Raw genomic sequence first — 57,204 nt, 5'->3', positions numbered from 1 at the left:
TTCCCGGCATCTATACTTATCATTTTGCTGGACTTTCTCGCCGGAGGCACCCATGCCGTGGATCCTGTTACTCATCAGTCTTATTTGGCTGCCCGCGCAGGCGGCTGGTATTCCCGGCGTTACAACCGGGGCCACGAGCACACAGCCCACCGCCGAAACCCCAACCCCCGATATTGAGCAGAAAAAAGCCGCCTATGCCGCGCTGGCCGATGTGCTGGATAACCCGCAATCACGCCAGGAGCTGATTGATCAACTGCGCAAAGTCGCAGCGACACCGCCACAGGAACCCGTTCCCGTCATTACGCCACCACAAATCGTTGAGCAAAAAACGGTACTGGAGAACGTTACGGAAGTCAGCAGCCGCTATGGTGAAGAGTTCGCGTCGCGGTTTGCTCAACTCTATCGCAACATTACCGGCTCTCCGCATAAGGCGTTTAACCCGGAAACCTTTACCAGTGCCGCCGGACATTTTTTACTGCTCGCTATCTTGGTGTTCGCCTTCTGGCTGCTGGTGCGTCTTGCCGTGATGCCGTTGTACCGCAAAATGGGCTACTGGGGGCGTAATAAAAACCGCGAGCGCAATAACTGGTTACAGCTTCCGGCGATGATTATCGGGGCGTTTATCGTTGACCTGCTGTTGCTGGCGCTAACGCTGTTTGTCGGTCAGATACTTAGCGCCAATCTGAATAACGGAAACCGGACCATCGCTTTTCAGCAAAGCCTGTTTTTAAATGCTTTTGCACTGATTGAATTCTTTAAAGCCATTCTGCGGCTTATCTTCTGTCCACGCATTCCGGAGCTGCGCCCATTTCGTATTGAAGACGACACCGCCCGCTACTGGCATCTGCGACTCAGTGCGCTGAGCAGCCTCATCGGCTACGGTTTGCTTGTCGCCGTGCCGATTATCTCCAATCAGGTGAATGTGCAGGTAGGCGCGCTGGCTAACGTGACCATCATGCTCTGTATTACCGTCTGGGCGCTGTATCTGATCTTTCGCAATAAGCGCATTATCCAGCACAACCTGATCCATCTGGCGGACCATTCACTTGCCTTCTTTAGCCTGTTTATTCGTGCTTTCGCGCTTATCTGGCACTGGCTCGCCAGCGCTTACTTCATCGTGCTGTTTTTCTTCTCACTCTTTGATCCCGGCAACAGCCTGAAATTTATGATGGGAGCGTCATTGCACAGTGTGGCGATTTTAAGCATCGCGGCGTTTCTTTCCGGCATGCTGTCGCGCTGGATTAATAAGACCATCACCCTGTCACCGCAGGTGCAGCGTAACTATCCGGAACTGCAAAAGCGGCTTAACGGCTGGCTTTCTGCGTCGATGAAAGCGGCACGAATCCTCATTGTTTGCGCCACCGTACTGCTGTTGCTCAACGCCTGGGGCCTGTTCGATTTCTGGTACTGGCTGACCTATGGCGCAGGCGAAAAAGCGGTTGATATTATTATTCGCATTGCCCTGATTCTGTTTTTCTCTGCCGTGGGCTGGACGGTGCTGGCAAGCATTATCGAAAACCGCCTCGCCTCCGATATTCACGGCAGGCCGCTTCCCAGCGCGCGTACCCGTACGCTGTTAACCCTGTTCCGTAACGCGCTGGCGGTGGTGATCAGTACCATCACGGTGATGATTGTGCTCTCGGAGATAGGCGTTAATATCGCGCCGCTGCTGGCGGGTGCCGGAGCACTGGGTCTGGCGATCTCTTTCGGTTCGCAAACCCTGGTGAAAGATATTATTACCGGCATCTTTATTCAGTTTGAAAATGGGATGAACACCGGGGATCTCGTGACCATTGGCCCGCTCACCGGTACGGTTGAACGGATGTCAATTCGTTCCGTTGGCGTACGCCAGGATACCGGGGCGTACCATATTATTCCGTGGTCATCGATAACCACCTTTGCCAACTTCGTGCGCGGGATCGGTTCGGTTGTCGCCAACTATGATGTGGATCGCCACGAAAACACGGAAAAAGCGAATCAGGCATTAAAAGATGCGGTCGCGGAGTTGATGGAGATGGAGGATATTCGTGGGCTGATTATTGGCGAGCCGACATTTGCCGGGCTGGTCGGACTAACCAATACCGCGTTTACGCTGAGGGTGACATGCACCACGCTGCCGCTCAAACAGTGGACAGTGCGCTTTGCACTGGACAGCATGGTGAAAAAACACTTCGATTTAGCCGACGTTCGCGCGCCGGTACAAACCTACCAGATACTGCCCATGCCGGGCAGTCCCCCTGCGCCACAAGCGGTTAACGCGCCGCAGCCGCCTGTTGAGCCTGCGCCTTAAATCGGGTTTGCGCCCAGCGCTTGCGCTGGGCCTCGTCCTGAAATGTCCAGGCGATAAAGCGGCTCTGCTTCTGCCCTTGTGACATCTCTTTTTTGACCACGTTAACGGCACCGGCCTGGGTGAGCGCGCGATATAGCGGCGGTAAATTATCACCACGAGAAACCAGCGAGGTAAACCAAAGAACCTGACGCGCGAACTGTTTGCTCTCATCAATCATCTTGCTGATAAACGCCACTTCCCCGCCTTCGCACCACAGCTCCTGCTGCTGGCCGCCGAAGTTGAGCGCTGCGTCATTATCAAGCCCAAGATTGCGGCGTTTACGCTCACTGCCCGCCTGCGCAGCCTGCGCGCTGTCGTGAAAAGGTGGGTTACAGAGCGTGGCATCATACTGCTCATTTTTATGGATGATGCCCGCCAGGATCGCCGCCGGATCTTTTTGTCGACGTAAACGCACTGAACGGCTCAGGCCAGGATTGGCGTTGATAATCGCCTGTGCGCTGGCGAATGCGGCATTGTCGACTTCGCTGCCGGTGAAGCGCCAGCCATATTCATGGGCGCCAATCAGCGGATAGATACAGTTTGCCCCGGTGCCGATATCCAGCACGCTGGCCTGCGACGGAACAGCACCGCCCGTGTCCTGGGCGAGCAAATCGGCAAGATGGTGAATATAATCTGCGCGACCTGGAACGGGTGGGCAAAGAAAGCCCGGCGGGATATCCCACTCTTTTACGCCATAAAAGTGCGCCAGCAGCGCTTTATTCAGCGCTTTCACGGCCAGGGGATCGGCAAAATTAACCGTCGGTTCGCCCGCCGGACTGGTAATTATAAATTCACGCAATGGGGGCATCGTGGCGCAAAGGGCGTCAAGATCGTAGCGGCTATTGTGACGGTTACGCGGGTGCAATCCCGGCTTCTGGGCTTTCATGGCTTTCTCCTGTTGGCAGCGGCGTAAGATACCCGTTGACGGCGGCAGGGTAAATAAGTGAGGCTAAAGAAACTCGCTTCCCAAAGGGACTCGCAATGTATTTTTACGAACCGTCTCAAGGCCATGGCCTGCCCCACGACCCGCTCAATGCGATTATCGGCCCGCGGCCTATCGGCTGGATCTCCTCGCTTGATGGCGAAGGGCGACAGAATCTCGCCCCGTACAGCTTCTTTAACTGTTTCAATTACCGCCCGCCTATTATCGGCTTTGCCAGCAGCGGCTGGAAAGACAGCGTGCGCAATATTTGTGAGACCAAAGAGTTCGTCTGGAATCTGACGACCCGTGCGCTGGCGGAGCGAATGAACGAGACATCCGCCTCACTCCCGCACGGCGAAGATGAGTTCGCCTTTAGCGGCCTGACCCCGCTTGCCAGCCGCATGATTAAAGCACCGCGTGTCGCAGAAAGTCCGGTGCATTTTGAGTGCCGCCTGTCTCAGTGCATTCAACTGACCAAAGCAAACGGTGAGGCGCTGGATAGCTGGCTGGTACTGGGTGAGGCGGTTGCCATTCATATTGATGAATCCCTGCTTGAAAATGGCATCTATCAGACGGCCAAAGCGCAGCCGATCCTGCGCGCGGGTGGCCCGACGGCCTATTACACTGTTACCGACGCGCAGCGTTTTGATATGCGTCGTCCGGATGATCGCTAAGGTATAAATATGTGTCAGGTGGACACTGTTTCGTTCACCCACACATTGAAATGGCGAATGTTTGCGCAAATATTATACTGGTATGTCCTTACTCACTGAGGAGAAAACACAATGGCATCCGGTTGGGCAAATGACGGGGCGGTACAGGATCAAATAGACAGCACCATTGAAGATGCGGTGGCGCGTGCGCGTCACGACTTGCCGAAAGGAGAAAGCCTTAAAGAGTGTGCAGAGTGCGGCGAACCGATTCCGGAAGCGCGTCGCAAAGCGATTCCCGGCGTTCGTTTCTGTCTGCAATGCCAGCAACAGAAAGATTTACATAACTCTACACATGCAGGATATAATCGCAGAGGATCGAAGGACAGCCAGCTTCGTTGACTGTTCTTTACCTGTCTCATCAGCGCAAGCGGTTGCTTTCTTGCGCACAAAATTCCGCAGATAAAGTAGCATTCTGTGCCAGAAAAAAATCCCGCGGCTGCCGAAACGGCAAAACACATAATTTACATCAATAAATCACAATAATTTCATTGACTTGGTGATTGTTCAATTTTTTAGAACAAGGTCGTCAATTCTCTTAGATTTTCTCTCTCGCAAAAAACCGTGATACTTATCACATCGACGGAACAACGTCTCCTTAACAGAATAACCTGCGAGATTATGACCATGAAAACCATCAAATATGCTGTAGCCGCTATCGCTCTTTCAACCCTTTCTTTCGGTGCTTTCGCTGCACAGGCTATCAGCCCGTCTCAGGCACAGAGCATGAATAAAGTCGGTGTAGTCTCTGCTGACGGCGCGACCACGCTGGACGGCCTTGAAGCACAACTGGCTGAGAAAGCAGCCGCCGCTGGCGCAACGGGTTACAGCATCACGTCCGCGAACAGCAATAATAAAATGAGCGGTACTGCGGTTATCTACAAATAAGAATGTTTTACCCCGTCGGCGACCCTCCGACGGACACTGCTCCAACCCTCATTGACCCTGTTGTTGTTACCCTTTTTGGCCCGTCCAGTGATGAGACGGGCTTTTTTTCGTTTGAACCACGCTTAAAAACTCGCGTCGATACGCGCTAATGCGCTCTCAAGCGTCTCTGACTCGCCGGTTGCCACCAGGCAGCACGCCATCTCAATTTTTATCGACTGAGGAACAGGCTCACTTCCGGCCAGGCAGCGTTCAATCCATTTAGCCGTGGTTTCGGCATCTTTGGCCGCAGGCAGAACGACATCTGTGAGTTCATCCTGACGTTCATAGATAACGCGGCTCCCCTGCGCATCAATCAGATTGATTTGCGGGCAGCGTTGTGGATTGGCGTAAACCTCCCCTTCCGTTCCGTGCATCAGCAAACCTCGCCCACCGATATCGCTAAAGAATTTCCCCACACGCGAGACGTATTCGGGATGCGACACGCTGGAGAGGCGCAGCGCGGCGTCTTTCTCAAACGGTGTGGCCAGTTTCGCCAGCGTATGAGCGCTGTTACGCACGCCCATTATCCAGCGCAGCGCTAACTGTTTTTCCAGCGGCGGGCACAGCGCGCTCACCGGAATGTACACTGGCTGATGTCCATCGAGCCGTGCCTGCGCCTGACCCGCATGGTGCGTCGCCTCAATACCCAGCAGCGCGAAAATGGTTTCGCTGACTACCCGCGTCGGATCCTCGCTGACGCCGTGGACCACTACCGGGAAACCCAGTTTGTGCAATAAAATAGCCAGCAGTGGCGTCAGGTTTGCCTGTTTACGCGCACCGTTGTAGCTTGGGATAACAATCGGCATCGGTTTCGCGACCGGCGGCGTAAGGCGCATCGTACGTTGCTGCATAGCCTCGTAAAAACCGAGCATTTCCGCTTCGCCTTCACCTTTAATACGCAGAGCTATCAGGATGCCCCCTAATTCCAGATCGGGTACATCACCCTCCAGCATCCGGGTGTAAAGCCCCCGGGCGGTATCAAAATCCAGATCGCGGGCATGATTTTTCCCCCGGCCAATCTCTTTAATGATTTTGCGGTAATCCATCAAAACTCCTTACAGGCTCACAATGTCAGCGGCGCTTACGGCGGCTTTGTTTCGGTTTCTTCACTATAACGTCTGGTACATCTGGTTGGGAAATAGGAAAAACCGGCAGCGCGTCCAGCAGACGTTTGCCGTAGCTTTTACTGAGCAGGCGGTTGTCATAAATCACCACTTCACCGTGACAACTGTGGCTACGTATTAAACGCCCCACCTGCTGAATCAGCGTAAAGGAGGCGCTGGGGAGACTTTGCACCTCGAAAGGGTATCGATTGAGGCTTTTAAGCCATTCGCCTTCGGTAATCACCACCGGGCTGTCGATAGGCGGGAAGGCAATTTTATGGATATGCACCTGGGTCAGGTAGTCACCTTTTAAATCAAGCCCTTCGGCGAAGGACTGCAACCCCACCAGCACGCTACGCTCGCCGCCGTCGATACGTTTACGGTGCAGTTCCACCAGACGGTAGCGCGGCTGATCGCCCTGCACCAGCAACAACAGGCGCAGATCGGTCACAAACGTCAAAAAGAGCTGCATCGCCCGCTGACTGGCGAACAAAACCAGCATCCCCCGGTGAGCGTTGCTCTCTACCTGTTCGCGGAAATAAGCCGCCATCTCGGCAAGATGTTCCGCCTCGTTCTCAACCAGCGGGGCATAGCGCATTTGTGGAATGACGATTTTGCCCTGCTCAACATGATTGAACGGCGAATCCAGGCTCACGAAGCGGTCGCCTGCTTTCTCTTTCAGCCCGCTCATCTCCTGCAGGCGCGAAAAACTGTTCAACGAGCGCAGGGTCGCAGAGGTCACAACAATATGCGGCACGCTGCGCCAGAGCAGTTTTTCCAGTTGATCGCTGACGCGGATGCCAACACAGTGGAAATACATATGCAGTTGCCCGTCGCGTACTTCACGGGTTGCCCATTTTGTTACCGGCGCGCCAGAGGCCTGCGCCATTGCCGCCAGCCGCCATAACTTGCTTTGCGCTTCAAACATTCCCAGCGCCCGGTTCATCTGCAACAGAACCCGGTGCAGACGCACAATGTCGTGGCTGCCGGTTTTCTCGCTCAGGTCGTTGAGAAACAGTTCTGCCAGCCCGCGCAGCATATCGGTGAGTTTGGCCAGCCGCTGACAAATAGCCATCACCTCGTCGGGCAACTCCCCCATCGCAAACCGGTGTTCAGCCTCCTGGGCGGCGGGCATATATAAATTGAGGATGTTGTTAAGCGAAGCAATCAGTTCGTAGAGTTCTTCGCAGTGGGCATTCAGGCGCTCGGGCGTCGCCAGCGGCGGCGTGGTTTTCGGGCGAAATTGCTCAAGGCAGGTCGCCACCAGCTTGCAGAAAAGGTCAAGTTGCAGGCGAAACCAGGGGGCGGTGATCTCGGCACTCATCTCCAGCGCATCACGCGCTACATCCGGCAGATGATGGCCTTCATCCAGCACCAGCAGCAGGTTTTTCGGCTCCGGCAACACCGCCTCGCTTTCCATCGCCGCCATCACCAGCGCATGGTTAGCCACCACCACTTCGGCTTCCTGGATCTCACGCCGGGCGACAAAAAACGGGCATTCACGGTAGTAGTGACAATTACGATTGAGACAACTGGCTTTGTCGGTGCTGAGCCGCCGCCAGAGATCGTCTTCGATAGCCTGATCCGTATGATCGCGTAAGCCGTCCCACTTGTAGCTGTCGAGATCGGCTTTCAGCTTCGCGCAGCGCTTCTGCTCTTCCTGATTATTAGGGGTTAATTCGTCATCCAGAAAGGCCAGCAGATCTTGCTGCGAAGGCTCGGTGCTCGCCAGCGCGGTCAGGTTACGCGGGCAGACGTAGCGCCCACGCCCAAAGGCAGCGGTAAAGCGCAAATCGGGGATAATTTTACGCAGCAGCGGCAAATCTTTGCTGTAGATCTGATCCTGCAAGGCGACGTTGGCGGTACTGACCACCAGCGTTTTTTGTTCTTCACGGGCGATGGCAATGCCGGGAATGAGGTACGACAGGGTCTTACCGACGCCTGTCGGCGCTTCAATGGCCAGATGCCGCCCCTCTTCCCCGGCGAGCGTTTTCGCCACATCGGCGATCATCTGCCGCTGCGGTGCACGAGGAATAAAGTCCGGAATCTGTTGTTGCAACGCCTTGTACCAGGCGGCAATTTGCGCTTTTAGCGCGGCGGTGAGGGCCATCGATAAACCTGAAACACTGTATAAACAGCCACTATTGTGGCATTTTTCACGTTTCAGGGGTAACGCTTTTTCGTATTACGGAAAGCCGCTCGCAAAAATGACTCTCGGCAAACCGCTACCCGGCATCCCCCGGATAAAACCGTTCTTCGCAATCACCTGGTTGAGCCGGCTAAGGGTTCCGGGTTGCGACCTGACAGACATTTTCCGTCGCCGCGCCCGTTTTCGCAGACCGGATCACAATTTGGCATACGAATTTACGCAACGCCTTTTGTCACATTGAATAATTTTTTTCGCGGTGCTAGGTTTTAACTGCATTACGCTTGTTACCGACTATCGGGCAAAACCTAAATGCAGACTGAGGGGCCAATCCGCCCATATCTGTATTTATGTCTTGCCCGTTTTTGTTTTCAGGAGTTGGCGATGCTGGTCAAACAAATATTAAATAATAATGTTGTCAGCGCAGTGGATGAGGATGGTCTGGAGGTTATTTTAACCGGTCGGGGGCTGGGGTTTAATACCCACAACGGTGCCAGCATCGACCGTGACGCCATCGATAAAATATTCCGTCTGGAAGATTCGCAAATTTCTGCTCGTTTTAAAGACCTGGTCAGCGAAGTGCCGGTGGATATTTTGCAGTTAACCGCCGATATCATCACTCACGCCCGCAGCGTACTGACGCACAAGCTCAGCGATGGGCTCTATGTGACCCTCGCAGACCACCTGCATTTTGCGCTGCAACGCCAACAAAACAATGAAGTTTTACCCAATCCGCTGGAGTGGGAAGTTCGCCATTTCTACACCGCGGAATACGCCATTGGCCGCCAGGCGCTGGGGATGGTTGTCGCCCGCACCGGAACATTATTACCCGACAGCGAGGCGTGTAGTATCGCTCTGCATATTGTGAATGCCGGGCTCAATGATACCATGGGAAAAACCGCACAAATTACACGGCTTATTTATCAGTTACAAAACATTGTGAAGTATTTTTTTAATATCCCGCTTGATGAGCATAGTCTGAATTACCAGCGATTTATTACTCATCTAAAGTTCTTTGCCCAACGGGTGATTGATGGGGTGGTGTTAAATAATGACGACGAAGAGTTCTTCGAACTGGTCCAGCGCCGTTATCAAACTACGCTGAAATGTGTCGAAGCAATGAATGAGTTCGTCAGCAAGAATTATCACCACCCCATGAGCAACTCGGAAAAGCTCTACCTTGCGGTGCATATTGAGAATATTGTGCAGCGGACGGTGCCCGACGCAGGGAAAGTTTAACGCGTCAGGAAGTCTGAAACATATCGTTATTCCATCCAGGCTTGTTACTGTTCATCCCCTAAATAGACGGGTAGATCAGGCAAACCCCAGAGGAAACAAGGTCCCGGCAAACGCCGGTCATTGTGGATGAAGTCGGTTTTTGACTTCAGTCTGGAGGAATTTTTATGAATTATCAGGACACGGCTCGCCAAATCATCGACAGGATTGGCGGCAAAGAGAACGTACTCTCACTGTTTCACTGCATTACCCGCCTGCGTTTTCTGCTTAAGGATAACGACAAGGCTGACCGCGCCGCCCTCGAAGCTCTTGATGGCGTCATGGGTGTGAATATTTCCGGCGACCAGTTCCAGCTTATTATTGGTAACGACGTCGAACCCTTGTGCAAAGCCCTACTCGCAGTGCTCCCCGATCTCGACAATGCCGCTCGCCCCACCAAACGGCGTAACCCGGTTTCGGTGGTACTGGAAGGCCTGTCGAGTATTTTTTCGCCGATTATTCCGGCCATTGCCGGGGCCGGTATCCTGAAAGGTATGCTGGCGTTGATGGTGGCCATGCAATGGGTGGAAACCACCAACCAGACCTATCAAATCCTGCTGGCAATCAGTGACGGCGTTTTTTACTTCATGCCGTTAGCGCTCTCCTTTAGCGCAGCGAAGAAATTCGGTGCTAACCCCTACGTTGCGGTCGCACTTGCCGCCGTTCTCTTTCATCCTGCTATCCAGACATTGTTTAAAGCCGGCGCGCCGGTGAATTTTATCGGCTTACCGGTTCCCACCGTGAATTACGCCTCAACGGTGATCCCGATTCTGCTTGCCGTGTGGTTGCTCAGTCGTGTTGAGCGCCTCATTGACCGCTTTATGCCCGGCCCGCTGAAAACCATGTTTGTGCCACTGCTGTGCCTGCTGATTGTCACACCCATTACCCTTATCGCCATCGGCCCGGTGGGGATTTATACCGGCAATGCCCTCTCTGGCGGCATTATCTGGCTGGTGGAGAATATGGGGATCGTGGCAGGCGTCGTGGTCGGCGGCACGCTGTCGCTGATCATCATTACCGGCATGCACTATGTGATCGTGCCGATCATGATCAATAACATCAGTACCATGGGCTTCGACCCTATCAAGATCCTTTTTTACATTGCCAACCTCGGGCAGGCCGGTGCCGCCTTCGGCGTCTTCTTGCGTGCTCGTGATAAAAAGCTCAAATCACTGGCGTTGACCACCAGCTTTAGCGCCATGATGGGGATTACCGAACCGGCGATGTACGGGGTCAACATCCGCTACAAACGGCCTTTTGCCGCAGCGTTAGCAGGCGGGGCTTGCGGCGGTGCCTTCGCCATGGCGATGGGAGTGAAAACCTACGCCTTCGCTTTAAGCGGCCTGCCTGGTCTTCCGGCGCTGGTGGGCCCAACCTTTTTGTGGGCGCTGGTCAGTATCGCCATCTCCTTTGTCTGTGCCGCCATCCTCACGGTGATTCTGGGGTTTGAAGAGGCAGCCCAGCCGGTGGTCGCAGGCGTAAGCCCGATGCCTATCGCCCGCTCAGAAGAGAAGCTGTTTGCGCCAGTAAGCGGTGAGCTGAAAGCGCTTAACACCCTGAGCGACCCGGTCTTTGCCGACGAGATTTTCGGCAAAGGACTGGCAATTTATCCCACCACCGGTGAGTTACGTTCCCCTGTTAACGGCAAGGTGGCATCGGTCTTTGAAACTCACCACGCGCTGGCGCTGCAAAGCGATACCGGGGCGGAAATCCTGATTCATATCGGTATCGACACCGTCAAACTCGGCGGCAGGCACTTCACCAGCCATATCGAGGCCGGACAGTTTATCGAAGTGGGCGACCCGCTGGTCACCTTTGATCTTGACGCCTTACGGGCCGAAGGCATTGATCCGAGCGTCATCCTGGTGGTGACCAACAGTGAATGCTACGGCGATATCAGCCCGGTTAAAGCGAACGGCGATGTTGCCAGCCGCGACGAATTTCTGACACTGACCGCATCAGCGGCATGAGGAGCAAGCGCATGACATTTTCTAAATCATTTCCGGAAGGGTTTTTATGGGGTGGCGCGACGGCGGCAAACCAGCTCGAAGGGGCGTGGAACGTCGATGGCAAGGGGCTGTCCGTCTCCGATGTCTATACCTTTGACATCAATACGCCCAAAGAGCGCTGGCTCGATCAATGGCTGGGAATGACCCACGCGCAGGTGCGTGAAGCGCAGGATCCGAACAGCACCAAATATTACCCGAAGCGCAAGGGCAATGACTTTTACCACCACTTCAAAGAGGATATCGCTCTCTTCGCCGGGATGGGCTTTAAATGCTTCCGCATGTCGATTGCCTGGACGCGTCTCTTCCCGCGTGGTGACGAAAGCGAGCCTAACGAAGCCGGGCTTAAGTTCTACGACGAGGTGTTTGACACCCTGCACTCTCACGGTATCGAACCGATTGTTTCCCTCTCCCATTACGAAATGCCGCTGGCGCTGGTGACCGATTACGGCGGCTGGCCGAACCGTCAGTTAGTGGATTTCTATGTGCGTTTCGCCACGACCTGCTTTACCCGTTATCGCAAAAAAGTGAAGTACTGGATGACCTTCAACGAGATTAACTGCGTGAAGCACCACCCGTACGTCAGCGTCGGGGTGATTGAGGAGGATAACCCGCACCTGGAGCAGGATAAATACCAGGGGGCGCATCACCAGTTCGTCGCCAGCGCCCTGGCGACTAAAGCCTGCCATGCGATCATTCCCGACTCGAAAGTCGGCTGCATGATCAGCTACCAGATGCTCTACCCCCACACCTGTCACCCGGACGATTTGCAGGCCTGCGAAGAGATGCAGCGCGTATCTCTGTTCTTTAGCGATGTGCAGGCGCACGGCTACTACCCGGCTTATACCGACCGTATGCTGGCAGAGAAAGGCGTCACGCTGCAAAAAGTGGTGGGTGACGATGAGATCCTGCGTCAGCACCCGGTGGATTTCGTCTCGTTCAGTTATTACATGTCCAGCACCGTCAGCGCCCACCCGGAAAAACTGGAAGGGGCCGAGGGCAACCTGATCACCGGCGGTGTTCGTAACCCGCATCTGCCCACCAGCCAGTGGGGCTGGCAGATTGATCCGAAAGGGCTGCGCCTGGCGCTAAATCAGTTATATGACCGCTATCAGAAGCCGCTGTTTATTGCCGAAAACGGCCTTGGCGCAGTGGACACGGTGAATCCGGACGGCTCAATCGATGACGATTACCGCATTGAGTATCTGCGTCTGCATATCGAACAGATGCGCGAGGCGCTGGCCGATGGCGTGGATCTGTTTGGTTACACCTGGTGGGGGCCAATCGACGTGGTGAGCGCGGGCACCGCGCAAATTTCCAAACGCTACGGGTTTATCTATGTCGATCAGGATGACATGGGTAACGGCACCCAGAAGCGTTCCCTGAAAAAGAGCTACCACTGGTACAAAAAAGTGATCGCCTCCAATGGCGAAGATTTGGCGGATTAAGGAGTGGATATGTCTGTTTTCCCGAACGATTTTTTATGGGGCGGTGCCATTGCCGCCAACCAGGCAGAAGGGGCATGGAATGTGGACGGCAAAGGGCCGTCTATCTCCGATGTGGTACGCGGCGGTATCGCCTCCGGCAAACATGATGCGGTTATCGACCCGCATAAATATTACGCCAGCCATGAAGCCATCGACTTCTATCACCATTACAAAGAAGACGTGGCACTGTTCGCTGAGATGGGCTTTACCTGTTTTCGCACCTCTATCGCCTGGACGCGCATCTTCCCGCGTGGCGATGAAACCTCGCCTAACGAGGCCGGGCTGAAATTTTATGATGACCTGTTTGATGAGCTGCTGAAATACGGTATTCAGCCGGTGATTACGCTCTCCCACTACGAAACACCGCTGGCGCTGTATCAGGAGTATGGCGGCTGGAAGAACCGCAAACTGGTGAATTTCTTCACCCGCTACTGTGAGGTGGTGTTCAGGCGTTATCGCGAGAAGGTCAAATACTGGATGACCTTTAACGAACTGAACAATATGAACCGGATGCCCTTTGCGACAGGCGCGGTTGACCCCAACTCCACGCCGCAGGAGCTATATCAGGCAAACCATCATCAGTTTGTCGCCAACGCGCTGGCCAACAAGCTGTGTCATGAGATTATCCCGGACGCGAAGATAGGTTGCATGCTGTCGCTGAGCACCGTCTACCCGGCCACCTGCAACCCGGAAGATATTTTCTCGACCATGCAGTTGCGCCGCCGTTCACTCTTCTACTCTGATGTGATGATGCTGGGTGAATATCCGGCCTGGACACCACGCCTGTTTCGCGAGCAGAACATTGAGCTGGTCATGGAGGATGGCGATCTCGACCTTATCGCCCGTTACCCGTCCGATTACCTGGGCTTTAGTTATTATCGCAGCGTGCTGCATCAGGCAGGCGGTGAGTTTCGCGTCGACACCGGCGGTACTGTCGGTCAGGACAATCCGTATCTCGAAAAAACCGCCTGGGGCTGGCCGATTGACGCCACAGGTTTCCGTATCGTCTGCAATGAACTGGCGGACCGCTATCGTAAGCCGCTTTTTGTCGTCGAAAACGGCTATGGCGGGGTGGATGAGCCAGATGAAAACGGTGTCATCAACGATACCGCGCGTATTGATTATGGTCGCCAGCATATCCGTGAGATGGGCGAGGCCATTGCCGATGGCTGCGACATCATGGGTTACACCTGGTGGGGACCGATTGATATTGTCAGCGCCGGGACCGGCGAGATGAAAAAACGCTACGGTTTTATCTATGTCGATAAGGACAACGACGGCAACGGTACGCTAAAACGCAGTAAAAAGCGCAGCTTTGACTGGTATAAGCAGGTTATCGCCAGCAACGGCGAAACACTGTAAGGTAATGACGGAGCGGGAGATTTCCCGCTCTGCAAATATTACCGAGACAGACAAGGCTACATGATGAACACATGGAATTTGGTCGTTCCTGAATTACGCCCGGCACTGGCGGATAGCCGCCCCCTCTCCCTGACACAAGACGCTCTCGTTGCCCTTCGCCAACAACGCCAGCAGGCAGCGCTGGCTAACGTGCAAAGTTTCCGGGACATTGGGTTATCGGTGGAAGAACATCTTATCTCCTCACCCGCACATCCTGCCGTCAGAGTCTGTGTCATTACCCCCGCAACGCCGGGGCAGAACCGAATGGGCATTTTGCATATTCACGGCGGCGGTCATCTTTTCGGTAGCCCGGAGCAGTCACTGTCGCTGACCAGCGCCACCGCGTTGCAACACGACTGCGTGATTGTCTCTGTCGATTATCGTCTGGCACCCGAAACGGTCTTTCCGGGGTCGCTGGAGGATTGTTACGCCGCGCTGGTGTGGATGAGCGAGCAGGCCACCGCACTCGGTATCCATTCTGACCATATTGGGCTAATGGGCGACAGCGCAGGGGCCGGACTTGCGGCCTCGCTGGCGCTGCTGACCCGCGATCGCAATGGCCCACGTATTGCCTTTCAGAACCTGATGTTTCCGATGCTCGATGATCGTACGGTGACGGAAGAAAACCCGAATCCGGTGACCGGTGAGTTTGTCTGGACGCGTGAATATAACCGTTTTGGCTGGCGATCGCTGTTGGGCTGCGAGCCGGGCTCGGAAGGGGTGTCGGCTTATGCTGCGCCGGGACGAGCAACGGACCTGACTAATTTGCCACCTACCTGGCTCGGCGTGGGCACGCTGGATCTGTTTCTTGATGAGAATCTTCGCTTTGCGCAGGCGTTAATCCGTGCAGGCGTGGCGGTAGAAATGAATGTGTGGCCTGGGGCGTATCACGGCTTTAACTCTGATCCGCAGGCGCGCGTGGCCCAGCGGGCGCGGGAACAACGTCAGGCATGGATTGTACAATTCAGGCCGACGGCGGTATAAGCTTTTCCCCCTCACCCCTACCCTCTCCCTCCAGGGAGAGGGAGAAAAACAGAGCCGTACTCTGCTCAATCGGCCCCATCTCCCTCCAGGGAGAGGGAGAAAAACAGAGCTGAATTCAGCTCGATCGGCCCTCTCATCCCTCCAGGAAGAGGGAGAAAAACAGAGCTGAATTCAGCTCGATCGACCCTCTCATCCCTCCAGGAAGAGGGAGAAAAACAGAGCTGTACTCTGCTCGATCGACCCCCTCTCCCTCCATGGAGAGGGAGAAAAACAGAGCGAATTCAGCTCGATCGACCCCCTAATCCCTCCAGGAAGAGGGAGAAAAACAGAGCCGTACTCTGCTCAATCGGCCCCCTCTCTCTCCAGGGAGAGGGAGAAAAACAGAGCTGAATTCAGCTCGATCGGCCCTCTCATCCCTCCAGGAACAGGGAGAAAAACAGAGCCGAACTCAGCTCGATCGGCCCCCTCTCCCTCCAGGGAGAGGGCTGGGGTGAGGGGAACATACAGCCCCTTACTCAAACCCAAAAACAAAAAGCCCTGCACGCGGGCAGGGCTTCTTAATCACATCAGGCGTCAGGCGCTCGCCGCGGGTTTACGCGGGCGACGACGGCGCGGTTTCTCACCCGCTGGTTTACTTCCTTCCTGAGTACGTGGCGCTTTCGCTTTCGGCGCGCCACCGTCGTTACGGCGTGGCTGCTGTTGCCCGCGACCACCACCACCGCCCTGACCACGACCACCACGGCCCTGGCTCTGACGACCATTCACAATCGGCTCGGCCTTGATAGACGGATCGGGCTCGTAACCCGGCAGAGCGATACGTGGGATCTCTTTTTTCAGCAGGCGTTCGATGTCACGCAGCAGTTTATGTTCATCGACGCAGACCAGCGACAGCGCTTCACCGGTTGCCGCAGCACGACCGGTACGGCCAATACGGTGTACATAATCTTCCGGCACGTTCGGCAGCTCGTAGTTCACTACGTGCGGCAGCTCTTCGATATCCAGACCTCGGGCCGCAATGTCGGTTGCAACCAGTACGCGGATATCACCCGATTTAAAGTCTGCCAGCGCACGGGTACGCGCGCCCTGACTTTTATTACCGTGGATAGCCGCGCTGCGAATACCGTCTTTATTCAGTTGTTCAGCCAGATGGTTGGCACCGTGTTTGGTGCGGGTGAAGACCAGCACCTGCTGCCAGTTGCCTTCGCCAATCATCTGGGAGAGCAGCTCGCGCTTACGTTTTTTGTCGACCATGTGGACGTGCTGTGTTACCTGCTCAGAAGCGGTGTTGCGGCGTGCCACTTCGATTTCCAGCGGGTTGCGCAGCAGCTTTTCGGCCAGACCTTTGATGTCATCCGAGAAGGTCGCGGAAAACAGCAGATTCTGACGACGCGCAGGCAGTTTAGCCAGCACGCGGCGGATGTCGTGGATAAAGCCCATGTCCAGCATGCGGTCAGCTTCGTCCAGCACCAGGATCTCCACGCTGTCCAGTTTGACGGCGTTCTGGTGTTCCAGATCCAGCAGACGACCCGGCGTGGCGACGAGGATATCGACACCGCTACGCAGCTTCATCATTTGCGGGTTAATGCTCACGCCGCCGAAAACCACCAGCGAGCGCAGGTTCAGATATTTGCTGTAATCACGTACGTTTTCGCCGATTTGCGCGGCAAGTTCGCGCGTTGGCGTCAGGATCAGCGCACGCACCGGGCGACGGCCTTTCGCGTGCGGCTCTTTTTGTACCAGACGTTGCAGCAGCGGCAGCGTAAAGCCCGCGGTTTTGCCAGTACCCGTCTGGGCGCTCGCCATCAGGTCGCGGCCTTCCAACACCGCTGGGATCGCCTGTTGCTGAATAGGGGTTGGCTCACGGTAGCCCTGCTCGTCAACAGCACGCAGAATTTCCGGGTTCAGGCCAAGGGAATCAAAAGACATAACAACTCCGCACCGCCCCGACCATAACAGGTGTAGTTTTCGAGGAGATAATAATATGACAGATGACAAAAACCACAATGTCATGAAGGGGCGGAGTGTAACAGCTTTTGTGACACAGCGCATAAAATATCGCTCTGCTAATCATTGAAGAAATATTTCTCCGATTTTCCCAACCCGTATGGCCCGGGGCCTGGGGAACGGCACGCTATTTTTAGGGGTAAGAGAGTGATAACACCCGACTGGACACGGTGAAAAAATAGCCATAAAGTTAATCAATCGATTGATTAACTTTATTCCACCGATGAATATGAACTCGACGACCAGTAAAGGTGAGCAGGCCAGAAACCAGTTGATTGCCGCTGCCCTCGCACAGTTCGGCGAATACGGGTTGCATGCCACCACGCGCGATATCGCTGCGCTGGCCGGGCAGAATATTGCCGCGATCCCCTACTACTTCGGTTCAAAAGAGGATCTCTATCTCGCCTGCGCCCAGTGGATCGCCGATTTTATTGGCGCAAATTTTCGCCCCCACGCCGAAGCCGCCGAAATCCTGTTTACCCAGGCGGAACCCGATAAAGAGGCGATACGTGAACTGATTCATCGGGCCTGCAAAAACATGATTATGCTGCTCACCCACGATGACACGCTGAATCTGAGTAAATTTATCTCGCGCGAACAGCTCTCCCCTACCCGCGCCTACCAGTTAGTTCATGACCAGGTGATCGCCCCGTTGCACAGCCATCTTACCCGGCTGATTGCGGCTTACACCGGCAGAGAAGCCAATGATACGCAAACCATTTTGCACACCCATGCGCTGATCGGCGAGATCCTCGCCTTCCGCCTGGGTCGGGAAACCATTTTACTGCGCACCGGATGGGCGCAATTCGACGATGAGAAAGCCGACCTGATTTGCCAGGTCATCACGTGCCATATCGATCTTATCCTTCAGGGATTAACAAGGAGTTCCGGGTTATGAAAAAGCCTGTCGTCATCGTGTTGATTGTCGTTATCGTACTCGCCGCGCTTGGCGGGGGCTGGATGTGGTATCAAAGCCGACAGGCAGCCACCCTCACGCTCTACGGGAATGTGGATATTCGCACCGTGAACCTCAGTTTCCGGGTCGGCGGACGTCTCGCTTCACTTGCGGTGGATGAAGGGGATGCGATAACCGCCGGGCAGAAGCTTGGCGAAATCGACAAAGCCCCTTACGAGAATGCCCTTATGCAGGCACAAGCTAATGTCTCGACGGCGAAGGCAAAATACGATCTGGTCACCGCGGGCTATCGCGATGAAGAGATTGCCCAGGCGGCGGCGGCGGTCAATCAGGCGCAGGCGGCCTATGATTACGCGCAAAACTTTTATCAGCGCCAGCAGGGGCTATGGAAAAGCCGGACCATTTCCGCCAACGACCTGGAAAATGCGCGTTCCTCCCGCGACCAGGCGCAAGCCACACTGAAATCGGCGAAGGATAAACTCAGCCAGTACCGTACTGGTAATCGCCCGCAGGAGATAGCCCAGGCCAAAGCCAGCCTCGAACAGGCACAGGCGCAACTGGCGCAATCACAACTGGATTTGCAGGATACCCAACTGGTGTCGCCTTCTAATGGCACTCTGCTCACCCGCGCCGTGGAGCCGGGTAGTATGTTAAATGCCGGGAGTACCGTTCTGACGCTCTCCCTGACCCGCCCGGTTTGGGTTCGCGCCTACATCAGTGAAGCCAATTTACATCAGGCCCAGCCCGGTCAGACGGTATTGTTGTACGTTGATGGACGCCCCAATAAGCCTTACCACGGCAAAATTGGCTTTGTTTCCCCGACGGCTGAATTCACCCCGAAAACCGTGGAAACGCCGGACTTGCGTACCGATTTAGTCTATCGGCTGCGCATTATCGTCACCGACGCCGATTACGCTCTGCGCCAGGGGATGCCGGTTACCGTGAGCTTCGATAATGGAGCACGGAATGAGTGAGGCAACCATCCGTCTGAACGGCCTGGTCAAGCGCTTCGCCGGGATGGAGAAACCCGCCGTCGCCCGTCTGGACTGCACCGTGAAAGCCGGATACGTCACGGGGCTGGTTGGCCCGGATGGCGCGGGGAAAACCACGCTGATGCGCATGCTCGCCGGACTGATGAAACCCGATGAAGGCAGCGCGGAGGTTATTGGCCTGGATCCCATCGCCAACAACAGCGAACTGCATGCCTCGCTCGGTTACATGCCGCAAAAATTCGGCCTGTATGAAGATCTCACGGTGATAGAAAACCTCAACTTGTACGCCGATCTGCGCAGTGTCACCGGGGAACAGCGCCAGGAGACCTTTGCCCGACTGCTTGAATTCACCGCCCTCACCCCCTTTACCGGGCGGCTGGCGGGCAAGTTGTCCGGCGGCATGAAACAGAAACTGGGGCTTGCCTGCACCCTGGTCGGGCAACCGAAAGTGCTGTTGCTGGACGAACCCGGTGTCGGCGTGGACCCGATATCACGCCGTGAACTGTGGCAGATGGTGCATACCCTCGCCGGGGACGGCATGCTGATTTTATGGAGCACCTCTTATCTGGACGAGGCCGAGCAGTGCCGCGATGTGCTGCTGATGAACGAAGGGGAATTGCTTTATCAGGGCGAACCGCGCGCGCTGACGCAAACCATGGCCGGGCGCAGTTTTCTCGCCAGCAGCCCGCAGGAAAACAACCGCCAGCTATTGCAACGCCTGCTGAAACTGCCGCAGGTCAGCGACGGGATGATTCAGGGACGTTCGGTGCGGGTGATTCTGGCGAAAGACTCAACGGTGGACGCCCTGCGCAGCGCATCGTCACTGACCCGGTTAGACATCGAAGAGACCGCGCCGCGCTTTGAAGACGCGTTTATCGACCTGCTGGGCGGTGCCGCGTTCACCCAGTCGCCGCTGGGGGCCATTCTGCATACCGTGGAAGGTACGCCGGATGAGACAGTGATCGAAGCCCGGCAACTGACGAAAAAATTTGGCGATTTCGCCGCCACCGACCACGTCGATTTTGCCGTCAAGCGCGGCGAGATTTTCGGCCTGCTCGGGCCGAATGGCGCGGGGAAATCCACCACCTTCAAGATGATGTGCGGGTTGCTGGTCCCCACCTCCGGCAAAGCGCTGGTACTGAATATGGATTTAAAAACCAGCTCCGGCCAGGCACGCCAGCATCTTGGCTATATGGCGCAAAAATTCTCCCTTTACGGCAACCTGACGGTGGCGCAAAACCTGCGCTTTTTCTCCGGCGTCTACGGCCTGCGGGGACGGGCGCAGCAGGATAAAATCACACGGATGGTGGACGCGTTTGGCCTTAAGGCGATAGCCAATCAGGCAACCGACGCCCTGCCGCTGGGCTTTAAGCAACGCCTGGCGCTGGCCTGCGCGCTGATGCATGAGCCGGACATTCTGTTCCTCGATGAGCCGACATCCGGCGTCGACCCGCTGACCCGCCGCGAGTTCTGGCTGCACATTAACAGCATGGTGGAGAAAGGGGTCACGGTCATGGTCACCACCCACTTTATGGATGAAGCCGAATATTGCGACCGCATCGGGCTGGTCTATCGCGGTAAACTTATCGCCAGCGGCACACCGGATGCCCTGAAAGCGCAAACGGCCGATGCGGAGCATACCGACCCGACGATGGAGCATGCCTTTATCACGCTGATCCATAACTGGGATAAGGAGCATCACGATGCATAGCCCTCTCTCCCTGCGTCGCGTGCGCGCGCTCTGCGTCAAAGAGACGCGCCAGATTGTGCGCGATCCCAGTAGCTGGCTGATTGCGGTGGTGATCCCGTTAATGCTGCTGTTTATTTTCGGCTACGGCATAAACCTGGACTCCAGCAAGCTGCGCGTGGGCATTTTACTGGAGCAGCACAGCGAAGAGGCGCTGGACTTCGCCCATACGATGACCGGCTCTCCGTGGTTTGACGCGACGGTCAGCGATAATCGCCAGCAGCTCATTCAGATGATGCAGGCCGGGCGCATTCGCGGGCTGGTGGTCATTCCGGTGAATTTTGCCGAACAGATGGCACGCCCCGGTGAAGATGCGCCGCTACAAGTGATCACCGATGGCAGCGAACCTAATACCGCCAACTTCGTTCAGGGCTATGTACAGGGGATCTGGCAGGTCTGGCAACAACAGCGGGCCGACGATCGCGGCGAAAGTTTCGAACCGCTGATTGACGTGCAGATGCGCTACTGGTTTAACCCCGCCGCCATCAGCCAGCATTTTATTATCCCCGGCGCGGTCACCATCATCATGACAGTGATCGGCGCGATCCTCACCTCGCTGGTGGTGGCGCGCGAATGGGAGCGCGGCACTATGGAGGCGCTGCTCTCTACCGAAGTTACCCGTACCGAACTCCTGCTCTGCAAGCTTATCCCCTACTACTTCCTCGGAATGCTGGCCATGTTGCTGTGTATGCTGGTGTCGGTATTTATTCTCGGGGTGCCGTATCGCGGTTCGCTGGTGCTCCTGTTTTTTATCACCAGCCTCTTTCTGCTCAGCACTTTGGGGATGGGGTTACTGATTTCGACCATTACGCGCAATCAGTTCAATGCCGCGCAGGTGGCGCTTAACGCCGCCTTTTTGCCGTCGATCATGTTGTCCGGGTTTATCTTCCAGATTGACAGTATGCCTGCGGTGATCCGGGCGGTGACCTACATTATTCCGGCGCGCTACTTCGTTAGTACCCTGCAAAGCCTGTTTCTGGCAGGCAATATCCCGGTGGTACTGGTCATCAATGTGCTGTTTCTGTTGGCTTCGGCAATCATGTTTATTGGCCTGACGTGGGTGAAAACCAAACGGCGGCTGGATTAGGGAGGCACCATGTTTCATCGCTTATGGACACTGATTCGCAAAGAGTTGCAGTCGCTGCTGCGCGAACCGCAGACCCGCGCCATTTTGATTCTGCCGGTTGTCATCCAGGTGTTGCTGTTCCCGTTTGCCGCGACGCTGGAGGTCACTAACGCCACCATTGCCGTTTATAACGAAGATAACGGCAAACATGCGGTGGAGCTGACCCAGCGCTTTGCCAGGGCAAAAGCCTTCACCCATGTGCTGATGCTGAAAAGCCCGCAGGAGATTCGCCCGACAATCGACGAGCAAAAAGCGCTGCTGCTGGTGCGTTTTCCGGCTGACTTTTCCCGCAAGCTGGATACCTTCACCCAGGCACCGCTACAGCTAATTCTCGATGGACGAAACTCTAACAGCGCGCAGATTGCCGCCAATTACCTGCAAGAGATCGTTAAAGAGTATCAACAGGAGCTGATAGAGGGGAAAACGAAACCGAACAACAGCGAACTGGTGATCCGCAACTGGTACAACCCAAACCTGGATTACAAATGGTTCGTGGTGCCATCGCTTATCGCCATGATCACCACCATTGGCGTGATGATCGTTACCTCACTCTCGGTTGCTCGCGAACGGGAACAGGGTACGCTGGATCAACTGCTGGTCTCACCGCTGGCGACCTGGCAAATTTTTGTCGGCAAAGCGGTACCTGCGCTGGTGGTGGCGACGTTCCAGGCTACCATCGTGCTGCTCGCCGGGATCCTTGCCTATAACATCCCCTTTGCCGGATCGCTACTGCTGTTCTATTTCACGATGCTGATTTACGGCTTGTCGCTGGTAGGGTTTGGCCTGCTGATCTCGTCCCTGTGCTCAACACAGCAGCAGGCGTTTATTGGGGTGTTTGTCTTTATGATGCCCGCTATTCTGCTTTCGGGATATGTGTCGCCGGTCGAGAATATGCCGGTCTGGCTGCAGGATCTGACATGGATTAACCCTATCCGCCATTTTACGGACATTACCAAGCAGATCTATTTGAAGGATGCGAGCTTCGCGATTGTCTGGCAAAGCGTGTGGCCGCTACTGGTGATAACGGCCACCACGGGTTCAGCGGCCTATGCGATGTTCCGGCGTAAGGTGATGTAACCTTACGCCGCTCGCACCTTAAACTTTGAAGGATTTGGACGGGATACGCTTCTCTTTTGCCAGCAGGGAGACCACCGCTGGACCGGCGAGGATAACCAGCCCGACCAGGGCCAGCAGCAGGTTGTTTTGCATGACGCGTGACAGCAGCCACAGCACGATCATGGCAACCCCGAAATACCAGGTGGTGGTCAACTCTTCCAGCACATCGCCAATGCCGCGCCAGCGCTCTTCGTGGTGGCGCTGCAAAAACAGCATCAACAGCACCGTTACGCTATAAAGGACGCACAGACCCAGGCCGACCCGCACCAGCGCGCCGCTCATCCAGGCTGTTACTAACACCGCCACAACCAGCATATGCAACATAATCTGCCAGCAACTCAGACCGGTTGCGACACGAACACGTTGTTGCCACTTCATGGCATCTCTCCTGACGAATTTTTCTCTTAACAAAGAGTACTGATATTTACAGAAAATTCCGTAACCCCGCATCTTTTTGTGACAGAGACTACAATTTATTTTCATCAGGATAGTGAGGCTGGCAGGAGAATTATGACCCAACAAACTCGTCAATTTTCATTGAAAGTACTCACCATAAATACCCATAAAGGCTTTACTGCCTTTAACCGGCGTTTCATTTTGCCGGAACTTCGCGACGCGGTGCGCACCGTCAGCGCCGATATTGTTTGCCTGCAAGAAGTGATGGGCGCGCATGAGGTTCATCCGCTGCATGTGGAGAACTGGCCGGATACCACCCACTACGAATTTCTTGCTGATGCTATGTGGAGCGATTACGCCTATGGGCGTAATGCTGTCTACCCTGAAGGCCACCACGGTAACGCCGTGCTTTCCCGTTTTCCTATCGAACACTATGAGAACCGCGACGTGTCCGTGGACGGCAGTGAAAAACGCGGCCTGCTCTATTGTCGTATCGTGCCGCCTGATATTGAGCGGCCGGTGCATGTGATTTGTGTGCATCTGGGCTTACGTGAAGCCCATCGCCAGGCACAGCTCACGATGCTGGCGGAATGGGTAAATTCGCTGCCGGAAAATGAACCGGTGGTGGTGGCTGGCGACTTTAACGACTGGCGGCAGCGGGCGAACCATCCGTTAAAAGTCCAGGCCGGGCTGGAAGAGATCTTTACCCGCGCCCATGGCCGCCCTGCCCGCACCTTTCCGGTCAGCCTGCCGCTGTTACGTCTGGACCGTATCTATGTCAAAAATGCTGGCGTCAGCTCGCCCACAGCACTGCCGCTGCGCAACTGGCGCCATTTATCCGACCATGCCCCTCTGAGTGCGGAGATCCACCTATGAAATGCACATGGAAAGAGGGTAATCGTATTGAGCTTCTCGAAAATGGCGAAAACTTTTACCCGGCGGTGTATTCCGCTATTGAGCAGGCACAGCAGAAAGTTATCCTCGAAACCTTTATCTGGTTTGAAGATGAAGTAGGACGTGAGTTGCATGCTGTTTTACTCAAAGCGGCCCGTCGCGGCGTGAATATCGAAGTGTTGCTCGACGGCTATGGTTCGCCGGATCTCAGCGATGAATTCGTCAATACGCTCACCTCTGCTGGCGTCGTCTTCCGCTACTACGATCCCCGTCCACGTCTGTTCGGTTTGCGGACCAACGTCTTTCGCCGCATGCACCGTAAAATCGTGGTGATCGATAACACGGTGGCATTTGTCGGCGGCATTAATTATTCCGCTGAACATGTCACCAGCTACGGCCCCGAAGCCAAGCAGGACTATGCCGTGCGGGTTGAAGGCCCGGTGGTGGCTGACATTTTGCAATTTGAAGTGGAAAATCTGCCTGAAAACGCGCCGGTCAGACGCTGGTGGCAACGACGTCGCCACCAGGCGGAGGATAACCGCACGCCCGGTGAAGCTCAGGCGCTGTTTGTCTGGCGCGACAATGACGATCACCGTGATGACATTGAACGCCACTACCTCAAAATGCTCGCCAATGCGAAGCGCGAAGTGATTATCGCCAATGCCTATTTCTTTCCCGGCTACCGCCTGCTGCATGCAATGAAAAACGCGGCCCGCCGGGGCGTACGAGTGAAGCTCATCGTACAAGGCGAGCCGGATATGCCAATCGTCAAAGTTGGCGCCGAGCTGCTCTATAACTATCTTTTGAAAGGGGGCGTTCAGGTCTACGAATATCGCCGTCGCCCACTGCATGGCAAGGTGGCGTTAATGGACGATCACTGGGCAACCATCGGGTCGAGCAACCTTGACCCGTTAAGCCTGTCGCTAAATCTTGAAGCCAATCTGATCATTCACGATCGGGAATTCAACCAGACGCTGCGCGACAACCTCAACGCGATTATCGCCAAAGACTGCCTGCGAGTGGACGAATCGATGGCACCTAAGCGGACCTGGTGGAATCTCGCCAAGAGCGTGGTGGTGTTCCACTTCCTGCGCCATTTTCCTGCACTCGTTGGCTGGCTGCCCGCACATACGCCAAGGCTGGCCCAGGTGAAGCCCCCCATCCAGCCGGAAATAGAGACTCAGGATCGCGTCGCTTCTGAAAATTCCGGAGGGAAATCCTGATGGCGAAATCACATCCACGCTGGCGACTGGCAAAAAAAGTTCTCACCTGGCTCTTTTTTATCGCCGTTGCCGTCCTGTTAGTGCTGTATGCCCAGAAGGTCAACTGGGATGATGTCTGGAAGGTTATTCACGACTATAACCGCATCGTGTTGTTGGGTGCCGCCGCGCTGGTCGTGGTCAGTTATTTGATTTATGGCTGCTACGACCTGCTGGGTCGCGCCTATTGCGGACATAAACTGGCTAAACGTCAGGTAATGCTGGTGTCGTTTATCTGTTATGCCTTTAACCTGACGCTCAGCACCTGGGTGGGCGGGATCGGCATGCGTTATCGTCTCTATTCCCGCCTGGGATTACCCAGCAGCACCATCACGCGGATTTTCTCGCTCAGCATCACCACCAACTGGCTGGGGTATATTTTACTCGGCGGCATCATCTTTACCTTCGGCGTGGTGGATATCCCGGCGCACTGGTACATCTCCGACACGACACTGCGCGTTATTGGCGTGGTGTTGCTGCTCTTTATCGCCTTCTATCTGTGGGCCTGCGGCTTTGCGAAACGTCGCCATTTCACGATTAGAGGACAGAAGTTAGTGATTCCCTCGTGGAAATTTGCCCTTGCCCAGATGGCCATTTCCAGCGCCAACTGGATAGCTATGGGGGTGATTATCTGGCTGCTGATGGGGCACCAGGCCAACTTCTTCTTTGTGCTGGGCGTGTTGCTGGTCAGCAGTATCGCCGGCGTGATTGTCCATATCCCGGCGGGGATTGGCGTGCTGGAAGCCGTCTTTCTGGCACTGCTGGCCGGGGAACATATGTCACAAGGGGTTATCATCGCAGCCCTGCTGGCCTACCGCGTACTCTATTATTTTATCCCGCTACTGCTGGCGCTGATTGCCTATCTGATACTGGAAAGTCGGGCGAAGAAACTGCGTGCGAAAAATGAAAAGGCGATGGCAAAAGGTTGATTAGCGGGAGCGTATGCCATCAATCACATAGCTTGCCAGACGTAGCAGTTCAAACACGAGACTGGCAATATTCAGCCAGACCCGCAATGCGCCATGGATGGCGCAGGCCTGTACCGTGGTAAATCGTTTCATATAGAGTTCGCGGGCGGATATCTGAATCCGTGAACTGCTGCCCGCCGTCGTTAATCCAAACAGCAATACCATCACCAGGCAGCCAATCCACTCCAATGGGCCATTGTGCAACCCGATATTAACCAGCGCCGTCAGGCTAAGCCCCACCAGCAACATCAACAAATAATAGCCACCGCCGCTGATATTGTTGCCCGCATAATGGGCGAAAACCGCGCTGATGGCGAACATCGCGCCGGTTACGCCCAGCGCTAAGGCGATTCCCGCCCAGGAGAAGATGCAGGCGAAAAGTAGCCCGGTCAGCAGGTTCATCAAGATGAGCCAGAACAGCGCCAGCGGCGTACTAAAGCGCTCAAAGAGGCAGTAAAGGAGAAGACCGCTGATAAATAAGGCGGCAATCATCACAAGGATGGCAGGGCCGGGAATAAACCACGCCTGAATAACGGGAAGATGCAGCGCCAGCCAGGCAACACCGATACCCAGCACCATGCCCGCAGCCAGCCACAGGCAGATATTAACGATAAGTTCCGTGGGTTTAATGTGCGGCGGCGAAAGCCAACCAAAAGGTTTCATCTCTTCTCCCTGAGGTGAACAAGCCGCACCCGGTTATGTCCGGGTGCGGCTTGTGCTTTTCACTGGCTATCTGACGTCCCCCAGCCGGGATAACATTAACGACGGTTGCCGAAGATACGCAACAGCATCAGGAACAGGTTGATAAAGTCGAGATAGAGCGTTAACGCCCCTAAAATCGAATATTTCCGCAGATGCGCTTTATCATTCACATCAAGCTGTGTGCCGATGTCTTTGAGTTTCTGGGTGTCATACGCGGTCAGCCCGACAAAAATAACCACCCCGATATAGGTCACCGCCCACATCAGCGTTTCACTTTTCAGCCAGAAGTTAACCAGGGAAGCCAGAAGGATACCGATTAGCCCCATAAACAGCATACTGCCAAGACCGCTCAGGTCGCGTTTGGTGGTATAGCCGTAGAGGCTCATCGCGCCGAACATCCCGGCGGTAACGACAAAGGTCGCCGCAATAGACTCCGCGGTGTAGGCATACAGGATGCCCGAAAGCGTCAGCCCGGTCAGGGCGGAATAGAGCATAAACAGCGTGGTCGCCATGCCCGCGCTGAGTTTGTGGATCAGGCCGGAGAGCACAAAAACCAGCGCCAGTTGCGCAATAATCAGCCCGAAGAAGACCACCCGGCTGGAGTAGATAGCCATTAATACGGCTTCATTAAATACCGTATACCAGGCGATAAAAGCCGTCAGCAGTAGCCCACAGGTCATCCAACCATAGACCTGCGCCATATAGGTTTGCAAACCGGCACGGGCGGGTGAAACGATAGAATCGGAACGCGGGAATCTGTCCATAATGACGCCTCAAAAAGTGGATACCCATCTTCAAGATTAACACAATCCCGACAAAGCGTTACCAGCGTTGCGCCGCCTGTTTATCGCTATCGCGCGCCTCTACCCAGCGCTCGCCCTGCGCCGTGGCTTCGCGCTTCCAGAACGGCGCACGCGTCTTAAGGTAATCCATAATGAACTGCCCTGCCTCAAAGGCGCTGCTGCGGTGTGCGCTGGTCACGCCGACGAAGACGATGTCGTCGCCAGGCCAGAGTTCGCCCACGCGATGAATCACCGTGACGTTACCAAGTGGCCAGCGCTCACGCGCATCATCAACAATCCCGGCCAGCGTCTTTTCAGTCATCCCCGGATAGTGTTCAAGCGTCAGAGCGCTGACATTATCGCCAAGGTTATGGTTACGCACTTTGCCGGTAAAGGTCACTACCGCGCCGTCTTCATCCCGCGCATTCAGCCATTGATACTCTTCGCCGACGTTAAACGGCGCGTGGCCAACCACGATACGTGTCTGCGCCATCTCAGCCTCCGGTCACCGGCGGAAAAAACGCCACTTCGTCGCCATCGGTAAGGGGAGTGTCAAAGCTCACCAGCGTCTGGTTTACCGCCGCCAGCAGTTTGCCCTCTTCCAGCGCCAGCGCCCAACGATCGTTACGCGCGGCAAGGTGTTGGCGTAACGCTTCGACAGACGGAAAGATCTCGCCCAGCGTCAACCGGTCACACCCGGTCAGTTCGCGCACCTGCGCGAAAAAAAGTACATTAATCATTTGCTTCTACCTTGAAATCACCGGACTTACCGCCGCTTTTCGCCAGCAGACGTACCGGGCCAATGACCATATCCTTCTGCACGGCTTTGCACATATCGTAAATCGTCAATGCGGCTACCGACGCCGCCGTCAGCGCTTCCATTTCCACGCCCGTTTTGCCCGTCAGACGGCATAGCGACTCAATGCGAACCCGGTTATGTTCCGGCTGTGCCTGTAATTGCACTTCCACTTTGCTAAGCAACAGCGGGTGACACAGCGGAATCAAATCCCAGGTGCGTTTTGCCGCCTGGATGCCCGCAATGCGCGCCGTGGCAAAGACATCACCTTTGTGATGGCTGCCGTCAATAATCATCGCCAGCGTTTGTGGCTGCATGGTGACAAACGCTTCGGCGCGCGCTTCCCGCACGGTTTCTGCTTTGGCGGAGACATCCACCATATGCGCTTCGCCGTCGGCGTTAATATGGGTCAGTTGTGACATAAATTAAGGCTTAATGTGGGAGTGAAAATTACACGGACGCGTGCGCGCATCGAGTTGCGGCGCGATGATATTGTCCCATGCGGTGCGACAGGCTTTGGTGGAGCCCGGCATCGCGAAAATCAGCGTCTTGTTGGCGATACCAGCAAGCGCACGTGATTGCAGCGTAGAGGTGCCTATCTCTTCGAAAGAGAGCATCCGGAACAGCTCACCAAACCCTTCTACTTCACGGTCAAACAGCGGCAATAAGGCCTCCGGCGCCTGGTCGCCCTCGGTAAAACCGGTGCCGCCGTTAATCAGCACCACCTGGACGTCATCGCTGGCAATCCACACAGAGACCTGCGCCCGAATGGCATAGCGATTCTCTTTGACAATGGCTTTCGCCACCACTTTATGTCCCGCCTCCAGCGCTGAGTCGCGCAGGAAATGGCCTGAGGTGTCGTCTTCTTCGCCACGACGGCTGGAAACCGTAAGAATCGCGATACGGGTAGGGATAAATTCAGTACTAACCTGACTCATTGCTTTTTCTCCTTGCGGCCGTTATCCGCCAATGTAAGACAGATTTTGCGTAATGCCGGTGTTGCCCTGATGCAGAAAATGGGTCTGTTTTTTATGCGCAAGGGACGCGGCAATGCGCGCTTCCAGCGCGGCCTGCTGATGGTCATCCTGCAGCAGATCGCGCAGGTCTACGCCCCCGTCGCCAAACAGGCATAAATGCAGCTTGCCGACGGAAGAGACCCGCAGCCGGTTACAACTGGCGCAAAAGTCTTTTTCATAGGGCATGATGAGACCGATCTCTCCGGCATAGTCCGGGTGGCAGAAAACCTGTGCCGGGCCGTCACTGCGGCTGCGCAGCTTCTGGATCCAGCCGCGTTTAAGCAGCTCTACGCGCAGCACATCGCCGGAGATATGGTGTTTTCGAAAGAGATCGCTGCCTTCGCCGGTTTCCATCAGTTCAATAAAACGCAGTTGAATGGGGCGAGGTTTGATCCAGGAAAGAAAGGTATCGAGCTGGTGGTGGTTGACGTCGCGCATCAGCACGGTATTGACTTTGACCTTCTCAAAGCCTGCCGCAAAAGCAGCATCAATGCCGTCCATCACCTGCTTAAACTTATCCTGACCGGTAATCGCGAAAAACTGGCGCGCGTCGAGACTGTCGACGCTGACGTTAATCGCCGTCAGCCCGGCATCACGCCAGTGCGCCACATCGCGTGCCAGCCGATAGCCGTTCGTGGTGACGGCAATCTGGCGGATGGCGTGGTTTTCCCGCACGGCAGCAATAATGTCGGTAAAGTCGCGACGCAGCGAAGGTTCGCCACCGGTCAGACGGACTTTCTCTGTCCCCATAGCAGAAAACGCACGCGTAACGCGACGAATTTCCTCAAGGCTGAGAAAACCTTTATTGGTGACGCCACCTGGCTTGTAGCCGTTGGGCAGGCAGTAAGTGCAACGGAAGTTGCATACATCAGTGATCGACAAACGCAAGTAAAAGAACTTACGCGCGAACGTGTCAGTCAGTTGTGTGGCCATGTACACCTTTCCAAATACGGGAGATGCAGTCATTTCTTCCTGCACCCTGGCGGCTGATACCGGTGGGTATCGCCACGGCCAAAGCACCATATCGTCAGACGTAGGTACAGAGGCTAGAGTGTATGTTGTGCGTAACGAGATAAATTCGTTATGGCGATAGTAGCGCGAAGCGTTTTGTTTCGCCAACATCATTATCGCTATATAAACATGTATATAGCGACATGATCGCGCATTTTCATAACAGAGTACGTGAAAATCCCTTTTTTGCTTTGATATACGTCATTTTCCACCCTGCGCGGCATCGTCATTAGGTGGTATTTAGGTTAACGTAGCGCGGTAATCATTTATAAGGAAGGTTTATGCGTAATCGCACTCTTGCGGATCTGGATCGCGTCGTTGCGCTTGGCGGTGGGCACGGGCTGGGCCGCGTGATGTCAGCTTTATCATCGTTAGGTTCACGACTCACCGGTATTGTGACGACCACCGATAACGGCGGTTCTACCGGGCGGATTCGCCGCTCTGAGGGAGGGATCGCCTGGGGCGATATGCGCAACTGTTTAAACCAGCTTATTACCGAACCCAGCGTCGCTTCGGCGATGTTTGAGTACCGTTTTAGCGGTAATGGCGAACTTTCCGGCCATAACCTCGGAAACTTGATGTTAAAGGCGTTAGATCACCTCAGCGTGCGGCCTCTGGAGGCGATCAATCTTATTCGCAACCTGCTCAAGGTCGATGCGTTTCTTATTCCGATGTCTGAACAACCCGTTGATTTAATGGCAACAGACAACGAAGGCCATATGGTCTATGGCGAAGTGAATATCGACCTGCTGGAATCCCCGGTACAGGAATTGATGCTGTTTCCCAAAGTACACGCCACGCGGGAAGCCGTTCAGGCGATTGCCGAGGCGGATCTGATTTTAATTGGTCCGGGGAGTTTTTATACCAGCCTGCTGCCTTTACTGCTGCTGGAAGACCTTTCTCAGGCGTTGCGCCGCACCCCCGCGCCCGTGGTCTATATCGGAAATCTTGGCAGAGAATTGAGCGTGGCCGCCGCCAACCTGACGCTTAAAGATAAGCTGACGATCATGGAGCAGTATGTGGGTAAACCGATCATTGATGCCGTTATCGTTGGTCCGAAAGTGGATGTCTCTGCAGTTTCCGACCGGGTTGTTATTCAGGGGGTTCTGGAGGCCAGCGATATCCCCTATCGTCATGACAGGCATTTGTTGCGTGAAGCGCTGGAAAAAGCGGTTCAGGCGCTGGGTTAATCGCGCAGCGAGCACGATTTGTGCTCGCGCCATCACGTTTCCTTAATTTCTTAAGGTTGTCTTAAAGATCCTTGTCCAGAATAGTCATCCTGTCTTTGTCAGGATCGTTGTCATGTCTACTTTTCGTCTTCGCCGGCCTAGCTTAAGCCGCCTGAGCTTTCTGATTTTGTTCGCGCTTTATATCGCAGTGATTTTAAACATCGCGTTTTATCGCCAGGCATTTAGATTATTGCCGGTAGACTCATTGCATAACGCGCTGGTATTTGCCTCCATGCCCGTCGTGGCCTTTAGCGTCATCAATATTGCGCTCACTCTGACTTCATTTTTACGCCTGGACCGTCTGACGATCAGCCTCTTTATCCTGGTCAGCGCGGCGGCGCAATATTTCATCATGAGCTTTGGCATTATTATCGACCGCTCAATGGTGACCAATATTCTCGATACCACCCCGGCAGAGAGTTTCGCCCTGCTATCGCCACGAATGGTAGTGGTGCTGCTGCTCTCAGGCGCGTTAATGGTGCTTATCGCCTGGTGGATTAAAATCAAAGCGCCGGTCTCAGCCTGGCGTAGTATTATCAGCCGCCTCGTGAGCATTGCGGTTTCTGCATTACTGATCGTTTTCGTCGCGCTGCTGTTCTATAAAGATTACGCCTCACTGTTTCGCAATAATAAAGAACTGGTTAAATCCCTCAGTCCGTCAAACAGCATCACCGCCGGTTTATCCTGGTATAGCCATCATCGCATGGATAATTTACCGCTGGTGCGTATCGGTGAAGATGCACAACAACGTGCGCAGATGCAAAACGGCCCGCGTAAGAATCTGACCATCTTGATCGTGGGTGAAACCTCGCGTGCCGCCAACTTTTCTCTGGGTGGATATGCTCATGATACCAACCCGCGTTTAAAACAGGATAATGTGGTCTATTTCCCGAACACCACCTCCTGCGGGACGGCAACGGCCATTTCCGTGCCCTGCATGTTCTCTAATATGCCGCGCCAGAATTACGACGAAGAACTGGCCCATCATCAGGAAGGGTTGCTGGATATTATTCAGCGCGCGGGTATTCAGGTATTGTGGAATGAAAACGACGGCGGTTGTAAAGGCGCCTGCGATCGCGTTACTCATCAGGATGTGACTGCGCTGAATCTGCCGGGGTTATGTATTGACGGTGAATGTCAGGATGAAGCGTTATTTCATCAGCTCGAAGACTATATCAATAATCTGCAACATGACGGCGTCATTGTATTGCACACCATTGGTAGCCACGGGCCAACCTACTATAACCGCTACCCGGCGGCATTTCGTAAATTTACCCCGACCTGCGATACCAGCCAGATTCAGACCTGCACGCAGGAACAACTGGTGAACACTTACGACAACACCATTTTGTACATTGATTATATTGTCGACAAAGCCATTAAATTACTGCAATCGAAACAGGATAAATTCACCACCAGCCTGGTTTACCTTTCCGACCATGGTGAATCGCTGGGTGAAGACGGTGTCTATTTACACGGTTTGCCTTATTCCATCGCCCCGGAAACGCAAAAACATATTCCGATGCTTATTTGGCTGTCTGAGGATTATCAAAAGCGTTACGGCGTAGATAATCAGTGCCTGCAAAAAGAGGCACAGCAAAAGAACTTTTCGCAGGATAATCTCTTCTCGACCATGTTGGGTATGACAGGGGTCAGTACGAAGGAATACCGTGCGCAAGATGATATTTTGACTGCCTGTCGTGGAGAGCCGAAATGAAAATTCTGGTCGTCGAAGATGATGCACTGTTATTACAGGGATTGATTCTGGCCATGCAAAGTGAAGGATACGCCTGCGATGGCGTATCCACCGCGCATGAAGCGGGCCTGAGTCTGGCAACCGGACACTACAGTCTGATGGTGCTTGACCTTGGCCTTCCGGACGAAGATGGCCTCCATTTCCTGGAGCGTGTTCGCCGCGAGAAATTCACGCTGCCGGTATTAATTTTGACCGCCAGGGACACACTCTCCGATCGTATTTCCGGGCTGGACACCGGTGCGGATGATTATCTGGTTAAGCCTTTCGCACTTGAAGAGCTTAACGCGCGTATTCGTGCCCTGCTGCGCCGTCACAATAATCAGGCAGACAGCGAATTAACAAACGGTAATTTGCGGCTGAATTTGACCCGCCGTCAGGTATGGCTCAGCGAAGAGTTACTGGAGCTTACGCCAAAAGAGTACGCGTTGCTGTCACGCCTGCTGATGAAAGTGGGTACGCCGGTACACCGTGAAATTCTTTATAACGACATTTACAACTGGGACAACGAACCGGCGACTAATACGCTGGAAGTGCATATCCATAACCTGCGTGACAAAATCGGCAAATCGCGTATCCGTACCGTGCGCGGCTATGGGTATATGTTGATCCACGCCGATAAACAGGAATAAGCATGGCGATCTTTCAGTTCAGGAATTGGTCAATGCGAAGCCGCTTGCTGCTCACCGTCGGGGCCATTCTGGTGGTGTGTCAACTGGTCAGCGTGTTCTGGCTATGGCATGAGAGCAAAGAGCAAGTCCAGCTATTAGTGGAAAGCGCGATTCACAGCCATAACAACCACAAACAGGTGGAGCATGAAGTGCACGAGGCGGTCGCCAGCCTGCTGGTGCCAAGCCTGCTGATCATTGGTCTCGCCCTGCTGCTCTGTTTTAAGGCCTTGAAAACCATAACCCGCCCTCTTTCAGCATTACAGCGCGAGCTGGATGCGCGTGCGCCGGGCAACCTCGAACCCATCGTTCTGGAAAACCCGGTCCGTGAGGTGGAAGCCGTTGCCTCTGCCATCAATCAACTGGTTTCACGCCTTACCGTCACACTGGATCGCGAACGTCTGTTTACCGCCGACGTAGCCCATGAGTTGCGTACGCCGCTGGCAGGTCTGCGCCTGCACCTGGAATTGATGGCCAAAAGCCATGCTCTGGATGTCGCCCCCCTGCTCCAGCGGCTGGACCAGATGACCGAAAATATTGCCCAGTTGCTACAACTCGCCCGCGTCGGGCAATCTTTTTCCGCTGGCAGCTATCAGCAGGTGATGCTGATGGAAGATGTGGTCATGCCTGTCCACAGTGAGCTGGAGAGAATGCTGCACACCCGTCAGCAGCACTTACAGTTGCCGGAAATGACAGAAGATATCGCCGTGGCAGGCGATGCCACACTCCTGCAAGTGCTGCTGCGAAATCTGGTAGAGAACGCCCACCGGTACAGCCCGCCCGGCACCACCATTATCGTGAGCCTTATCGCTGGCCCGACGCCGGTGCTGTCGGTGGAAGATGAGGGTTCAGGCGTGGATGAATCCCGCAGCGGAGAGTTAAGCAAAGCTTTTGTGCGAATGGATAGTCGCTACGGTGGTTCAGGGCTTGGATTGAGTATCGTTTCACGCATCGCACAGCTTCATGACGCGCAATTCTTCTTGCACAACCGTCAGCCTGGCCCCGGTGTTCGCGCATGGGTGAAACTCAACCCCATTGCACGTTAAGGGGAACTCAGTAAGACAGCACCCAGAGATGGGTAAAACCGATGATAATGGCGAGGGACAGGGCAATGGCCAGATACTGAGCCAGATTTTCTTTGTGCATAGATACTCTCCTGATTTTTCACAGGAGAGTAATCGGCTTTCATTAAGCAAACATTAAGATGTACAGGTCAATTTCGTGAGCGGCATCGTGTTACGAGGCGGCAATAAACAATTCCCGCAGTTGATGCAGTTGATCGCGGCATTTCGCCGCCTCTTCGAATTCGAGATTCTGCGCATGTTGCATCATCTGCCCTTCCAGCTCGTGAATTTTCTGCTGCAGCGCTTTCGGGGTTAATGCCAGTTCGGCAGCTTCCACCTGAGCCGGTGTGCGCGATTTACCGCGACCTTTGCCTTTGGTCTTCGCCAGGCTTTCGCCGAGGCTCAGAATATCCACCACTTTTTTGTTCAACCCCTGCGGGGTGATGCCGTGTTCTTCGTTGTACTGCTGCTGTTTCTCGCGACGACGCTCGGTTTCCCCCATCGCCTTCGCCATGGATGGGGTAATTTTATCGCCGTAGAGAATGGCCTTCCCATTGACGTTACGCGCCGCACGACCAATGGTCTGAATCAGCGAACGCTCAGAACGCAGGAACCCTTCTTTATCCGCATCCAGAATTGCCACCAGCGACACTTCCGGCATATCCAGCCCCTCACGTAACAAGTTGATGCCCACCAGCACATCGAACTCGCCAAGGCGTAAATCGCGGATAATCTCCATACGTTCGACCGTATCGATGTCGGAGTGCAGGTAACGCACCCGCTCACCGTGTTCTTCCAGATATTCGGTCAGATCTTCCGCCATGCGTTTGGTCAGTGTCGTGACCAGCACGCGCTCGTTAATGGCAGCGCGTATGCGGATCTCAGAGAGCAGATCGTCCACCTGGGTTGCCACCGGTCGCACTTCGATAATCGGATCGAGCAAGCCGGTCGGGCGCACAACCTGGTCAATCACATCGCCACCGGATTTTTCCAGCTCATAGTTGCCCGGCGTCGCCGATACATAAATGGTTTGCGGTGCCAGCGCTTCGAACTCTTCGAATTTCAGTGGGCGGTTATCCAGCGCTGACGGCAGACGGAAACCGTACTCCACCAGCGTCTCTTTACGCGCGCGGTCGCCGCGGAACATACCGCCAATTTGCGGAATGGTGACGTGGGATTCATCAATCACCAGCAGGCCATCCGCCGGAAGGTAATCAAACAGCGTCGGCGGCGGCTCGCCCGGCCCGCGCCCGGAAAGGTAGCGCGAATAGTTTTCGATGCCGGAGCAATAGCCCAATTCATTCATCATTTCCAGATCAAACTGGGTGCGCTGGGTCAGCCGCTGTTCTTCCAGCAGCTTATTATTCTCCAGCAGCACTTTGCGCCGGTCGGCCAGCTCGACCTTGATCTCTTCCATCGCCTGAACGATGCGCTCACGCGGCGTGACGTAGTGAGTTTTGGGATAGACCGTAAAACGCTGGATGGTCGACTCAACGTGCCCGGTCAGCGGATCAAACAGCGACAGGCGCTCAACTTCTTCATCAAACAGCTCAACGCGCAGGGCAATATCGTCCGATTCTGCCGGGAAGATATCGATAACTTCGCCGCGCACGCGAAAGGTGCCGCGCTGAAACGCCTGATCATTGCGGGTGTACTGCAGCTCCGCCAGCCGACGCAGTATGGAGCGTTGATCGATGATCATCCCTTTTGTCAGGTGCAGCATCATCTTCAGGTACAGGTCCGGATCGCCCAGGCCGTAAATCGCGGAGACCGATGCCACCACAATGACATCCCGACGTTCAAGCAGCGCTTTAGTGGCCGACAGTCGCATCTGCTCAATGTGTTCGTTCACCGAGGCATCTTTTTCGATAAACGTGTCCGAACTCGGCACATAGGCTTCCGGCTGATAGTAGTCGTAGTAAGAGACGAAATATTCCACCGCGTTATCCGGGAAGAACTCTTTCATTTCGCCATACAACTGTGCCGCAAGGGTCTTGTTCGGCGCCAGCACCATCGTCGGGCGCTGTAAATCGGCAATGACATTCGCCACGGTGAACGTTTTCCCTGAACCGGTCACGCCCAGCAAAGTCTGATGAGCCAGTCCGTCTTCGAGCCCTTCTTCCAGGCGACGAATAGCTTCTGGCTGATCGCCGGAGGGACGAAAAGCGGAATTCAGTTTGAATGGTTTACTCATGGACGGCTACCTGATGAAGGAATGAGCGGGCAGGAAAGTAATTTTACTCACCACAGCGAGATTTGCCAATAAAAAATACTGGATGTAAAAACAGTGGCATAATCAGGAATCTCTTCTACTCACTGGCCCGGCACGATGAGCGCACCTCGAAAATCACCTGGGACGGTACAAAACACCAGCAAAAGCGGGTTATCCCCAGAACATTTCCTTTTTTAACACTTGTCAAGGCAGGTAATGAAAGTTTTGTGGCAGTGGGTGACAGATTTCTTACAAGGATTGCTTTTATTTAACTAATTAAAAAATAAAGGAATATCTCAAAAGACGCCTTTCGCAGCAATTCAGGCGCAAGCCGCGTATTTACTCGCTTCTCGCACTTTTTCTAACTCTAATGCACAAGGTTATCCACAGGAATAGTGGATAACTGCTTCCAGCCCATATGCCTCGCCTGTCGCCAAAAACCACCTGGCAGCCTCTTTGAGGTCAATAAAAAAATTTTCTCGCTTATTTTCGCAGAATATCTGCTAACGAATCGGTGAATTATCATGCGATCCTGCTCACATTTCACCAATTGACTGCACCATTTCCCACCATCCCTGGCACTGTCAAAGAGCATATATTTTCGCCTGCCAGCCGCAAAAAGCACTTTTACTCTCTTATTCATCAGCGGGTTCCGAAAAAAATCTCGCTTTTAGGTTCTGGCAAGGCTTTTGCACAGACTTTTACAACATCTTCTCTGTCACCCGATCAGAGATAAGGAGCGAACCGTGTTGAGTTTACGTGCAGTCAATCAGTATTACGGCAATCAACATACGCTGTGGAATGTCGACCTCGACCTCTCCCCCGGTGTATGCACCTCTGTTATTGGCCTCCCAGGGATGGGCAAGACGACGCTTATCAATTGCATTACCGGTTATCTGCCCGTGGAGAGCGGTAGCATGGTCTGGCAAGAAGCGGGGGCGCCGCCCAGGGATTTGCTCAACCTGCAGGCGGAGCATCGCAGCGCAATGGGCATAGGCTATGTTCCCCAGGACAGGCGGATATTTTCACAAATGACCGTTGAGGAGAATTTGCATATTGCCATGCTGGCCTCTGGTGAACCGCGCAGTACCGTCAATCGTGAGATCTATGACCTGTTTCCCGAACTCTACGGGCTACGTCAGGTGAAAGGCGCAGGGCTGTCTGAGGATAATCAGCACCAACTGGCGATGGCGCGCGCGCTCGTCAATCGCCCGCGGCTGTTGATTCTGGACGAACCCACACGCGGGCTTGGACAGGCGTTTATCCATAAACTCGGCAATTTACTTGTCCGGCTCAACCAGGATTTCGGTATGACTATCCTGCTGGCCGAACAACATCTGTCGTTTATACGCCGGGTTGCTGACCGTTTCTGCCTGTTACATCGTGGTCGCAACGTCGCCGAAGGGGATGTCAGACAGCTTGACGATCAGCTTCTGTCGCACTGGATGTCGCCTGATTCAGCACGTTGAGATCGAGATAATGACCGTTTTGTGTAGCGAACGGCGCGTGGGCAAGCCAGGGAATTTCTCCCATAAAAGGTGCCTTTAACACGCGCCGTAGCGTCGCAAGATACTCGGTATGCCGTTTACCTGGCGGCTGAACATCATTGGCAATCCAGCCTGCAAAGCGCAACCCCGCCTGCTCTATCGCCTGTGCGGTCAACATTGCATGATTAATACACCCAAGCTTAACGCCCACCACCAGAATCACCGGCAATCGCTCGGCCACCACCCAATCGGCAAAAGTGAATGTCTCTGAAAGCGGCGTAAACCACCCACCAGCCCCTTCTGTCAATATCCAGTCGGCCTCCACTTCCAGTGCCCGCAGCCCGGCAGACATCCCCTCAAGCGTAATGGGCATATCAGACTCTGCGCTGACAATGTGCGGCGATGTCGGCTCAGCAAAAGTCCAGGGATTTACCTGGTCGTAATCGAGCATCACGCTGCTGTTGTGCTGCAAAGCCAGCGCGTCACTGTTGCGCAGCCCTTGTGCGGTCATGTCACTGCCCGAGGCCACCGGTTTGTAACCTGCACTTCGCAGCCCCCGAAGATTTGCCGCTTGCAAAAGCGCGCAGCTCGCCACCGTTTTTCCGACCTCGGTGTCCGTGCCGGTGACAAAATAGCGTTCAGTCACGCGTGATAACTCCCCAGAAAAGTTGATAGGTCAGCGGGAATGCTCCCTGCTGTTGCGGCCAGGCCAGTTGCAAGCGTCGTAGCCCCCCTCGCGTAAGCCCTTGCCTGCGTCCGGCATGCAGATGGGTCGCCCCAACCCCTTTAAGCGATCGCATGGCCTCCAGTGCCCCCGCAAAATAGAGCGTGATGGGCTCAATGCCCGCCTGATAGCGCCAGCCGGATAGCGCATCGTGGAGTTGCGTAGCGGCCAGAAAGTGATTGGCATGACGCTGGTCATCAATCGCGCGCCATGCCTCATTCAATTCAGGTAACGAGCCGCTCACCAGGGTGGTAAACGCAATATGTCCACCGGGGCGCACCACGCGGTATAACTCCGCCAGCGCCTGACGCACATCATCACACCACTGCACCGCCAGGTTACTCCAGGCAAGACAAAATTCAGCGCGGGCAAAAGGCATGGCTTCGATATCCGCCAGCACATAGCGTTCTGCCGCCTGCCTGCGCCGGGCCTCCTCCAGCATGGGCGCAGAGATATCCAGCGCCGTCACCCGTGCCCCCTGCTCTCGCCAGTAGCGACTCAGCAACCCCGGCCCGCAGCCAGCATCCAGCACCTGTTCAACAGGGGCAGAAGGGAGACGGGAAAGCAGTAATTCTGCGCTTTGTTGCTGCAATCCGTTGTGTTGGTCGTAGCGGTGGGCGGCGCGACCGAAGGTATCGGCAATGGCTTGTTTATCAACGCGCGTCATGCAATATCTCCAGCAACTGCGTAATGTCTTCCGGCTCATGGGCGGCAGTGAGCGTTAAGCGCAACCGGGCGGTACCTGGCGGGACGGTTGGCGGGCGAATCGCGGTTACCCAAAAACCGTTCGCCCGTAACTGCGCGGCCAGGTGCAGCGCACGGCTGTTTTCGCCCACAATCAGCGGCTGAATGGCACTGTCAGATGCTGTTACCTGGAGTTTCTGCGCCTGTGCGCCCGCACGGAATTGCGCAATCAGCGCATTCAGTTTATGGCGGCGTTGTGCGCCTTCTTCGGATCGAATAACAGCAAGTGAGGCGCTGATTGCCGCGGCCTGGGCGGGCGGCATACTGGTGCTGTAAATCAGATGGCGGGCGAACTGTGTCAGATAATCGGCCAGCGATTCGCTGCACAGCACCGCCGCACCGCTCACGCCAACCCCTTTGCCGAACGTGACAATCAGGATATCCGGCGTGACCTGGCGGGCGTGGCAGCTACCGCGCCCCTCGTCGCCGCATACGCCAATACCGTGCGCATCGTCGACCATCAGCCAGCCGTTTGCCTGTCGGGTCGCCAGGGCGATGTCAGCCAGCGGCGCGCTGTCGCCGTCCATACTGAACACCCCTTCGGTAACAACCAGTTGTTCGCCACCGATCGGTTTTGCCAGCAGAGCCGCAAGATGCGTGGCGTCGTTATGGGCAAAGCGGCGTAGTTCTGCCGGGATGAGGCTGGCCGCTTCCAGCAACGAGGCGTGGCTTAGCCTGTCGGCAACAATACGGTCTTCTTTCTTACCCAGCGCGGCAATCACCGCCTGATTAGCAGCGAATCCTGAGATAAACAGTAGCGCGCGCGGATACCCCAGCCAGTCGGCAAGACCGGCCTCAAGCTGTTGATGTGCCAGGGTGTAGCCGCTCACGTGGCCAGAACCGCCGCTGCCAACCCCGTATTTATCTGCCCCCTGCTGCCAGGCGCGAACAACCGCCGGATGCTGGCTTAAGCCCAGATAATCGTTACTGGAAAAGTTGCGATAGCGCTGCCCGTCGCGAACCAGCCAGCGCCCGGCCCCCTGCGCCACGCACTGGCGCGTGCGCAAGGCATCGGCCTGCCGACGGTCCGCTAACGCCTCATCGATGCGCTGTTGCCAGCTCATAGCGCAGCCGCGTTGTAATACTGATCGGTATCCGCATGCACGAGCTGCTGTTCCAATTTTTCCTGCTGCGCTCTGTCGCCATTGAGCACCCCGGTCTGCTGCGGATTCAGCCCCAGCTTACGGAACAGTTGCAGGTCTTTGTCCTCTTCCGGGTTGGGGGTGGTCAGCAACTTACAACCGTAGAAAATGGAGTTTGCCCCGGCCATAAAGCACATGGCCTGAGTCTGTTCGTTCATCTGCTCGCGACCTGCGGACAGACGCACATACGAGGTGGGCATCATGATACGGGCAACGGCGATGGTACGGATAAAATCAAAGGCGTCGACATCCTCATTTTCCGCCAGCGGCGTGCCTTTCACTTTCACCAGCATGTTGATGGGTACGCTTTCCGGCGGTGTGGGCAAGTTTGCCAGTTGCAGCAGTAACCCGGCACGATCGGTGACCGTTTCGCCCAGCCCCACAATGCCGCCAGAGCAGACTTTGATTCCCGCATCACGCACTTTATCAAGCGTATCCAGGCGCTCCTGATAGGTTCGGGTGGTGATGATGTTGCCGTAGAATTCCGGTGAGGTATCCAGGTTGTGGTTGTAGTAATCGAGCCCGGCATGCGCCAGACGCTGCGCCTGACTGTCAGTGAGCGTACCGAGCGTCATGCAGGCTTCCAGGCCCATGGCCTTCACCCCTTCGACCATCTGTTCCAGATACGGCATATCGCGATCGTTCGGGTTCTTCCAGGCCGCGCCCATACAAAAGCGCGTTGAACCGGCGTTTTTCGCCTTACGGGCCGAGTCCAGTACCTGCTCCACCTCCATCAACCTTTCTGCATCCAGCCCGGTTTTATAACGGGCGCTTTGCGGACAGTATTTGCAATCTTCCGGGCAGGCCCCGGTCTTGATCGAAAGTAGCGTGCTGACCTGCACCTGGCGGGGATCAAAATGCTGGCGGTGAACCTGTTGCGCTTCAAACAGCAGTTCCAGCAGCGGTTTTTCAAACAGGGAGGTGACTTGCGACAGTGTCCAGCGTGTCTGGTGAGCCATTGGGCTTCTCCAAAGGGTGTTGTTAAATCTCGATTCGGGTTATACTTGTAAACCTAAATGTTTTTAATTTGGTTTACAAGTCGATTATGACAACGGACGATCTTGCCTTTGACCAGCGCCATATCTGGCACCCGTACACTTCCATGACCTCTCCGCTGCCGGTTTATCCGGTGCAATCCGCACAAGGATGCGAACTGACGCTGACCAGCGGCGAGCGGCTGGTAGACGGGATGTCTTCCTGGTGGGCCGCCATTCACGGCTACAATCACCCGGTACTGAACGCGGCGATGAAAGCGCAAATTGATGCCATGTCGCACGTGATGTTTGGCGGCATCACCCACCAACCCGCCATCGCCCTGTGCCGTAAGCTGTTGGCGATGACCCCGGACAACCTGGAGTGCGTTTTCCTCGCTGATTCTGGCTCGGTGGCCGTGGAAGTGGCGATGAAAATGGCCCTGCAATACTGGCAGGCGAAAGGCGAGCCCCGGCAGCGGTTTCTCACCTTCCGTAACGGCTACCACGGCGACACCTTTGGCGCGATGTCGGTATGCGACCCGGACAACTCTATGCACAGCCTGTGGCAGGGCTACCTGCCGGAAAACCTCTTCGCCCCCGCGCCGCAAAGCCGTTTCGACGGTGAATGGGATGAGCGCGATATGGTGGGTTTTGCCCGCCTGATGGCGGCGCATCGCCATGAAATTGCCGCGGTGATCCTTGAGACCATCGTGCAAGGCGCCGGAGGGATGCGCATGTACCACCCTGAGTGGCTTAAGCGGATCCGGAAAATGTGTGACCGGGAAGGGATATTGCTGATTGCCGATGAGATTGCCACCGGCTTTGGTCGCACCGGCAAGCTGTTTGCCTGCGAACACGCCGGGGTTGCTCCGGATATTCTCTGTCTTGGCAAGGCCTTAACCGGCGGCACAATGACGCTTTCCGCCACGCTTACGACGCGCCATGTGGCCGAGACTATTAGCAACGGCGAAGCGGGCTGCTTTATGCACGGCCCGACGTTTATGGGCAATCCGCTGGCCTGTGCGGCGGCAACGGCCAGTCTCGGCCTGCTGGAAAGCGGTGAATGGCAATCACAGGTGGCCGCGATTGAACGCCAGTTACGCGAAGAGCTCGCAGCGGCGAGCGATAGCGCCAACGTGGAGGACGTTCGCATATTGGGGGCAATCGGTGTAGTGGAAACCAGGCGACCTGTAAACATGGCGGCGCTGCAACATTTCTTTGTCGGACAAGGCGTGTGGATCCGCCCGTTTGGCCGCCTCATTTACCTGATGCCGCCTTATGCGATAAGCCGCGAACAGTTGACGCGCTTAACCCAGGCCGTGAATGCGGCCGTCGCCATGGACGAGATGTTCATTGTCTGATTTAACGCCCGCCGGATAACGGGATGCTACACTCTGGAGGGTTAACTCATCCCGGAATCAGGAGGAATAATGGCGATTTTAATGATACTGACCTCGCATGACACCCTCGGCGACACCGGGCAAAAGACCGGTTTCTGGCTGGAAGAATTTGCCGCACCGTATTATGTTTTTCGCGATGCAGGGCTGGAGGTTGCGCTTGCCACACCCAAAGGCGGACAGCCGCCACTGGATCCGAAAAGCGATGCGCCCGATGCCCAAACCCAGGACACCGAGCGCTTTCGCAAAGACAAAGCCGCACAGCTCGCCCTGGCAAACACCCACAAACTGAGTGATATCGCCGCAGGGGATTATGAAGCGGTGTTTTACCCCGGCGGGCACGGTCCGCTGTGGGATCTGGCAGAACATCCTGTATCTATCGCGCTTATCGAAAAATATTGGGCCGAAGGCAAGCCGGTAGGAACCGTCTGCCACGCGCCGGGCGTGCTACGCCATGCCCATAAGCCAGATGGCAGCCCACTGGTCCAGGGCAAACGCGTGACGGGTTTTAGCAATAGCGAAGAAGAAGCCGTCGGCCTGACCCAGGTTGTGCCATTCCTGGTTGAAGATGCGTTAAAACAGGCCGGAGGCTTGTACGAGCGCGGTGAAGACTGGGGCGTGTATGCAATCACCGACGGTCACCTGGTTACCGGGCAAAACCCGGCGTCATCGGCCGCTGCCGCACAGGAAATCGTCAAGTTGCTGCATCGCTGACAGGAGGTGAAATGAAACTGATCAGTCATGATTTACAGGACGGGGGCAAACTGCCACACCGCCACGTTTTCAATGGCATGGGCTACGACGGCGACAATATTTCGCCGCATCTGGCCTGGGATGATGTTCCCGCCGCAACCAAAAGTTTTGTGGTTACCTGCTACGACCCGGATGCCCCCACAGGGTCCGGCTGGTGGCACTGGGTCGTCGCGAACTTGCCCGCCGATACCCGCGTATTGCAACAAGGAGCCGGTTCAGGGATAAGCGCGCTGCCGGATGGCGCTATCCAGACACGAACCGACTTTGGCAAAGCCGGTTATGGCGGCGCGGCACCGCCGAAAGGTGAAACCCACCGCTATATTTTTACCGTCTATGCGCTGGATGTTCCGGCTATAGAGGTCGATGCCGACGCCAGCGGTGCGATGGTCGGCTTTAATGTGCATTTCCATTCTCTCGCCAGCGCCTCCATCACCGCCCTTTTTAGCTAAAAAACCATTCATTTGAGGCCGATTTGCACAATCGGCTTCCCGTTTCGCTCAACTTAGTATAAAAAAGCAGGCTTCTGACGAAATCATTTAAACTTGCACAGCCTGGAGTACCCCTTGAACACATTCTCGGTTTCTCGTCTGACGCTGGCACTGGCTTTTGGCGTGACACTGACCGCCTGTAGCTCAACGCCGCCGGATCAACAGCCTTCTCAACAAACTGCGCCGGGTACGGCATCGCGCCCTGTACTGACGGCGGGCGAAGCGAAAAACTTCGTTGCGGATAACTACTTCGCCTCCCTGACGCCGAACGCAGCCGCGTGGAAGCCTTACGCTATCCGTCTGCCAGCACAGGCAAACTTCGTGGTTGGCCCCGCGGGCACGCCTGGCGTAACGCACAACACCATTCAGGCAGCGGTTGACGCAGCCATCAACAAACACTCCAGCGATCGTCAGTATATTGCCGTGATGCCGGGTGATTACGAAGGCACGGTGTATGTTCCTGCGGCGTCTGGCAGCGTGACCATTTACGGTACCGGCGAAAAACCGCTGGACGTGAAAATCGGGCTGGCTATTGACTCTGAGATGGACAGCACGACCTGGCGTAAACTGGTCAATCCATCAGGCAAATACATGCCGGGTAAACCTGCCTGGTATATGTTTGATAAATGCCAGAGCAACCGTAACGCCACCGTTGGCGTGATGTGCTCCGCTGTTTTCTGGTCACAGAACAATGGTCTGCAACTGCAGAACCTCACCATCCAGAATAGCCTTGGCGACAGCGTTGACGCCGGTAACCATCAGGCGGTTGCGTTCCGCAGCGACGGCGACAAAGTTCAGTTGAATAACGTCAATATCCTGGGTCGCCAGAACACCTTCTTCGTGACCAATAGCGGTGTCGATAACACCCTGCGTAACGATCGCCAGACCCGTACGCTGGTCACCAACAGCTATGTAGAAGGGGATGTGGATATCGTTGCGGGTCGCGGTGCGGTTGTGTTTGATAACACCGATTTCCGCGTTGTGAACTCCCGTACCCAACAAGAAGGCTACGTGTTCGCACCGGCAACCCTGTCCAGCGTTAATTTCGGTTTCCTGGCGACCAACAGCCGCTTTACCGCGACCGGTAATGGCGTGGCGCAACTGGGCCGCTCGCTGGACGTGGATGCCAATACCAACGGTCAGGTTGTGATTCGCGATAGCGTGATCAACGAAGGCTTCAACGTGGCGAAACCGTGGGCAGCCGCTGCGGCTTCAGGTCGCGCGTTTGCCGGTAATACGGGCGCGGTGGATGATAAAGGTAATATCCAGCGTCAGTTGAACGATGCGCGCTTTAACCGCATGTGGGAATTCAACAACCGTGGCGTAGGCAGCCAGGTTGTTGCTGAACCGAAAAAGTAAGCATTCTGAAATGAAAAAACCTCGCCGCGGCGAGGTTTTTTTTATGCCTGAAAATCAGTACGCGTTAACCACGACCCACATCGGCCCCTGGCCCACCGCATAACGGGATTTCTCAGTCAGCAGCCCCTGCTCGCCGTTAATTTCATACAACGCGATATGGTGGGATTTCTGCCCTGCCGCAATCAGGAATTTACCGCTGTGATCGACATTAAAGCCACGCGGCTGCGTTTCTGTCGGCTGGAAGCCCTCGATAGCCAGTACGCTGCCATCTTCTGACACGCTGAACACAGTGATCAGGCTGGCGGTACGGTCACAGGCATACAGGTGACGGCCATCCGGCGTAATATGAATATCCGCCGCCCAGCGGGTATCGGAGAAGTCAGCCGGCATCATATCCAGCGTCTGCACACATTCAATCTTGCCGTGCGCATCATTAAGCTGCCATACATCGACAGAGCTGTTCAGCTCATTCACACAGTAGGCAAAACGTTTGTTCGGATGGAAGGCGATATGGCGCGGGCCTGCCCCTTCAACGGTGGTCACTTCCGCCGGGTCTTGCGGTTGCAGATTGCCATCTTCGGACAGTGTAAACAGACAAATACGATCTTGTTTCAGCGCCGGAACCCACAGGGTGCGGTTGTCAGGCGAAATATTGGCAGAATGACAACCTTCCAGCCCTTCTACCACGTCCAGGGTCTCGGTCGGCACGCCATCGTCGAGACGGGTTACGCTGACACAACCCGCGTTATAGGAGCCGCTGAACAGGAAACGACCACTGTGATCGGTTGAGATGTGCGTCGGGCTACCTGGCAGCGACGCTTCTGCGGTATAGGTCAGCGCACCATCGTCTGGCGCAATACGGTAAGCAATAACGCGGAATTCCGGGCGTACGCCCACGTAGAGGTAACGTTTATCAGGGCTTATGACCATCGGCTGAACCTGGCCGGGAACATCCACCACCTGCACAAGCGTCAGGGTGCCTTCGGGATTCAAACGCCAGACATGAATCTGCTGACTTTCCGGGCTGGCGGTATAAACGGTTTGTTTCATGAATACTCCTTTCCTTGATACTGCGTTAATTTACCAGGATAGCCTTTTTTCGTGGTTAATGCTGAATTTCACGCGCAAATTTTGCCCATGGCGCGACTCGGTGTACCATCCCGAAAAAGCCAAATTCAACATTGACCACGGAAAACGACATGACCTCGCGTGTATTAGCACTGGATTTAGACGGTACCTTACTGACTCCTAAAAAAACGCTGCTCCCCTCTTCTATCGAGGCGCTTGCCCGGGCAAAAGCAGCCGGCTATCAGTTAATTATTGTTACCGGGCGGCATCACGTTGCCATCCATCCTTTTTATCAGGCACTGGCGCTTGATACACCTGCAATTTGCTGCAATGGCACTTATTTGTATGATTATCAGGCAAAAAAAGTGTTAACAGCCGATCCTCTGCCGGTTTCGCAAGCCGTTAAACTGATTGAAATGCTCGAATCCCACGATGTCCACGGTCTGATGTATGTCGATAATGCCATGCTCTATGAAAAGCCAACCGGTCATGTCATTCGCACCAATAACTGGGCACAAACTCTGCCGCCGGAACAGCGCCCGGTCTTCACCCAGGTGGACTCGCTGCGCGCTGCCGCCAGTGACGTTGACGCTATCTGGAAATTCGCCCTGACCGACGAAGACACCAATAAACTTAAGCAGTTTGCCCACACGGTTGAGCAAACACTGGGACTGGAGTGCGAGTGGTCATGGCATGATCAGGTCGATATCGCGCGCAAGGGCAATAGCAAAGGCAAACGCCTGACCGAGTGGGTCACCTCACAGGGCTTGTCGATGAAAGAGGTTGTGGCGTTTGGAGACAACTACAACGACATCAGCATGCTGGAGGCGGCGGGCCTTGGGGTCGCGATGGGAAATGCCGATGACGCGGTCAAAGCCCGCGCCAACGTTGTGATTGGCGATAACACCACCGACAGCATTGCCAGCTTTATCTATAGCCATCTGCTCTGATCAGGCGGTGATCGATACACTCTTAATTTGTGCATAGAGCCACAGGCCAGGTTTGATATTGAGCTCATCCCTGGCCCACGGGCTAATTCGCGCCCACAGCGTCCTTCCACTTACATCCAACTGAACTTCCACCTGCCCGTCCAGATCGTAGTTTTGCACCACTTTCGCCCGCAGAGTGTTACGAATACTGGTATTGCCGGAAGGTTGCAGCACCAGCGACACATCCGTTGCCTGAATTCGAATACGCACAGCAGCCTGAAGCGGCTTATCCAGTCTGTTCACCCAAATATGCTGGTCGCCCAGCGCCAGCGCCGTCATGGCGTAATGCGGATGCTGCTCCAGCACGCTGACTTTCAGAATACTGCTTTGCTGCTCCTGAGGTAGCCACGGATTCATCACGCTGCTCCCCCAGACATCTTCGAGGTTACCAAAGGCTTTCACCGCCCCCGCTTCCAGCACCATCACTTTATCGGCAAGGTGCAGGATCTCATCCAGCGAGTGGCTGACATACAGCACAGGAATATTGATTTCCCGCGCCAGGCGTTGCAGATACGGCAACAGCTCACGTTTACGCGGAATATCCAGCGATGCCAACGGCTCATCCAGCAACAACAATTCCGGCGCGGTTAACAGGGCGCGACCAATCGCCACGCGTTGCTTTTCCCCACCAGACAGCCCGCCTGGCAGGCGCTCTAAAAGCTGTTCGATCCCCAGAAGCGCCACCAGCTTGTCAAACTGCCCGGCCATGGATTTCGCCATGCCGTAGCGCAAGTTGCCCAACACGTTGTAATGCGGGAACAGGCGCGCATCCTGGAAGACATAACCGACCCGGCGCTTTTCCGGCGGCAGGCAGATTTTTTTCTCAGCGTCATACAGCACGCGATCATTGAGCACGATACGCCCCTGCTCCGGGCGCGTTAAGCCGCTAATCGCATTGATAAGAGAGGTTTTCCCCGCTCCCGATACGCCAAATACCGCCGTGATACCGCTGGCTGGCAGGTTTTCGGCAACCTGCAGACGGTGCGTTCCCAGCGTCTGACTAAAATTCAGCTCCAGCATCGTTATCTCCCCGTCCGTTCACGGCTAACGCGCGCCAGCCATTCCGAAATGAGCAGTGAGACAAGCGCCAGAATAATGGAGATCACACACAAACGCGCCGCCGCCATTTCGCCGCCGGGTGTCTGGATAAGGGTGTACATCGCCGAAGGAATGGTGCGCGTTTCGCCAGGGATGTTTGAGACAAAGGTGATGGTCGCCCCAAATTCACCCAGCGAACGGGCAAAGGCCAGCACGGTGCCGACAATAATTCCCGGCAATGTTAAGGGCAGCGTAATCGTCATAAACACGCGCCAGCGCCCGGCACCTAAGGTACGGGCGGCCTGTTCGAGTTTGGTGTCAACGCCTTCCAGCGCCAGGCGAATGGCACGCACCATCAGCGGAAAGGACATCACCGCCGCCGCAAGCACCGCGCCTCGCCAGCTAAAAGCGAAGGTTATCCCGAACCAGTCAAAGAGCCACTGGCCGATAAATCCACGTCTTCCCATGGCAATAAGTAGTAAATACCCCACGACAACCGGAGGCAGAACCAGGGGAAGATGCAGGAGACTGTCAAGCAGGGCTTTGCCTGGAAAGGTACAGCGCACCAGTAACCAGGCAAAGAAAATCCCAAAGGGCAAGCTAATAACAACTGCGAGGGATGAAACTTTCAGGCTAAGTATCACTGCCTGCCATTCGGGATCCGTTAATATCATTCGTGTGTCGTAAATCCGTAACGTTTAAACACGGCGGAAGCTTCCGGGGTTTTCAGGTAGTCATAGAACGCGCTAACCGTTGCGTTTTTATGACCTTCGGTAATCGCCATCGGATATTCCACCTTCTGGTGAGAGTTTTCCGGGAAAGTCCCGACCACTTTCACGCCCTTACTGGCCACGGCATCAGAACCATAGACGATACCCAGCGGGGCTTCGCTACGTTCAACCAGTGCCAGAGCACCACGTACATCTTCTGCTGGCGCCAGACTCGGGGACAATTTATCCCACGCCCCCAGCTTTTGCAGCGCTTCTTTCGCATAGATACCTGCCGGGACATGCTCCGGATCGCCAACCGCCAGGCGGCCGCCTTTCAACAAGCTTGCCCAGTCAGTGGCCGCATCAACGGTAATATCGCCCTGCGCACTGCTCTTCGGCGCCACAACAACCAGGCTATTACCCAGCAAGGTTACGCGCGTGCCGGTATCGATACTCTTTTTATCAACCGCGTAATCCATCCATTTCTGGTCAGCAGAAATGAACAGGTCCGCAGGCGCGCCCGCTTCGATTTGACGTGCCAGCGTGGAAGACGAAGCAAACGACGAGACCACCTCGACGTTTTTCTCTTTCTTATACGCAGCGGCAATGTCCTGCATTGCATTGGTCAGCGACGCTGCCGCAAAAACGGTAATTTTCCCTTCATCAGCCAGCGCATGTCCGGCAACGGAAAGCGATAAAGTCGCCCCGGCAAAAAGGCGTAACCATGTACGTGTCATCTGTAACTCCTGTGAGTATCGTTATATAACTGGAAATATAACGATACTACCAGAGATTCACCGGGTGAGGTCATACTCATCAAGAATTACTGAGATTTATGAGATATCGGCAAGCTTATGCCGAACTTGAATAGCAAAACGCCCGCGATTGCGGGCGTTTTTTAAATTCAGCGGCGTTGCGCGGGGCGGTCGCGATGACCAACATTTGAAAAAAGGTTGAATACCTCACCCAGGCCATAAATCAACCCCAGGATGATAGCCATCACCACAGGGACCATGATTACGGCAAAAACTAAGCTTTTCAATAACTCAAACATGGTCAACTCCATTTAGTGTTAAGGGGGCATTCTAACCGCATCTGGCAGAAAAACACTCGCCTTTTGTGCCATCGTCGGTCACCTTTTACAAGGGTTGACGACTCAGTACAAACGTATCCGCGCTGCGAATATTCCATGGCCGGGCAATATTCGAATGTTGAATGCTATCGACTCGTATTTTATCAAATGGAATGCATTTAACTTCTTTGCTTGAATCCCAGGTGGCCAGCCCCTCGTCCGTCACTTTCGAAATGACTGTCCAGTGGCTATATTCCTGCTCACCATCATTATAATCGTAAGCCTGAATAATCACGCGCCCTTCTTTATGGTTCGCCAGGCTTAACGTATCGAGGATATCCCGGCGATCGCGAGGTTTATCGTTATGCCAGTAGGGCATGCTGAAGGTGAACTGCCATTGTTCGCGGGTTTTCGGGTCGTAAAATTCATACTCAGCGTTCAACAGCGCCATCGTCCGACTCAGGGTATTTTTAAGCGAACCGCGAGCAATGCCGTTTACAAACCCCATTGGATCGCCATCAAAAACGTATTGCTGCAAAATTATCGGGAAGATTTCCGGGAGCGCCAGTTCTGGTTCCAGTAAATGTATGCCGTTCGCGATGGCGTAAAAACCACAGGCTCCGTCCAATTCGCCTTGCAAGGCCGGGCGTTTTTTAACTGCCATATTCTGTTCCTTCAGTGGAGTGTCTCTTTCCCCTATCGACAATTGTGACATTATCTTTAGAAAAACAATGCGTGCAGGTGAAGACTAGGCTCCAGGTCGATTTTCCTTCACACTATTCTTTTTACATCAGGACACTACGCTATGCAGGCTGAAATTCTTCTTACCCTTAAGCTCCAGGAACGGCTGTTCGCTGACCCGCGCCGGATTAATTTACTTAAACAGATAGAACAGACGGGTTCCATAAGCCAGGGGGCGAAGAATGCAAACATCAGCTATAAAAGTGCCTGGGATGCCATTAATGAAATGAATCAGCTCAGCGAACAGACGCTGGTGGAACGCGCGACCGGGGGAAAAGGCGGCGGCGGCGCGGTTATCACCCGCTACGGTCAGCGTCTTATTCAACTCTATGATTTACTGGGTCAGATTCAACAAAAAGCATTTGATGTGTTAAGCGACGACGATGCCCTGCCGCTGAACAGCCTGCTGGCGGCCATTTCCCGTTTTTCGCTGCAAACCAGCGCCCGTAATCAGTGGTTTGGTACCATTACCGCCCTCGACCACCAGCAGGTACAGCAACATGTCGATGTGCTTCTGGCGGATGGTACGACATCACTCAAAGTCGCCATTACTGCGCAAAGCGCGCAGCGCCTGGATTTGACGCAAGGCAAAGAGGTGCTGGTGCTGCTGAAAGCCCCGTGGGTAGGCATTACAACCGACCATGCCACTGCGCAGCAGGCCGATAATCAGCTCCATGGGCGAATCAGCCATATTGAGCGTGGCGAACTGCAGTACGAAGTTTTACTGGCGCTACCCGACGGCCAGCAGTTATGTGCGACCGTGCCCGCACAGCAGGCGCAAGATCTAAAGGAAGCGGCTGAGGTCACGGCATATTTTAATGCTGACAAGGTCATTCTCGCCACGTTGTGCTAAGTAGATTGACAACTTGCCTGCCAGCACGTATCCCTGTTTGTATCGCTGCAAAAAATGGGATACATAATGTCATCATTGCAAATTTCGCAAGGCACGTTTCGTCTTGGCGACACCCGGACGCTGTCGATTGATCACTTAACGCTGCAGTCGGGTGAAAGCTGGGCGTTTGTCGGTGCAAACGGTAGCGGGAAATCGGCGCTGGCTAAAGCACTGGCTGGCGAATTGACGCTCCTTAAAGGGGGTCGCCAGAGTAACTTTTCACGCATTACCCGTCTGTCATTCGAACAGTTGCAAAAACTGGTCAGTGAAGAGTGGCAACGTAATAACACCGATATGCTAAGCCCCGGTGAAGATGACACCGGACGCACCACCGCAGAAATCATCCAGGATGAGGTCAAAGACGCCGCGCGCTGCCAGCAGTTGGCCGAACGTTTTGGTATCACGTCCCTGCTCTCACGCCGCTTTAAATATCTCTCCACAGGAGAGACGCGCAAAACACTTCTCTGCCAGGCGCTGATGTCGCAACCTGATTTACTGATTCTGGACGAGCCTTTTGACGGCCTGGACGTTCATTCACGGCAAAATCTCGCTCTCCTCCTCGCCGAGCTTAATGCAGAAGGTTACACCCTGGTGCTGGTTCTGAACCGCTTCGATGAGATCCCGGATTTTGTGCAGAATGCGGGCGTGCTGGCTGACTGCGCGCTAACGGAAATCGGCGAAAAATCGGCATTGTTACAGCAGGCGCTCATCGCGCAACTGGCGCATAGCGAGAATCTGGCGGGAATGGCGCTGCCGGAGCCAGATGCGCCGCCAGCGCGCGATCAACTGACCGCCGGAGAGCCGCTGATTGTGCTGAAAGAGGGTGTCGTCTCCTATAACGATCGTCCGATTATCAATCATCTCAACTGGACCGTTCGACCAGGGGAACACTGGCAAATTAGCGGGCCGAACGGCGCGGGAAAATCGACGCTGCTCAGCCTGGTAACGGGCGATCATGCGCAAGGCTACAGCAACGATTTAACCCTTTTTGGCCGCCGTCGCGGCAGCGGCGAAACCATCTGGGATATTAAAAAACACATCGGTTACGTCAGCAGCAGCCTGCATCTGGACTATCGCGTCAGCACGACCGTGCGCAATGTCATTCTTTCCGGCTATTTTGACTCCATTGGCATTTATCAGGCTGTTTCGGACAAACAGCGTAAACTGGCGCAACAGTGGCTGGACATCGCCGGGTTTAGTGCGAAAACCGCCGATGCGCCGTTCCATAGCCTGTCATGGGGCCAACAGCGTCTGGCGCTGATTGTCCGTGCGCTGGTTAAACATCCGACCTTACTGATCCTCGATGAGCCGCTGCAAGGGCTGGATCCGCTGAACCGTCAGTTGATTCGCCGCTTTGTTGATGTGCTGATTGGCGAAGGCGAAACGCAATTATTGTTTGTCTCCCACCATGCCAGTGATGCCCCTTCTTGTATCACGCATCGTTTACAGTTTGTCCCGGACGGCGACAACTGGCGCTACCAGTTTGAGTGAGTTTTTCACAGGCGGGGCATCCCCCCGCCTCTGTTTCAGAACATTTTCAGAATTTATGCATCATTACGTCATTATTTATCTGATTTATAATCAGTTAGGTGAGCAGGTAATGCGTGGCACATTGCAGTGTAAACGATTCCACTAATTTATCACATATCACAGTTTTGCCATCTCTGTTATGCTAAAGTTAATTCATAACATACGCTTGATGGAGTGATATATGAAAGTTTTGGTTACAGGTGGTAGCGGTTACATTGGAAGCCATACCTGTGTGCAACTGCTGCAAAATGGCCACGACGTCATCATCCTCGACAACCTGTGTAACAGCAAACGCAGTGTCGTGCCGGTGCTTGAACGCCTGGGGGGCAAATCCGCCCTGTTTATCCAGGGTGACATTCGTGATGAAGCACTGCTGGCTGAAATCCTGCACGATCATGCAATCGAAGCGGTTATCCACTTCGCAGGGCTGAAAGCCGTTGGTGAGTCAGTAGCCAAACCGCTGGAGTACTACGACAACAACGTCAATGGCACGCTTCGCCTGGTGAATGCCATGCGTGCGGCCAACGTCAAAAACCTCATTTTTAGCTCCTCCGCAACAGTGTATGGCGATCAGCCGCAAATCCCTTATGTCGAAAGTTTCCCGACGGGCACCCCGCAAAGCCCCTACGGCAAAAGCAAGCTGATGGTCGAGCAGATCCTGACCGACCTGCAAAAAGCCCAGCCGGACTGGAGCATTGCGCTGCTGCGTTATTTCAACCCGGTGGGCGCTCATCCGTCAGGAGATATGGGTGAAGACCCGCAGGGTATCCCGAACAACCTGATGCCTTACATTGCCCAGGTGGCCGTGGGCCGTCGCGACTCTCTGGCGGTATTTGGTAATGACTACCCGACGCCTGATGGCACCGGCGTTCGCGATTACATCCATGTGATGGATTTAGCCGACGGGCACGTTGTGGCGATGGAAAAACTGGCGGGCAAGCAAGGCGTCCATATTTATAACCTCGGCGCAGGCGTTGGCAGCAGTGTGCTGGACGTGGTTAACGCATTCAGTAAAGCGTGCGGTAAGCCAGTGGCGTACCATTTTGCTCCCCGCCGCGATGGCGATCTGCCTGCCTACTGGGCAGATGCAAGCAAAGCGGATAATGAACTGGGCTGGCGTGTGACCCGTACGCTCGATGAAATGGCACAAGATACCTGGCGCTGGCAGTCCCGCCACCCGCAGGGTTACAGCGATTAAAGGAAGGGTTATGACGCAGCAATTTAATCCGGTCGATCACCCGCATCGCCGTTACAACCCGCTGACCGATCAATGGGTTCTGGTGTCGCCGCACCGCGCCAAACGCCCCTGGCAGGGGGCTCAGGAAACCCCGGCGAAACAGACCCTGCCGGCCCACGATCCCGACTGCTTTTTGTGCCCGGGGAACACGCGCGTCACCGGCGATAAAAACCCCGATTACCCCGGCACCTATGTCTTCACCAACGACTTTGCGGCACTGATGACCGACACGCCGGATGCGCCGCAAAGCAGCGATCCGCTGATGCGCAGCCAGAGCGCGCGCGGCACCAGCCGCGTTATCTGCTTCTCGCCGGATCACAGCAAAACCCTGCCGGAACTGAGCCTGAGCGCGCTGGAAGCGGTGGTGAAAACCTGGCAGGAACAGACCGCCGATCTGGGCCGCACTTACCCGTGGGTTCAGGTTTTTGAGAACAAAGGCGCGGCAATGGGCTGCTCGAACCCGCACCCGCATGGCCAGGTGTGGGCCAACAGTTTTCTGCCCAATGAAGCCGAACGCGAAGACCGTCTGCAGAACGCCTATTTCCGCCAGTACGGCTCCCCCATGCTGGTGGATTACGCTGAACGCGAGCGCCAGGACGGCAGCCGCACCGTCGTTGAAACCGAACACTGGCTGGCCGTGGTGCCCTACTGGGCGGCCTGGCCGTTTGAAACGCTGCTGTTACCCAAAGCGCATATCCTGCGGATCACCGACTTAACCGACGCACAGCGTGGCGACCTGGCGCTGGCCCTTAAGCAACTGACCAGCCGCTACGATAACCTGTTTCAGTGCTCCTTCCCCTACTCGATGGGCTGGCACGGGGCGCCCTTCACCCAGCAGGATCAGAGCCACTGGCAGTTGCACGCGCATTTTTACCCGCCGTTATTACGCTCCGCCACGGTACGTAAGTTTATGGTCGG

54 protein-coding genes and 1 riboswitch are annotated in these 57,204 nt (G+C 55.0%); of the genes, 31 read left to right on the top strand and 23 right to left on the bottom strand.

Annotated features, from left to right (window positions below):
- The first annotated feature begins 52 nt into the window (after positions 1–52).
- On the top strand, positions 53–2,290 hold the full coding sequence (ybiO, locus tag ABIB59_RS04560) for a mechanosensitive channel protein (RefSeq protein ID WP_354034201.1): 2,238 nt from the start codon (positions 53–55) through the stop codon (positions 2,288–2,290).
- Here ybiO and rlmF read toward each other — a convergent pair.
- Positions 2,253–3,215 (bottom strand): 23S rRNA (adenine(1618)-N(6))-methyltransferase RlmF, encoded by a 963-nt coding sequence (gene rlmF / locus ABIB59_RS04555; protein ID WP_354034199.1) that lies wholly within the window; start codon positions 3,213–3,215, stop codon positions 2,253–2,255. The two genes, ybiO and rlmF, sit on opposite strands and share 38 nt — an antisense overlap.
- Before the next feature lie 95 nt (positions 3,216–3,310).
- Here rlmF and ABIB59_RS04550 point away from each other — a divergent pair, with 95 nt between their 5' ends.
- From ABIB59_RS04550 to ybiJ, 3 genes are all read left to right on the top strand, one after another.
- Positions 3,311–3,925 (top strand): flavin reductase family protein, encoded by a 615-nt coding sequence (locus tag ABIB59_RS04550; protein WP_107222929.1) that lies wholly within the window; start codon positions 3,311–3,313, stop codon positions 3,923–3,925.
- A 111-nt stretch (positions 3,926–4,036) separates the two neighbouring features.
- Positions 4,037–4,303 (top strand): DksA/TraR family C4-type zinc finger protein, encoded by a 267-nt coding sequence (locus ABIB59_RS04545; RefSeq protein ID WP_039077210.1) that lies wholly within the window; start codon positions 4,037–4,039, stop codon positions 4,301–4,303.
- Positions 4,304–4,588: 285 nt separating this feature from the next.
- Complete coding sequence (gene ybiJ, locus ABIB59_RS04540; RefSeq protein ID WP_039077264.1) at positions 4,589–4,849, top strand: DUF1471 family protein YbiJ; 261 nt, start codon at positions 4,589–4,591, stop codon at positions 4,847–4,849.
- 122 nt (positions 4,850–4,971) lie between these two features.
- Here ybiJ and ybiB read toward each other — a convergent pair whose 3' ends face one another.
- Together ybiB and dinG are read right to left on the bottom strand one after the other, a co-directional pair.
- Positions 4,972–5,934 (bottom strand): DNA-binding protein YbiB, encoded by a 963-nt coding sequence (gene ybiB, locus ABIB59_RS04535; protein WP_039077211.1) that lies wholly within the window; start codon positions 5,932–5,934, stop codon positions 4,972–4,974.
- Positions 5,935–5,959: 25 nt separating this feature from the next.
- A complete protein-coding gene (gene dinG, locus ABIB59_RS04530; protein WP_071195609.1) occupies positions 5,960–8,101 on the bottom strand; it encodes an ATP-dependent DNA helicase DinG in 2,142 nt (713 codons plus the stop codon).
- A 420-nt stretch (positions 8,102–8,521) separates the two neighbouring features.
- On the opposite strand from dinG, the gene licT reads away from it, so the two are divergent.
- The 5 genes from licT to ABIB59_RS04505 all read left to right on the top strand — a co-directional run bounded on the left by licT (position 8,522) and on the right by ABIB59_RS04505 (position 15,290).
- On the top strand, positions 8,522–9,376 hold the full coding sequence (gene licT, locus ABIB59_RS04525; RefSeq protein ID WP_039077213.1) for a BglG family transcription antiterminator LicT: 855 nt from the start codon (positions 8,522–8,524) through the stop codon (positions 9,374–9,376).
- Positions 9,377–9,540: 164 nt separating this feature from the next.
- Entirely contained in the window at positions 9,541–11,382 is a 1,842-nt protein-coding gene (locus tag ABIB59_RS04520; protein WP_354034196.1) for a beta-glucoside-specific PTS transporter subunit IIABC, read from the top strand.
- An 11-nt stretch (positions 11,383–11,393) separates the two neighbouring features.
- Positions 11,394–12,866 (top strand): glycoside hydrolase family 1 protein, encoded by a 1,473-nt coding sequence (locus ABIB59_RS04515; RefSeq protein WP_039077215.1) that lies wholly within the window; start codon positions 11,394–11,396, stop codon positions 12,864–12,866.
- Between the two features lie 9 nt (positions 12,867–12,875).
- The gene (locus tag ABIB59_RS04510; RefSeq protein ID WP_354034194.1) at positions 12,876–14,267 is read left to right on the top strand and encodes a glycoside hydrolase family 1 protein; all 1,392 of its coding nucleotides are present in this window, start codon (positions 12,876–12,878) and stop codon (positions 14,265–14,267) included.
- Positions 14,268–14,330: 63 nt separating this feature from the next.
- Positions 14,331–15,290 carry an alpha/beta hydrolase gene (locus ABIB59_RS04505; protein ID WP_354034934.1) on the top strand — a complete coding sequence of 320 codons (960 nt, stop codon included), beginning with the start codon at positions 14,331–14,333 and terminating at the stop codon, positions 15,288–15,290.
- 573 nt (positions 15,291–15,863) lie between these two features.
- Here ABIB59_RS04505 and rhlE read toward each other — a convergent pair.
- A complete protein-coding gene (rhlE, locus tag ABIB59_RS04500; RefSeq protein WP_039077218.1) occupies positions 15,864–17,216 on the bottom strand; it encodes an ATP-dependent RNA helicase RhlE in 1,353 nt (450 codons plus the stop codon).
- Positions 17,217–17,517: 301 nt separating this feature from the next.
- Between rhlE and cecR the strand changes: the two genes are divergently transcribed.
- From cecR to ABIB59_RS04475, 5 genes are read left to right on the top strand one after another with little or no spacing between them, the layout of a single operon-like run.
- Positions 17,518–18,192, top strand: a complete 675-nt coding sequence (cecR, locus tag ABIB59_RS04495; RefSeq protein ID WP_039077219.1) for a transcriptional regulator CecR — start codon at positions 17,518–17,520, stop codon at positions 18,190–18,192.
- Complete coding sequence (gene hlyD, locus ABIB59_RS04490; RefSeq protein ID WP_354034191.1) at positions 18,189–19,184, top strand: secretion protein HlyD; 996 nt, start codon at positions 18,189–18,191, stop codon at positions 19,182–19,184. The genes cecR and hlyD overlap by 4 nt, the downstream gene beginning before the upstream one ends.
- Positions 19,177–20,913, top strand: coding sequence for an ATP-binding cassette domain-containing protein (locus ABIB59_RS04485; RefSeq protein ID WP_354034189.1), 1,737 nt, complete (start codon positions 19,177–19,179; stop codon positions 20,911–20,913). The genes hlyD and ABIB59_RS04485 overlap by 8 nt, the downstream gene beginning before the upstream one ends.
- Positions 20,906–22,036 carry an ABC transporter permease gene (locus ABIB59_RS04480; RefSeq protein WP_107222935.1) on the top strand — a complete coding sequence of 377 codons (1,131 nt, stop codon included), beginning with the start codon at positions 20,906–20,908 and terminating at the stop codon, positions 22,034–22,036. The genes ABIB59_RS04485 and ABIB59_RS04480 overlap by 8 nt, the downstream gene beginning before the upstream one ends.
- A 9-nt stretch (positions 22,037–22,045) precedes the next feature.
- Complete coding sequence (locus tag ABIB59_RS04475) at positions 22,046–23,152, top strand: ABC transporter permease (protein ID WP_071195602.1); 1,107 nt, start codon at positions 22,046–22,048, stop codon at positions 23,150–23,152.
- 18 nt (positions 23,153–23,170) lie between these two features.
- Here the strand turns inward: ABIB59_RS04475 and ABIB59_RS04470 are convergent, their stop codons facing one another.
- Positions 23,171–23,569, bottom strand: a complete 399-nt coding sequence (locus ABIB59_RS04470) for a YbhQ family protein (RefSeq protein WP_039077224.1) — start codon at positions 23,567–23,569, stop codon at positions 23,171–23,173.
- A gap of 132 nt (positions 23,570–23,701) precedes the next feature.
- Here ABIB59_RS04470 and ABIB59_RS04465 point away from each other — a divergent pair, with 132 nt between their 5' ends.
- From ABIB59_RS04465 to ABIB59_RS04455, 3 genes are read left to right on the top strand one after another with little or no spacing between them, the layout of a single operon-like run.
- Positions 23,702–24,463, top strand: coding sequence for an endonuclease/exonuclease/phosphatase family protein (locus ABIB59_RS04465; RefSeq protein WP_039077225.1), 762 nt, complete (start codon positions 23,702–23,704; stop codon positions 24,461–24,463).
- The gene (gene clsB / locus ABIB59_RS04460) at positions 24,460–25,704 is read left to right on the top strand and encodes a cardiolipin synthase ClsB (RefSeq protein WP_354034186.1); all 1,245 of its coding nucleotides are present in this window, start codon (positions 24,460–24,462) and stop codon (positions 25,702–25,704) included. The genes ABIB59_RS04465 and clsB overlap by 4 nt, the downstream gene beginning before the upstream one ends.
- Positions 25,704–26,669, top strand: a complete 966-nt coding sequence (locus tag ABIB59_RS04455; protein WP_071195599.1) for a lysylphosphatidylglycerol synthase domain-containing protein — start codon at positions 25,704–25,706, stop codon at positions 26,667–26,669. Before clsB ends, ABIB59_RS04455 begins: the two co-directional genes overlap by 1 nt.
- Here the strand turns inward: ABIB59_RS04455 and ABIB59_RS04450 are convergent, their stop codons facing one another.
- From ABIB59_RS04450 to moaA, 7 genes are all read right to left on the bottom strand, one after another.
- The gene (locus tag ABIB59_RS04450; RefSeq protein ID WP_354034184.1) at positions 26,670–27,371 is read right to left on the bottom strand and encodes a Bax inhibitor-1/YccA family protein; all 702 of its coding nucleotides are present in this window, start codon (positions 27,369–27,371) and stop codon (positions 26,670–26,672) included. It lies immediately after the preceding gene.
- Between the two features lie 95 nt (positions 27,372–27,466).
- Complete coding sequence (locus ABIB59_RS04445) at positions 27,467–28,174, bottom strand: Bax inhibitor-1/YccA family protein (RefSeq protein WP_039077229.1); 708 nt, start codon at positions 28,172–28,174, stop codon at positions 27,467–27,469.
- A gap of 58 nt (positions 28,175–28,232) precedes the next feature.
- Positions 28,233–28,685: a molybdopterin synthase catalytic subunit MoaE gene (moaE, locus tag ABIB59_RS04440; RefSeq protein ID WP_039077230.1), complete on the bottom strand. Its 453-nt coding sequence runs from the start codon at positions 28,683–28,685 to the stop codon at positions 28,233–28,235.
- A 1-nt stretch (position 28,686) separates the two neighbouring features.
- Positions 28,687–28,932 (bottom strand): molybdopterin synthase sulfur carrier subunit, encoded by a 246-nt coding sequence (gene moaD / locus ABIB59_RS04435; RefSeq protein ID WP_354034181.1) that lies wholly within the window; start codon positions 28,930–28,932, stop codon positions 28,687–28,689.
- Positions 28,925–29,410 carry a cyclic pyranopterin monophosphate synthase MoaC gene (gene moaC, locus ABIB59_RS04430; protein WP_107222938.1) on the bottom strand — a complete coding sequence of 162 codons (486 nt, stop codon included), beginning with the start codon at positions 29,408–29,410 and terminating at the stop codon, positions 28,925–28,927. Before moaC ends, moaD begins: the two co-directional genes overlap by 8 nt.
- A 3-nt stretch (positions 29,411–29,413) precedes the next feature.
- Positions 29,414–29,926: a molybdenum cofactor biosynthesis protein B gene (gene moaB, locus ABIB59_RS04425; protein ID WP_039077233.1), complete on the bottom strand. Its 513-nt coding sequence runs from the start codon at positions 29,924–29,926 to the stop codon at positions 29,414–29,416.
- Between the two features lie 21 nt (positions 29,927–29,947).
- On the bottom strand, positions 29,948–30,937 hold the full coding sequence (gene moaA, locus ABIB59_RS04420; protein ID WP_039077234.1) for a GTP 3',8-cyclase MoaA: 990 nt from the start codon (positions 30,935–30,937) through the stop codon (positions 29,948–29,950).
- Positions 30,925–31,070: riboswitch (molybdenum cofactor riboswitch) on the bottom strand. (Overlaps the previous gene by 13 nt.)
- 226 nt (positions 31,071–31,296) lie before the next feature.
- Here moaA and yvcK point away from each other — a divergent pair.
- From yvcK to pmrB, 4 genes are all read left to right on the top strand, one after another.
- A complete protein-coding gene (gene yvcK, locus ABIB59_RS04415) occupies positions 31,297–32,205 on the top strand; it encodes a uridine diphosphate-N-acetylglucosamine-binding protein YvcK (protein WP_079498591.1) in 909 nt (302 codons plus the stop codon).
- Between the two features lie 112 nt (positions 32,206–32,317).
- A complete protein-coding gene (gene eptA, locus ABIB59_RS04410; RefSeq protein ID WP_354034178.1) occupies positions 32,318–33,961 on the top strand; it encodes a phosphoethanolamine transferase EptA in 1,644 nt (547 codons plus the stop codon).
- Positions 33,958–34,629 (top strand): two-component system response regulator PmrA, encoded by a 672-nt coding sequence (gene pmrA / locus ABIB59_RS04405; protein WP_039077237.1) that lies wholly within the window; start codon positions 33,958–33,960, stop codon positions 34,627–34,629. The genes eptA and pmrA overlap by 4 nt, the downstream gene beginning before the upstream one ends.
- Positions 34,630–34,631: 2 nt before the next feature.
- A complete protein-coding gene (pmrB, locus tag ABIB59_RS04400) occupies positions 34,632–35,711 on the top strand; it encodes a two-component system sensor histidine kinase PmrB (RefSeq protein ID WP_071195590.1) in 1,080 nt (359 codons plus the stop codon).
- A 190-nt stretch (positions 35,712–35,901) separates the two neighbouring features.
- Here the strand turns inward: pmrB and uvrB are convergent, their stop codons facing one another.
- Positions 35,902–37,923: an excinuclease ABC subunit UvrB gene (gene uvrB / locus ABIB59_RS04395; protein ID WP_039077239.1), complete on the bottom strand. Its 2,022-nt coding sequence runs from the start codon at positions 37,921–37,923 to the stop codon at positions 35,902–35,904.
- Between the two features lie 764 nt (positions 37,924–38,687).
- Between uvrB and ABIB59_RS04390 the strand changes: the two genes are divergently transcribed.
- Positions 38,688–39,410 carry an ABC transporter ATP-binding protein gene (locus ABIB59_RS04390; protein WP_039077241.1) on the top strand — a complete coding sequence of 241 codons (723 nt, stop codon included), beginning with the start codon at positions 38,688–38,690 and terminating at the stop codon, positions 39,408–39,410.
- On the opposite strand, the gene bioD is transcribed toward ABIB59_RS04390, so the two are convergent.
- The 4 genes from bioD to bioB are packed head-to-tail and all read right to left on the bottom strand — an operon-like array spanning position 39,352 to position 42,997.
- The gene (gene bioD / locus ABIB59_RS04385; RefSeq protein ID WP_317085941.1) at positions 39,352–40,074 is read right to left on the bottom strand and encodes a dethiobiotin synthase; all 723 of its coding nucleotides are present in this window, start codon (positions 40,072–40,074) and stop codon (positions 39,352–39,354) included. The genes ABIB59_RS04390 and bioD overlap by 59 nt on opposite strands.
- Positions 40,067–40,819: a malonyl-ACP O-methyltransferase BioC gene (gene bioC, locus ABIB59_RS04380; RefSeq protein WP_354034176.1), complete on the bottom strand. Its 753-nt coding sequence runs from the start codon at positions 40,817–40,819 to the stop codon at positions 40,067–40,069. The genes bioD and bioC overlap by 8 nt, the downstream gene beginning before the upstream one ends.
- Positions 40,806–41,960, bottom strand: a complete 1,155-nt coding sequence (gene bioF / locus ABIB59_RS04375; RefSeq protein ID WP_169039689.1) for an 8-amino-7-oxononanoate synthase — start codon at positions 41,958–41,960, stop codon at positions 40,806–40,808. The genes bioC and bioF overlap by 14 nt, the downstream gene beginning before the upstream one ends.
- Complete coding sequence (gene bioB / locus ABIB59_RS04370; RefSeq protein WP_354034175.1) at positions 41,957–42,997, bottom strand: biotin synthase BioB; 1,041 nt, start codon at positions 42,995–42,997, stop codon at positions 41,957–41,959. Before bioB ends, bioF begins: the two co-directional genes overlap by 4 nt.
- An 86-nt stretch (positions 42,998–43,083) precedes the next feature.
- On the opposite strand from bioB, the gene bioA reads away from it, so the two are divergent.
- The 4 genes from bioA (at position 43,084) to ABIB59_RS04350 (ending at position 47,009) form a co-directional block, all read left to right on the top strand.
- Positions 43,084–44,373, top strand: coding sequence for an adenosylmethionine--8-amino-7-oxononanoate transaminase (bioA, locus tag ABIB59_RS04365; protein WP_354034174.1), 1,290 nt, complete (start codon positions 43,084–43,086; stop codon positions 44,371–44,373).
- A gap of 69 nt (positions 44,374–44,442) precedes the next feature.
- On the top strand, positions 44,443–45,123 hold the full coding sequence (locus ABIB59_RS04360) for a type 1 glutamine amidotransferase domain-containing protein (protein WP_039077247.1): 681 nt from the start codon (positions 44,443–44,445) through the stop codon (positions 45,121–45,123).
- A gap of 11 nt (positions 45,124–45,134) precedes the next feature.
- Complete coding sequence (locus ABIB59_RS04355) at positions 45,135–45,611, top strand: kinase inhibitor (protein ID WP_039077248.1); 477 nt, start codon at positions 45,135–45,137, stop codon at positions 45,609–45,611.
- A 114-nt stretch (positions 45,612–45,725) separates the two neighbouring features.
- Positions 45,726–47,009 (top strand): putative acyl-CoA thioester hydrolase, encoded by a 1,284-nt coding sequence (locus ABIB59_RS04350; protein ID WP_039077249.1) that lies wholly within the window; start codon positions 45,726–45,728, stop codon positions 47,007–47,009.
- A 54-nt stretch (positions 47,010–47,063) separates the two neighbouring features.
- Here the strand turns inward: ABIB59_RS04350 and pgl are convergent, their stop codons facing one another.
- Entirely contained in the window at positions 47,064–48,059 is a 996-nt protein-coding gene (gene pgl / locus ABIB59_RS04345) for a 6-phosphogluconolactonase (protein WP_125125087.1), read from the bottom strand.
- Between the two features lie 149 nt (positions 48,060–48,208).
- Between pgl and ABIB59_RS04340 the strand changes: the two genes are divergently transcribed.
- Entirely contained in the window at positions 48,209–49,027 is an 819-nt protein-coding gene (locus tag ABIB59_RS04340) for a pyridoxal phosphatase (protein WP_039077251.1), read from the top strand.
- Here the strand turns inward: ABIB59_RS04340 and modC are convergent, their stop codons facing one another.
- The 5 genes from modC to ABIB59_RS04315 all read right to left on the bottom strand — a co-directional run bounded on the left by modC (position 49,028) and on the right by ABIB59_RS04315 (position 52,550).
- Positions 49,028–50,086, bottom strand: a complete 1,059-nt coding sequence (modC, locus tag ABIB59_RS04335; RefSeq protein WP_039077252.1) for a molybdenum ABC transporter ATP-binding protein ModC — start codon at positions 50,084–50,086, stop codon at positions 49,028–49,030.
- A gap of 2 nt (positions 50,087–50,088) precedes the next feature.
- Positions 50,089–50,778, bottom strand: a complete 690-nt coding sequence (gene modB / locus ABIB59_RS04330; RefSeq protein WP_039077253.1) for a molybdate ABC transporter permease subunit — start codon at positions 50,776–50,778, stop codon at positions 50,089–50,091.
- Positions 50,775–51,551 (bottom strand): molybdate ABC transporter substrate-binding protein, encoded by a 777-nt coding sequence (modA, locus tag ABIB59_RS04325; protein WP_110295703.1) that lies wholly within the window; start codon positions 51,549–51,551, stop codon positions 50,775–50,777. The genes modB and modA overlap by 4 nt, the downstream gene beginning before the upstream one ends.
- A 167-nt stretch (positions 51,552–51,718) precedes the next feature.
- Positions 51,719–51,868 (bottom strand): AcrZ family multidrug efflux pump-associated protein, encoded by a 150-nt coding sequence (locus ABIB59_RS04320; RefSeq protein ID WP_039077255.1) that lies wholly within the window; start codon positions 51,866–51,868, stop codon positions 51,719–51,721.
- A gap of 85 nt (positions 51,869–51,953) precedes the next feature.
- A complete protein-coding gene (locus tag ABIB59_RS04315; protein WP_039077256.1) occupies positions 51,954–52,550 on the bottom strand; it encodes a hypothetical protein in 597 nt (198 codons plus the stop codon).
- Positions 52,551–52,691: 141 nt separating this feature from the next.
- Here ABIB59_RS04315 and modE point away from each other — a divergent pair, with 141 nt between their 5' ends.
- The 4 genes from modE to galT form a co-directional block, all read left to right on the top strand.
- Positions 52,692–53,480: a molybdenum-dependent transcriptional regulator gene (gene modE / locus ABIB59_RS04310; protein WP_354034173.1), complete on the top strand. Its 789-nt coding sequence runs from the start codon at positions 52,692–52,694 to the stop codon at positions 53,478–53,480.
- Positions 53,481–53,546: 66 nt separating this feature from the next.
- Positions 53,547–55,010, top strand: a complete 1,464-nt coding sequence (modF, locus tag ABIB59_RS04305; protein ID WP_354034172.1) for a molybdate ABC transporter ATP-binding protein ModF — start codon at positions 53,547–53,549, stop codon at positions 55,008–55,010.
- A gap of 220 nt (positions 55,011–55,230) precedes the next feature.
- Complete coding sequence (galE, locus tag ABIB59_RS04300; RefSeq protein ID WP_071195580.1) at positions 55,231–56,247, top strand: UDP-glucose 4-epimerase GalE; 1,017 nt, start codon at positions 55,231–55,233, stop codon at positions 56,245–56,247.
- Between the two features lie 10 nt (positions 56,248–56,257).
- Positions 56,258–57,204: galactose-1-phosphate uridylyltransferase (gene galT, locus ABIB59_RS04295; protein WP_354034171.1), on the top strand; the 947-nt coding region annotated here is incomplete at its 3' end.

The organism is Citrobacter sp. UYEF32, assembly GCF_040546205.1.
In the GTDB taxonomy this organism is placed as follows: Bacteria; Pseudomonadota; Gammaproteobacteria; order Enterobacterales; family Enterobacteriaceae; genus Phytobacter; species Phytobacter diazotrophicus.
The sequence above is the reverse complement of the archived record's forward strand: the minus strand, read 5'-3'. Positions and strand labels throughout refer to the sequence as shown.

Excerpts from the sequence above, each read along its gene's own strand:
- ybiO (WP_354034201.1), top strand. The coding sequence starts at position 53 with ATGCCGTGGATCCTGTTACTCATCAGTCTTATTTGGCTGCCCGCGCAG.
- rlmF (WP_354034199.1), bottom strand. The coding sequence starts at position 3,215 with ATGAAAGCCCAGAAGCCGGGATTGCACCCGCGTAACCGTCACAATAGC.
- ABIB59_RS04550 (WP_107222929.1), top strand. The coding sequence starts at position 3,311 with ATGTATTTTTACGAACCGTCTCAAGGCCATGGCCTGCCCCACGACCCG.
- ABIB59_RS04545 (WP_039077210.1), top strand. The coding sequence starts at position 4,037 with ATGGCATCCGGTTGGGCAAATGACGGGGCGGTACAGGATCAAATAGAC.
- ybiJ (WP_039077264.1), top strand. The coding sequence starts at position 4,589 with ATGAAAACCATCAAATATGCTGTAGCCGCTATCGCTCTTTCAACCCTT.
- ybiB (WP_039077211.1), bottom strand. The coding sequence starts at position 5,934 with ATGGATTACCGCAAAATCATTAAAGAGATTGGCCGGGGGAAAAATCAT.
- dinG (WP_071195609.1), bottom strand. The coding sequence starts at position 8,101 with ATGGCCCTCACCGCCGCGCTAAAAGCGCAAATTGCCGCCTGGTACAAG.
- licT (WP_039077213.1), top strand. The coding sequence starts at position 8,522 with ATGCTGGTCAAACAAATATTAAATAATAATGTTGTCAGCGCAGTGGAT.
- ABIB59_RS04520 (WP_354034196.1), top strand. The coding sequence starts at position 9,541 with ATGAATTATCAGGACACGGCTCGCCAAATCATCGACAGGATTGGCGGC.
- ABIB59_RS04515 (WP_039077215.1), top strand. The coding sequence starts at position 11,394 with ATGACATTTTCTAAATCATTTCCGGAAGGGTTTTTATGGGGTGGCGCG.
- ABIB59_RS04510 (WP_354034194.1), top strand. The coding sequence starts at position 12,876 with ATGTCTGTTTTCCCGAACGATTTTTTATGGGGCGGTGCCATTGCCGCC.
- ABIB59_RS04505 (WP_354034934.1), top strand. The coding sequence starts at position 14,331 with ATGAACACATGGAATTTGGTCGTTCCTGAATTACGCCCGGCACTGGCG.
- rhlE (WP_039077218.1), bottom strand. The coding sequence starts at position 17,216 with ATGTCTTTTGATTCCCTTGGCCTGAACCCGGAAATTCTGCGTGCTGTT.
- cecR (WP_039077219.1), top strand. The coding sequence starts at position 17,518 with ATGAATATGAACTCGACGACCAGTAAAGGTGAGCAGGCCAGAAACCAG.
- hlyD (WP_354034191.1), top strand. The coding sequence starts at position 18,189 with ATGAAAAAGCCTGTCGTCATCGTGTTGATTGTCGTTATCGTACTCGCC.
- ABIB59_RS04485 (WP_354034189.1), top strand. The coding sequence starts at position 19,177 with ATGAGTGAGGCAACCATCCGTCTGAACGGCCTGGTCAAGCGCTTCGCC.
- ABIB59_RS04480 (WP_107222935.1), top strand. The coding sequence starts at position 20,906 with ATGCATAGCCCTCTCTCCCTGCGTCGCGTGCGCGCGCTCTGCGTCAAA.
- ABIB59_RS04475 (WP_071195602.1), top strand. The coding sequence starts at position 22,046 with ATGTTTCATCGCTTATGGACACTGATTCGCAAAGAGTTGCAGTCGCTG.
- ABIB59_RS04470 (WP_039077224.1), bottom strand. The coding sequence starts at position 23,569 with ATGAAGTGGCAACAACGTGTTCGTGTCGCAACCGGTCTGAGTTGCTGG.
- ABIB59_RS04465 (WP_039077225.1), top strand. The coding sequence starts at position 23,702 with ATGACCCAACAAACTCGTCAATTTTCATTGAAAGTACTCACCATAAAT.
- clsB (WP_354034186.1), top strand. The coding sequence starts at position 24,460 with ATGAAATGCACATGGAAAGAGGGTAATCGTATTGAGCTTCTCGAAAAT.
- ABIB59_RS04455 (WP_071195599.1), top strand. The coding sequence starts at position 25,704 with ATGGCGAAATCACATCCACGCTGGCGACTGGCAAAAAAAGTTCTCACC.
- ABIB59_RS04450 (WP_354034184.1), bottom strand. The coding sequence starts at position 27,371 with ATGAAACCTTTTGGTTGGCTTTCGCCGCCGCACATTAAACCCACGGAA.
- ABIB59_RS04445 (WP_039077229.1), bottom strand. The coding sequence starts at position 28,174 with ATGGACAGATTCCCGCGTTCCGATTCTATCGTTTCACCCGCCCGTGCC.
- moaE (WP_039077230.1), bottom strand. The coding sequence starts at position 28,685 with ATGGCGCAGACACGTATCGTGGTTGGCCACGCGCCGTTTAACGTCGGC.
- moaD (WP_354034181.1), bottom strand. The coding sequence starts at position 28,932 with ATGATTAATGTACTTTTTTTCGCGCAGGTGCGCGAACTGACCGGGTGT.
- moaC (WP_107222938.1), bottom strand. The coding sequence starts at position 29,410 with ATGTCACAACTGACCCATATTAACGCCGACGGCGAAGCGCATATGGTG.
- moaB (WP_039077233.1), bottom strand. The coding sequence starts at position 29,926 with ATGAGTCAGGTTAGTACTGAATTTATCCCTACCCGTATCGCGATTCTT.
- moaA (WP_039077234.1), bottom strand. The coding sequence starts at position 30,937 with ATGGCCACACAACTGACTGACACGTTCGCGCGTAAGTTCTTTTACTTG.
- yvcK (WP_079498591.1), top strand. The coding sequence starts at position 31,297 with ATGCGTAATCGCACTCTTGCGGATCTGGATCGCGTCGTTGCGCTTGGC.
- eptA (WP_354034178.1), top strand. The coding sequence starts at position 32,318 with ATGTCTACTTTTCGTCTTCGCCGGCCTAGCTTAAGCCGCCTGAGCTTT.
- pmrA (WP_039077237.1), top strand. The coding sequence starts at position 33,958 with ATGAAAATTCTGGTCGTCGAAGATGATGCACTGTTATTACAGGGATTG.
- pmrB (WP_071195590.1), top strand. The coding sequence starts at position 34,632 with ATGGCGATCTTTCAGTTCAGGAATTGGTCAATGCGAAGCCGCTTGCTG.
- uvrB (WP_039077239.1), bottom strand. The coding sequence starts at position 37,923 with ATGAGTAAACCATTCAAACTGAATTCCGCTTTTCGTCCCTCCGGCGAT.
- bioC (WP_354034176.1), bottom strand. The coding sequence starts at position 40,819 with ATGACGCGCGTTGATAAACAAGCCATTGCCGATACCTTCGGTCGCGCC.
- bioF (WP_169039689.1), bottom strand. The coding sequence starts at position 41,960 with ATGAGCTGGCAACAGCGCATCGATGAGGCGTTAGCGGACCGTCGGCAG.
- bioB (WP_354034175.1), bottom strand. The coding sequence starts at position 42,997 with ATGGCTCACCAGACACGCTGGACACTGTCGCAAGTCACCTCCCTGTTT.
- bioA (WP_354034174.1), top strand. The coding sequence starts at position 43,084 with ATGACAACGGACGATCTTGCCTTTGACCAGCGCCATATCTGGCACCCG.
- ABIB59_RS04360 (WP_039077247.1), top strand. The coding sequence starts at position 44,443 with ATGGCGATTTTAATGATACTGACCTCGCATGACACCCTCGGCGACACC.
- ABIB59_RS04355 (WP_039077248.1), top strand. The coding sequence starts at position 45,135 with ATGAAACTGATCAGTCATGATTTACAGGACGGGGGCAAACTGCCACAC.
- pgl (WP_125125087.1), bottom strand. The coding sequence starts at position 48,059 with ATGAAACAAACCGTTTATACCGCCAGCCCGGAAAGTCAGCAGATTCAT.
- ABIB59_RS04340 (WP_039077251.1), top strand. The coding sequence starts at position 48,209 with ATGACCTCGCGTGTATTAGCACTGGATTTAGACGGTACCTTACTGACT.
- modC (WP_039077252.1), bottom strand. The coding sequence starts at position 50,086 with ATGCTGGAGCTGAATTTTAGTCAGACGCTGGGAACGCACCGTCTGCAG.
- modB (WP_039077253.1), bottom strand. The coding sequence starts at position 50,778 with ATGATATTAACGGATCCCGAATGGCAGGCAGTGATACTTAGCCTGAAA.
- modA (WP_110295703.1), bottom strand. The coding sequence starts at position 51,551 with ATGACACGTACATGGTTACGCCTTTTTGCCGGGGCGACTTTATCGCTT.
- ABIB59_RS04320 (WP_039077255.1), bottom strand. The coding sequence starts at position 51,868 with ATGTTTGAGTTATTGAAAAGCTTAGTTTTTGCCGTAATCATGGTCCCT.
- ABIB59_RS04315 (WP_039077256.1), bottom strand. The coding sequence starts at position 52,550 with ATGGCAGTTAAAAAACGCCCGGCCTTGCAAGGCGAATTGGACGGAGCC.
- modE (WP_354034173.1), top strand. The coding sequence starts at position 52,692 with ATGCAGGCTGAAATTCTTCTTACCCTTAAGCTCCAGGAACGGCTGTTC.
- modF (WP_354034172.1), top strand. The coding sequence starts at position 53,547 with ATGTCATCATTGCAAATTTCGCAAGGCACGTTTCGTCTTGGCGACACC.
- galE (WP_071195580.1), top strand. The coding sequence starts at position 55,231 with ATGAAAGTTTTGGTTACAGGTGGTAGCGGTTACATTGGAAGCCATACC.